Consider the following 57,671-nt stretch of genomic DNA (forward strand, 5'->3'; position numbering starts at 1 on the left):
ATTACCACTTTCTATTTCTTTAGCTGTATCTACTGATTGTTCTACTGCTTTCGCATCTTGTTCTAGTGCATTTTTAGTTCTAGTAATATTTTCATTGATGGCTTTTGCCATAGCACCTAATTCATCATTAGTCTTAACATCTATCATAGCTGAATCTTTGGTTTTATAGTTGATAAAATCAAAGAAAGAGTTGAGGCCGGTTTGGATAGATTGTAACGGGGATAAAAGTTTAGCTGAAAAAAGATGAATAAAAATACAAGATAAAATTAAAATCACAATTGATATTAATGTTTGTTCAAAAGCATTTTTAATAACCAATTTATCCAAACTATCTTGTTTTTGAATAGCACAAGCAACATAGTTAATACGAGCTTTACTATTATTTATATTAGCACAAATACCAAATCTTTTCTCATTGCTACTAATTCCAGTATATTCAAAATTTTTATAATCTCCAACCATTTTATGGTATTTTTTTATTTCATTAATGCTTGGATAATCTTTCATAATCAAAGTCTTATCATTAGAAGCAAACGGAATTGAACTAGCTAAATCAAAAACAAAAACATTTCCGGGTAATTTATCAAATGTTTTTTGTAGCGAAGTCAAAAGCAAATCAATACCCAAAACAGCTACAAGCTTACCATTTTTTTTAATTGGCACAGAATAAGTAAAACTAGGTAATTTAGTTACTGAATCTTCATAAACATCGCTGATATATATTCCATCATTCTTCAAAGCTCCCTTATACCAATCTCTTGAAGTCGCATTGTATTTTGGATCATCATAGTGAGCTATACCACCTCCTCTTTTCCTAAATGGAATTTCTTTTTTATCAGAATCCGCATCACTTACTAGCATTGTTCCATCTGGAAATCCAAGATATACAGCTAAAGTATTAGATCCATCCTTAAATATTTTTAAGTCTTTGGCAAAATATTCGCTCAGTGTATCAAAATTCTTAATTTGATATTCTGGTAACTGGTCTATATGTTTCTTAATAGCTAATAAAATATCTACATAATTCTCAACATATCCTTCCACTTGGGTAGTTGTTACAAGCAAATAATCCTCATTTGATTTTTTACTATTTAAAATAAGATCTTCTCTACTCGAATAAAAAGCCATAACCGTTATAACAAAAAGAGCTAAAGCAACTATAGCTGCAACTATAATTGAAAGTTTATTTTTAACACTCATATTCTTGATAGAAACATTGTTTTTCCTTTTAATACTTAAATAACATTTTAATATGATATAAAAAATTACAAATTATTGCAAGCGAAATATTGATTATTTATAACTACTAATTGTGTATCTTTTGTAGAAAATTTAGGAATATAAGCATAGCCGCTAACAGTATTTATGACAATACATATATGTTGGTTTTTTTTATTAGATAATCTTATAATACAATCATTATTAAAAGAAGCAAGTTTATCATAAGTACGCATAGCATTTTTCAAAGGTGTATATAAACGACCGTAATCATCAAAAATCAAACGCGTGCTTCCTTTACAAGCACCTTCAAATAAAACCTTAGATATACCATAAGTTTTTTCTATATTGTATTTTAAATTTGCTTTAGAATCATTTTGATTTATCACCCCACTTTGGCCGGAGTTCATTAATATATCTGGATTAATAAGATCAACAGCTATTTCTCTGTCTTTATTAATCATATTTTTACCTATATTTGCATTACCATCGCCATTTTTATCTAAAAAGATAGTATAGGTTTGTTCATTATTAGTGGCAGATTTTGAGCGTATAAAATACAGCTGCCATTTAGCCTTAAACCACTCTCGTTTAGCAATATTAAATTCTTTTGCCCTAAAATCATTTTGTATTAAAGCTAAATGTCTTGTGTATTTAATATCATTTAAAACTTGCTCAGCTCCCAAACGTAAATAATCAGGCTTATAATAAACATAAGCCATAGAAAACAATAAAGATAATATAATGCAAACAAAAACTAGTTCTATTAAAGTAAAAGCTTGTTTCATTTTATAGAATAATAAACTTTATGCTTGCCCAAACTAACATAAATCCTACTAGCTTCTTTACTAGAATGAAGCTCTAGTTTGCCTTTAGAAATACCATAAAATTTTAGTCTTAGAGCTAGTTCTTTATCTTGAGTAAAAATATGCGTAAGATTGTGTTGTTTTAAATTTAACGCTAATTCTTTAGCTATATGATAATCATAGGCAAAATGTTTTTTTGGATCTTTTAATAAATAATACAAACTTTGATTAAAAATGATACCAAGATAAAAAAATAGTAAAAAAACTAAAGAACATTCTATAAAAATTTTATGTTTTAAGCGCAGTTGCGGCATTCTTGAGCGATAAGAAGACATTAAATAACGAACTAATAATGGAGTACAAACAACACAAAAAGGTAAAAAGTCTTCTAAAAAAAGTCTTTGTCTTATAGAAAAAATTAAACAAAAAACAAAAGTGGTTGCGCTAATAAACCATAAAAGTGGCTTATCATCTTGCAAAAGAATTCTATAAACAACGTAAAAAAAATAAAGAAAAATCAAAGGGGAAAAACAAGCTGCAAAAATACCCAAAGTATCCAAAAAATACCCTTTAGGCTTTCCACTTGCATCAAATCCATAAACACTCATTGCGATAGCAAATAAAATCAAAGAACACACAATAAGTAATTTATCTTTTTTATAAATAGCATAGAAGAAAAAAGATAAGTATAAAATTGCAAAATTTCCATCTACAAAAAGAACTAAAACTAATAAAACATAAAATAAAAATATTTTCTTATATTCGAATAATACTAAAATTAAAAGTGTAAAAAATATCACGATGCTTGATTCATTAATAAGTAAAGCGCTAGCAACACTACCAGGGAGTAACATAAAAAGCACCACAGAAATAAAAGCATCAAAAGAGGTTTTAGTATATCTTAAAGCCAAAATGTACAATAAAACACAACTCAAAGAATGCAATAAAACAAAAGGAAGTCTTAATCCAAAATCATTTTGACCAAAAAGAGCAGTGCCAAATCTAGCGATCATAGCAATTAAGCTATGATCATAAAAATACATTTGTGCTTCATTATAACTTATAGATAAAGTACTTATGCCATATAATAAAGCACAAAAATCAAAAAATAAAACAGCTAGTAAATACCTTTTCATTTTTGACTAGTCAAGTTTTACAGGACCATTACTTGCGTGAGATTGTAAAAATCTTAAAATTCTATCTTTTTCTGCATCAGTAATTTTTGCAAAACCTTGCATAGCAGATAAGTATGCATCCCATTCTTCCATTAAATGTTCTTTTGGTTTATGCGCTGCATGACAACTTGTACAAGTATCATAATAAGTTAATTCTATCTCATCCCAAGCAAGAATTTCTTGATCAGTTAAATCTTTACTTTTAACTAAAAATTCCATTTCATTGCTTGCATTTTTAGCATTTAAAGTAAGCAAAAGATAAATTCCATCTTTAGTATAGGCAAGACTTTTTGGATTTGACTCCACAACTTCACCTTTAACTTTGATTAAAGAATACTCACCCTCTTCTTTTATAAGCTCTACTTTAGAGCCTTCATAAATTTGTCCTACCACCTTCTTGCTAACACCATCTAAAAGATCCACTTTTTCATTAAAAACAAACATATCTTTAGCAAATAAAGCACTAGCTAAAAAAGTCAATATTAATATAATCTTCTTCATTATTAAGCTCCTATGATTTCTGGTGGTGTAGTTGAGTTATAAGGTTTTATAACTTCTTTTAATTTTTTAATACCCACTAGACAAGTATTTACACTAGTTGCTTGAGCCATAGTTGAAGTTGGCCTTGAACTTGTTAAAACATTTACATGACCTGCATTACATCTTGGCTTACTATCGTTTACATCTTCAGGATCATACCAAGCACCCTCTTGGATACTAACAACCCCTTCCATAATATTATCTGTTACAAAAGCCCCTGCTAAAAGAGATCCACGGTCGTTATATACTTCTACAATTTCACCATGAGTAATTCCAAGTTTTTTAGCATCATTTGTATTAATCATCACAGGTTCTCTACCTTGAATTTTATACAAATCTCTTACCCAGGTATTATCAAGCTGAGAATGCACTCTATATCTTGGATGTGGACTTAATAAATGGAAAGGATATTTTTTAACTAATTTTTCATTACCTAACCACTCAGCTGGTTCAAACCAAGTTGGATGTGCTTTAAAGTCTTCCAAGTTATATTTTTCAAATTTTGGTGAATAAATTTGAATTTTTCCACTTTCTGTTGCAAGTTTATTTGCTACAGGATCGGCTCTAAATTCAGAGTGTCTTACGAAGTCATATGCTTCTTTTGGAGCTTCAAAATGAATAAAACCTTGTTTCCAAAAATCAGCAAATTCCATATAATAAGGACAATCACTTCTGCCATAAAAACCTTCAAGCCACTGCTCTTTTGTTTTATTTCCAGTGAATTTTTTATGCTCTCTTTCACCTATTCTCTTTGCCAATTCTTCAAAAATATCATAATCATTTCTACTTTCAAAATAAGGCTCAATTACCTTTTTCATAGCATAAACATAATCTTGAGAATAAGAACCACCAAAACTAATATCATCTCTTTCTAAGGTTGTGGTTGAAGGTAATACAATATCAGCCATTTTTGCCATAGGCGTCCACCAAGGCTCATGTACAATTAGCGTATCAAGAGTTCTTAAAGCTTTAATAAGCTCATTTGTATTTGGATGATGACCTAATACAGAAGCACCCACCACATACATGAGTTTGATTTTTGGATAAGTGATTTCTTTACCTTTAAATTTAACTGTTTTACCTGGATTTAATATTGCTTCTGAAATTCTACTTGCGGGGATGTTAGTATCAAGATTATTTTTACCTTGTGGTAAGCCTACCGGTAATCTTACACCTGAAAATGCTTGTCCACCACCTGAATAATGCATAGAAAAGCCAAACCCACCACCAGGTAAACCTACTTGACCTATCATTGAAGCTAAAACCATTAAAGTCCAATCAGCTTGCTCACCGTGGTGTGCTCTTTGCATAGCCCAGTTACCTGCTAAGAAAGTTCTATTTTTAACAAAAGTATCTGCTAAAACTGTGATTACTTTTTCTTCCACACCAGTAATATTTGCAGCCCAAGCTGGAGTTTTATCAATACCATCAATTTTTCCAAGCAAATAAGGTAAGAATTTGTCAAAACCATCAGTATATTTTTCAATGAATTTTTTATCATATTTTCCACTTTTATATAAATAATTCATCATACCAAGCATTAAAGCAACATCAGTATTTGGACGAATTTTAATCCACTGGGCATTTAAAATTTCTGCTGTTTGAGTGTATTGAGGATCAATACTAATAAATTTGATATTTGATTTGCTGTATTTTTTATAATACTCATCATTGCCACGATTTGCAACTTTAAAATCAATTTGATTACATTTATAAAGATCAGCTCCCCATAAAACATAAACTTGAGTATTTTCTAAGATAATTTCATGAGAAGTTTGCAAAGAATAAACCTCTAAATCTCCCATAATACTCGTATTAACCTTTCCTGCGGCACCATTGCTATACTCACCATCAGTACCAATGTGACCGCCTAAAGCAGTGTTAAAAAATCTTCCCGCTACTGAGTTGCAATTATGCAATAAACCCACATGACCCCAACCACCATAACTTGCATTAAATAAATTTTCAATAGGAGTTTCTTTTAATTTTTCTAATACAAGCTCTAAAGCTTTTTCCCAACTTACTCTTACAAAAGGCTCTTTACCTCTTAATTTAGGTCTTTTTTTACCTTCTAAAAAGCTTTTTCTAACACAAGGATATTTCACCCTAGTATCTGAATAAGTTCTATCAATAATAGCATCAGTGATAATAGAAGGATGTTTGTCAGATTGTTGTGGTGTAACTTTTACAAGTTTTCCCTCTGAATTTACTTCAGCCCAAAAAGCACCAAAATGAGTAGCGTGAGGAATTTTTTTAGTATCATAAAATTTAGTTCCCTCGCTTGCAGCTATTAAAGGATTAACTGAAGCAATCGCTGAAGTAGCAGCAAGTCCTTTTAGAAATTTTCTTCTTGTTAAACTCATAAGATATCCTTTTTATTAATGGAAATATAATAATATTGTAACACTTATTTTTAATTTAAAGCTTAAATTTTTATACTCCAAAAAAAGTCAATCCACTCTTTAGCTTCTTTTATATAAAACTCAGGAATTAATAATGCTGAAGGTTTGTAAAAAACACTTGCTACTCTAAGTTCTAAGTGAGGATATTTTTCCATTAAAACTCTTTTGATTTCTATCATAGTTTCACCACTATCTATAATATCATCCACCAAAAGAACTTTTTTATATGAACTTAGATCAGGAATGTTGAAAATTTTAATTGTATCTAGTTTTTGTGTATCTTCATAATGAATAGAATTTAAAGAAAATAAGTTTCTATTTCCCATACCTTCTGCTAAAAAATGACCTAAAGTCATACCACCTCTTGCAATCGCAAGTAATACATCAGGATTAAATTCTTCCTTAATTTTGCGCGTAAAAGGAATAATTTCTTTTTGAAATTCTTCATAAGCATAATAATACATAATCACTTCCTATAAAAATTGTAATAAAAATACTAACAATGAAATCGCACTTAATACAATAATACCAAGGTTAATTTTATCAAATTCTTTTTGCATAATACGCATAAATAAATACGCAATAAATCCAAAAGCAAAACCTGTAGTAATAGAGTAAGTCAGTGGCATCATAATAATAATAAAAAATGCACTCACTGCTATAGCTTTATCTTTAAAATTGATATTTGCAACTTCCATAAACATCAAAACTCCAACAAGCACCAAAATAGGATAAATAGAATTTGCAGGAATAGCTTTAAACACCGGCAGTAAAAATAAAGTAAAAATAAAGCATATAGCAGTAACTAAAGCTGTAAGCCCTGTTCTACCGCCTGCTTCTACCCCTGCTGAGCTTTCCACAAAAGCAGTTACAGTAGAAGTTCCAATAACAGCCCCCATAGCCGAACTAGCAGCATCAGCACCTAAGGTTTTACCTAATTTTTTCTCACCTTGTTTTGGATCATCAAAGATTTTTCCTCTTGAGCCTACACCTGTGATTGTACCCACACTATCAAAAAGCTGAGTAACAAAAAAAGTAAGTACTATAGGAATCATACTAAGCTCTAAAGCTCCTTTAATATCAAGCTTACCAAATATAGCGCTTAAACCATTATCTCCACTAATAACTGGTAAAGATAAAAGTTGCTCTGGAAACCTAGCTCCATCAATACCAAAAATCCAAGCACATAAAGCACTTACAAAAACAGCTAAAATAAACGCAGCTTTAATCCTCCAAGCCCAAAAAACAAAAACTAAAAATAAACCAAATAATCCAAAAAGTACTTTAGTGTTTGAAAAATCACCCAAACCTACTAAGGTTGCTTCGCTTTTAGTGATAATCCCCATTTGCACAAGCCCCATAAAAGCTATAAAGGTTCCAATACCTGCTGATATAGCTTTTCTTAAATCATTTGGTATGCTTTTTATCACCCAAATCCTAAAATTAGTAAAAGATAATAAAGTAAAAATAATACCCGATAAAAACACAGCTCCCAAAGCGCTTTGCCAAGGAATTTGATAGGTATTGCACACACTAAAAGTAAAATACGCATTTAGCCCCATACCCACACTCATAGCCACAGGAGTATTAGAGAAAAAAGCACTAAAAGTAGTAGCTATAATAGTTACTAAAGCAGTTGCAACAATTAAAGCTTCTAGTGGCATACCTGAATTACTCATAATATTTGCATTAACTGGTATAATATAAATCATTGCTAAAAAAGTAGCAACACCTGCATAAATTTCAGTTTTTACATCACTATTATGCTCTTTAAGTTTAAAAAAATCCATTTTTATCCTTAATAAGTTTTTAATTCATTATACAAACTATCACGTTCTATCGCTATATAACCTGAGCTTTGAATCATTTCTATAAAAGTTTTTAAACTCAAGCCATTTGAACTTTTTGCCCCACCTGCACTTTGTATGCTTTCTTTTTCTATAGTACCATCTAAATCATTTGCACCAAAATCTTGAGCTACCATAGCTAAATTTATACCCATGGTTGCCCAATAAGCTTTAATATTTTTAATATTATCAAGCACTATCCTTGCAATAGCCAAGGTTTTTAAAATTTCTACCGAACCAAGTGGTTTTTTACCTGTAATAAAACTATTATCTTGTTGCCAAACCAAAGGAATGAAAGCATTAAACCCACCAGTTTGATCTTGAAGATTTCTCAATCTTATCATATGATTAATTCTATTTTCTCTGCTTTCTATATGCCCAAAAAGCATTGTGGCGTTACTTTGTCTACCTTTTTCATGCCAAAGCTTATGAATTTTTAACCAATTTTCACTACTTACTTTACCATGGCAAATTTTTTTTCTAACTTCCTCATCAAAAATTTCAGCCCCACCACCCGGCATAGAATCAACGCCATATTCAAGCATTTTTTCTATCACTTCTTCATAGCTCATATTAAAAGCCCTGCTTAAAAAATCAATCTCAGCAGCAGTTAGGGCTTTAATATGTAAAAATGGATATTTTTCTTTAATCATTTTAAAAATCTCCAAATACCACTGCCATGAAGTGTTTTTATTATGCGCTGAAACAATATGAATTTCTTTAGTATCTCTTAAAACTGTTTCATCGACTATTTTCATTATCTCTTCGTGGGACATAGTATAAGGATTAGGATTTTTCCTGTGTGCTGAAAAAGCACAAAATTTACAAGTATCTGCGCATATATTTGTAGGATTAATATGACGATTGATATTAAAATAAACCTTTTTACCGTGTAAATTAGTACGAATTTTTTGTGCATATTTACCTAAAGTAAAAAGCTCTAAATCCCAAAGCTTATTAGCTTCTTCTTCATTTAATCTTTCTTGATTTTCTAGTTTTTCTATAATTGTTTGCATATTCTTACCATTTTTTAAATTTAAATTACAATTATAATTTTAACTTACTTAAAATTTAATACAAAGTATTTTTGGTATGATACTAGTAAAATTAAATAAGGATTATTATCAAGTTATGGATATACAAAAAATTCAAAAATTAAAAAATTCTTTAAAAGATTATGAAGCTTATTGTTCTAGACTTTTTTTAAAACAAGGTTCGTTTAGTTTTTACCACTCTAAAGAAATTGATCGTTTTATAGAAGATGTTTACGAGCTTGTTTTGAGTGATTTTTTTGATGATTATTTTCCACATAATGATAAATTCCCTTTTTGTATTATCGCTATTAAACAATATGCTAAAATGAATTTAAGTATAAAAGAAAATGTTGATTTATTACTTATTTATAAAGATATAAAAGCTTATAATATCAAGCCTTTAATGAAAGCATTTATTGCTTCTTTAAATGATATTAATTTAAATATCAATTATCAAATTTGTGAAATAAATGGACTTTACAATATAGCCAAAAATGAGCTAAAACAAAATATTTTACAATATCGTTATATTTGCGGTTCTAAAATTTTATTCAAACAAATCAAAGAAAAAATTTCTCAAGCTCAAGATGAGTTAAAAGAAGAATTTGCTTTGAAAATCTTGCAAGAATTTAACCCATATCATCAACCTTTAATCAAGCAAGAATTTGATATTAATAAAAATTTTGGCGGCTTAGATGAGCAACTTGATATAGAAAACTTAAGTATATTATTTAAAGATTCTCCTAAAAATTATATGCTTAATTTTATCAACGAAAAAGAATTAAGTGAATTTAAACTTGCGAGTGATTTTTTATTTTCACTTAAATGTGCAATGAATCTTTTAGAAGGTAAAAATACCAATTTGTTTTTAATACAAAATTCACAAGAACTTGCTAACTTGATGCAAAAAAAAGAAAAGAAAAATTTAGATCTTAAATCCATACTTATTCAAAAAGCTATGCAATGCATGCAAACTTGCGGAATTTATACGCAATTTTTAGCAAGGTGCATCCAAGAAAAACACTATAAAGATAGTAAGCTTTATGAAACACAAGATAGCTTTTTTACTTATTCTAGCAAAAGTGAAAGCCTAAGCTTGATATTAAATCAACTTTTAAAATTAGATGATAAAGATTATAATTTTGATATCAAACTCATTTTTGCATTAAAAAGAGCAGAAAATAAAGATGAAAATTTAGAATTATTCAAGAAAATTTTAGAAAGAAGACATTCTTTTGCTCTTTTAAAACTTCTTGCTGATGCTAATATTTTAAAAGATTTTTGCAAACCTCTTACTCAAAGTAAATTTTTACTCGAAGAAGAAGGTGTTTATAGCGCATTAGATAGAGCATTACTTTGTTTAAAATACTTTGAAGAAAAAGATTATGACTTTGATGAAAATACACTTTTAATAATAAAACTCACCATACTTTTAAGTGCTATTCATGAAGAAAATGAAATTTCTTTAGCGAATATTTATAGGGCTTATGTAGGAAAATTCCAAGTTGATAATGAACTTTTAGATTTTGGCTTAAGATTGTATAAAAATTTTAACGCTTTTAAAGACATTATAGAAAAAGAAGATATTTATAATTCTACTATTGTTTTAAATTTTATTTCCAAATTAAATGATATAAATACCTTAAGAACCTTACATCTTTTATCTTTTTGCAATGCTAAAGCTTTAGGTATAGAAAATCATTTTTATTATAAAAGTTTAGAAAGATTGTTTCAAAATGCGCTAGAAGGCTTTGAAGATGAGAATTTAATTGATGAAAGTCAAAGAAGGGTAAAAAAAGAACAAACCCTAAAAAGAAGTAAGGCTTTTTTAGATCTTGATGAACAAACTCAAGATAATATCACTCATATTAAATCCAATCTCTTTTTTATAAAAAATAGTTTTGAAAAAATCATCAAAATAACACAAATTGCACAAAAAGAAAATTTTACTTTTTGGCTTGATAATCAAGATAATTTTACCCTAGAGCTTATAATGAATAGAAAAAACAATCTTGAAAATATACTCAATACTTTAAGTTCTTTAAATTTAATCTTTATGAGTTTCTTTGAATTATTTGATGAAAAAGTTTATTTGAAATTTGAATATTCAGATATAGTAAGCGATAATCAAAAACAAAGTTTAGAAAATTTACTTAATTCTAAATTACATTTAAAAGTACAAAAAAAGGCAAAAAAACCAAATATTAAAAAAGATGAATTAAAATTAGATATGAATTACTCCAAAAGCTATGCCAAAATAACCTTAAACACAAAAGATCAAAAAGGTTTGATGGCTTATGTGATGGATGTGCTTGTAAGATATGATATCATCTTAAGCGCAGCAAAAATTCAAACCATAAAAGAAAGAACGCGAAATGTTTTGATTTTGCATAAAAATGAAAGCTTGCAAGATCATAAAGATCAAATTCTTAAATCACTAATAAGCGAGTAAAAGATGTGTGGAATAGTAGGTTATATAGGAACTAAAGAAAAGAAAAAAATCATATTAGAAGGCTTAAAAGAGCTTGAGTATAGAGGTTATGATAGTGCTGGTATAGCAGTAATGAAAGATGGGGAATTAGACTTTTTTAAAGCGGTTGGAAAATTAGAAAATTTAGCCAATAAGACTGCTAATTTTAATAGTGATGGCTTTGGGCTTGCTATAGGTCATACGCGTTGGGCAACTCATGGAAAACCAACTGAAATAAACGCTCATCCGCATTTAGGACAATACTCTTGCGTAATACATAATGGAATCATAGAAAATTACCAAGAATTAAAAATAAAACTCACACAAGAAGGTATGAATTTTCTAAGTCAAACTGACACTGAAGTTATTGTACATTTATTTGAATACTATGCAAGTAATTTAGAACCATTTGAAGCTTTTAAAAAGACTATAGCTGAACTAAAAGGTGCTTTTGCAATTTTACTTGTGAGTAAAAAAGATCCTAATACAATTTATTTTGCTAAAAATGCAGTGCCACTCATCATTGGAAAAAATGGCGATGAAAATGAATATTATTTTGCATCAAGTGATGCACCATTAGTTTCTTTAGTGGATAAAGTAGCTTATCTTGAAGATGGAGATTATGGATATGTTAATTTAAATGAATGCAAAATCCACCATGATCAAGCTTGCATACAACCTACCTTTATAGCTTTAAGCCAAGATAAAAGTTATGCTCAAAAAGATGGTTATAGATTTTTCATGGAAAAAGAAATTTATGAGCAAAGTAGAGTGTTAGGCGAAGTTTTAATGGGGCGCTTACAAGGTGAACAGATTGTTTTTGAAGATATAGATGAAACGCTTTTACAAAACATAGATGAAATCACACTTTGTGCTTGTGGCACAAGCTATCATGCAGCATTAAGCGGAGCTTATTTGCTTGAAAGACTTGCAAAGATTAAAACTAAAGTTGAAGTAGCAAGTGAATTTAGATACAGAGAAGCCATTATAGGCAAAAACACTCTTTTTATAGTAATCTCTCAAAGTGGTGAAACAGCTGATACACTTGAAGCTTTAAAAATAGCAAAAGCACAAGGAGTTAAAACTTTAGCAATATGTAATGTGGATAATTCTAACATTGTGCGTTTGGCTGATATTTCTTTGCTTACTAGAGCGGGCATTGAAAAAGGTGTGGCTTCAACTAAAGCTTTTGCTACTCAAGTAGCAACTTTATGGATGCTCGCAATCTATCTTGCACAAAAGGCAAATTTAGATATGAGTAAAGAAATCAAAGCTCTAAGAAGCTTGCCAAGTATAGTTAAAGTTGAACAAAACTTGCATGAAAAAGTACATAGAATTTCAAAAAGATACCTACATGGCCATGGCTTTTTCTTTATAGGAAGAGATGTATTTTATCCATTAGCTTTAGAAGGAGCTTTAAAATTAAAAGAAATTTCATACTTACACGCTGAAGGCTATCCAGCAGGTGAAATGAAACATGGACCTATTGCTCTAGCAGATAGTGAGCTTTTTACAGTTGCATTAATGCCGCAAAATTGCCTTTATGAAAAAACCAAATCAAATGTAGAAGAATTAGCTGCAAGGGATTCTACCTTGCTTGCTATTTCTCCGTTTGATTTTGACTTAAGCGATGATTTTATAAGAACTTCAAAACAAGAACACTATATGTGTGAATTTTTTGAAATGATGGTGATTTTACAGCTTCTTGCTTTAGAAGTTTCTATAAGACTTGGCAATGATGTGGATATGCCAAGAAATCTAGCAAAAAGTGTTACAGTAGAATAAATATTTTGTGTAGTTTTGAAAAAACTACACTTTTTTAAAAAATTTTATAAATGCTTCTTAAATTATAAGCAAACTTTAGGGTTTATTTGGTTTAAATATAATATCTTATTTTATTACAAGGAAAAGCCATGGAATATAGAATCGAACACGATACTATGGGAGAGATTAAAGTTCCTAATGATAAATATTGGGGGGCGCAGACTGAAAGAAGTTTTGAAAATTTTAAAATCGGTTGTGAAAAAATGCCAAAAGTTTTAATTTATGCTTTTGCAAATCTTAAAAAATCTTTGGCTTTAGTTAATAACAAACTTGGCAAATTAGATAATGCTAAAAAAGATGCTATTGTGCAAGCTTGCGATGAAATTGTAGCAGGAAAATTTGACGATAACTTCCCACTAGCAATATGGCAAACAGGTTCAGGCACTCAAAGTAATATGAATATGAATGAAGTTATAGCAAACCGTGCAACTGAAATTATGGGCGGTGATTTTAGAAAAGAAAAACTTGTTCATCCAAATGATCATGTAAATATGAGCCAAAGCTCAAATGATACCTTTCCAACTGCTATGAGTATAGTTTCAGTAGAGCAAGTAGAAAAAAAACTTATCCCTGCTTTAGATGAGCTTATTGCAACTTTTGAAAAAAAAGTAAAAGAATTTGAAGGTATTATTAAAATAGGAAGAACTCACCTTCAAGATGCTACACCACTTACCCTAGCTCAAGAATTTAGTGGATATCTTTCTATGCTACTTCACTCAAAAGAGCAAATCATCGCTTCTTTGCCTACATTAAGAGAGCTTGCAATAGGCGGGACAGCTGTTGGTACAGGATTAAACGCTCATCCAGAACTTAGTGAAAAAGTAAGCGAAGAATTAAGCAAGCTAATAGGTACTAAATTTGTTTCAAGTCCAAATAAATTCCATGCGCTAACAAGCCATGATGCCATTAATTTTACTCATGGAGCTATGAAAGGTTTAGCTGCAAATTTAATGAAAATAGCAAATGATATTAGATGGCTAGCAAGTGGCCCTAGATGTGGTCTTGGAGAGTTAAACATACCTGAGAATGAACCAGGAAGTTCTATCATGCCAGGCAAGGTTAATCCTACTCAGTGTGAAGCTTTAACTATGGTTGCGGTACAAGTTATGGGAAATGACGCAGCAATTGGTTTTGCAGCAAGCCAAGGAAATTTCGAGCTTAATGTTTTTAAACCTGTGATTATTTATAACTTCTTGCAAAGCCTTGATTTATTAGCTGATGCTATGCATTCATTCAATATCCACTGTGCTGTTGGTATAGAACCAAATAAAGAAAAAATAGATTATAATTTACATAATTCTTTAATGCTAGTAACTGCACTAAATCCACACATTGGTTATGAAAATGCAGCTAAAGTAGCAAAAAATGCTCACAAAAAAGGTATTTCTTTAAAAGAAAGTGCTATGGAGCTTGGCTTAGTAAGTGAAGAAGACTTTGCTAAATTTGTAGATCCTACAAAAATGATAGGACCAAAAAAATAATCAAAAGACTAGGATTATTCCTAGTCTTTTCTTAAGAGTTAGTATGATTTATGAAAATGATTATTTATTTATAGAAAAAGAAAATTCTCAAATTCCTTGGGTGAAAATTTTTACTAAAGAAAATTACAGAGAATTAAGTGATTGTCCAACCTTTTTACAAAATATGCTTTTTCAATATGTTTTAGCTTGCGAATTAAGCCTTAGAGAGTACTATAACCCAGAAAAAATCAACATAGCTTCCTTTGCAAACTATGTACCAAGAGTGCATTTTCATGTTATGGCACGTTTTAAAGAAGATGCTTTTTTTCCTGAATGCATGTGGGGAAAACAGCAAAGAGAAATTAAAGATTTAAATTTGCCTGATTTTGATGGATTTGTATCAATATTACTTAACAAAATAAAAAATATTCATGTTTAAAAAATTTATTAATTCTAGCTATATAGCTTTATTGAATCATCCACTTGGAGTTATTTTTTATTTATGTTTTTGGTTTTTTATAGCATTTTTTTATAGTTCATATCAAACTAGTATTTTTTTACTTTTAACCCTATTTATAATTTTTTGTGAAACATTCACTGAATCAAAAAGCAATTTAATACAATATTATAAAAGTTTGAAAAATTTATGGGTTGGGTTTTTTGGGCTAATTTTTTATATATTTTTAAATTTTATCTTTAAAGATGGTATAGAAAATTATTTAATATTTTTTACTAATAATTCTTTGTATATTTCCTTAACAACAGCTCTTATAGCTTTAGTATGTGCAAGAAAATTACATGATTTTAATTATTTTCATCATTTTTTAGCTGCTCTTTTTTTTAGTATAAGCTTTTGGTTCATTTTTGGTATATTTTTGGCTATATTTTATGGTTCATTTGATTTTTTATTTGATATTTCTTCAAGCATGTTAGATTCTTGTGTTTTATCATTATGGCTTTGTAGTGCTGGAATTTTTTCTTTATTTTTACTTGGCAATTTTACTTCATACAATTTTCATAAAATTTTTGTTTTTATACTAAATACTTTTAGTATTTTATATATAATCATGCTTTCTACCTATGGTTTAGGAGCATTATTTAATCTTTTAGAAAATCTCAGTATAGTTCATTTATGTCTTTGGTTTGGTAGTTTTTTATTAATTAATCTTTGGATAAATTTATCTTTTTATAAAATCAAAAAATCATTACTCTATGTCTTTTTTGTTATAGTACTATTATTAAATATTTTCGTATTTTATGCTATTATAATTAGAATTGCACAATATGGCTTTACACCAGAACGCTTAGCAGTATTAGCTTTAAATTTATGGCTTTTGATTGCAAATTATCTAAGCGTGTTTAAACAAAAAATAGCATTAAAATTTTCTTTTTATCTACTTGCATTTATGGCGCTATTTTTAGGATTTTTTGCAAATTACATAAGCTTTTCTTCACAAAAATATCAATTGCAAAAATTAGAAATCTCTATACATTCTTTAAATCTTAACTATATTCAAAGCAGGCAATATTATAATCAAATTAAAAGCATCAAAAACACCTTGCATAATCTTAATAAAAATTATAACAACAATTATAGTTTTGATGATTTTTTAAAAACTTATAATTTAACTCATTTAAAACCACAAAAAATAAAATTTCATAATATGTCTAAAAAATTTCATCCAAAATACTCCAAATTAAAAGAAAATTATGATGAAGTATTATTTGATTTTATTGCTAATACAAGTGAATTTAAATATTTTATGAAGATTGATGATAATACCTTGTATTTTTTACTTCAAGAAAAAGAACTTTTAAAACTTGAAAATTTTGACAAAGTCTTAAAAAACTACCAGAAAAATTCGCAATTAAGCTACAAACTTAACAATAACTCATCTTTGATTTTTATCCCTTTAGAATTTAATATTAACATAAAAGGTCAAATAACTTTTTTTAAAACTCATGTTTTTATTAAAAACAGCAAATAAATTATTTAATATAATAAACTAAAATATCAAAAAAGAAAGGTTTAAACTATGAAACAGTTGTTATTCTTACTTACACTTTGCTCATTTGCATTTTCCACACAATGTGAAGTTAAAATAGAGCAAATTCAAAAAGAAATAGCTTATGCTAAAAATTATAATCATCAAGAAAAAGCTTTAAGCTTAGAATTAGCCTTAAAAGAAGTTCAAGCAGATTGTGCAAAAGATCCTCTTTTTTATGATAAAAAATTAGAGGCCAAAAAATTTAAAGAGCAAGAGATAGAAAAAATCGAACAAGAGTTAAAAGAATTAAAAAAACAAAAAGATTATATGAGTAAAACAGAGTATAAAAATAAAAAACAAGCTTTAAAAGACAAAAAAGACAAAATCAAAAAAGAGATTGAAGAATATATCAACAAACTATAGTTTAATTCCAAATTTGCCACCATTTTTTATTTTGCTGCTTTAATTTTTGCATTAAAATATCTTGATTTTTTAATGCAAACTCATTTTCTTCATCAAGTTTTAATAATTCTTTAGTGCACTCCAAAGCTTGTTCGTATTCTTTTAACTCTTCTAAACACTGAATTTTTCCCACCAAAGCATCGGTATTTTCATTTACTATCTTTAAACAATCTTCATAACATTGCAATGCATCATGAAAATCACCTAAATTTCTTAAACACTCTGCCTTATAATAATGTGTCCAATTTTCACTATCATCTAAATTTAAAGCCATATTAAGATATTTTATAGCCTCTTTAAAATCTTGCAAATATACTTTAACTGCACCCATAAAATGATAACACTCATATGATTTTGGTTCAAGTTCACTTGCTTTTTTTGCCGCTTCAAAGCTTTCATCATATTTTCCTAAAAAGCTTAAAATTTGTGCTTTTTCTATCCAATATTCTCCAATATCATCAATTATTTTTAAGCATTCATTGATATCTTTTAAAGCTTCATTGTATTTTTCAAGATTTCTTTTGCATTTTGCTCTATGAAAATACGACTCATCATCTTCTTCGTTACTTAAAATCACGCTATCATAACATTTTATAGCCTCTTCAAACATATAAAGATCTTCATAACAAAGTCCTTTATAATACTTTGCACCATTATGGTTTTTATCAATTTTTAAAGCCTTGTTTAAATCTTCTATAGCTTCTTCTTCTAAGCTTAAATTATATTTAGCAATTCCTCGCCAAAAATAAAGCTTAAGATTATTTTTATCCACCTTGTGTGCTGCATTACAATAAGCTATTAATTCTTCATAAGATTCAAGCTCTTTTGCACAATATGCCCTTTCAAATAATACATCTTTTAAATCAATATAATCTTTATATGTTTTTATAAGCTCATTATATTCATCCATAGCTTCTTGAAATCTTTCAAGTCTACTTTTAATCCAAGCTCTTTGAGAAAGAGATTTAGCATAATCTTGAGTATTATTTTGCTTTTTATAATATTTAACAGCTAGTTCACTATCTTCTAGAGCCTCTTCATATTTTTCAAGATCAGATTTTAAATAAGCCCTATTAAAAAAAACATTGGGATATTCTTTTTGATATTTTAAAGCTTTTTCATAACTTACCAATGCTTCATCATATTTGTCTATATCATACAAACTATTACCTAAATGATAAAAGCCATAAGGAACAGCGTGTTCAAGTTCTGCTAATTCCGATGGAGTAAAATCATGCTTTTTTGCTCTTTCTTGATAATATTTAGCTGCTAAATCAAAATCCTCTATAGCCTCTTCAATCATTTTTAGATTGATTTTAGTATTGCCTCTATTAATATATGCTTGGGCATATTCTTTATAAAGCTCAATTGTTTTATCATAATACTTCAAAGCTTGCTCATAATCTTCTAAATCATACAAAATCCCAGCCAATGCAAAACATGGATATTGCAAATTTTCATCTAATTCGATTGATTTTTTAAAAGCATCTATTGATAATTCTATCTTTTTTAAGTCTTTATAAATATGTCCCAAAATTAAGTACGCCATTGCATTTTCACTGTCTAGTTCAATAGATTTTAAGCAATCTTGCAAAGCTCCTTCTAAATCATCAACCTTGCGTTTATTATTAGCCCTTTTATAATACGCATCAGCAAAACTCTCATCTTGCTCAATCATCTTGGTAAAAAATTCTATAGCTTTTTGATAATCTTCTAAATTCTCATAAGCTACCCCTTGATAATAAAAAATCTGCGAGGATTCAAAGCCTAAATCTTGAGATTTTTTAAAATCAATCAAAGCTTGTTTTGGATCAACACTAAGCAAGGCAATAGCTCTGGTGTAATAAGCAATATAATATTCTGGAGCTAAATCAATACAAATTTGCAAATCTTTTAAAGCTTTTGCATGTTCATCTAAAAGTATATAAACCCTAGCTCTGTTAAAATATGCTAAATAATATGCATTATCTAACGCTATAGTTTTATTAAAAGCTAAAAGCGCTTCTTGTAATAAATCTAACTTAAAATTACATAGACCCAAAAGATTAAACAAAAATACATTACTAGAATCAAATTCTACAGCTATAGTTGCATCTTCAAGCGCTTCTTGAAATTTCAAGCAATTAAATCTACAAAACGCTCTATTATGATAAGCCTCTAAAAGCAAACGATGTTTATCCTCATCATCTATAAAAATCACTTTACCATCTTGCGCTAGTGTAACTTCACCTTTACAAAAAGCTATAAGCTCACTTAAGACTTCGTCACATTTTTCAAATTCTGAATTTTCAAAATATTCTTTAGCTAAATCTGATAACTCAGTAATTAAATTATCCAATTTTATTTCCTAGTTTTGATTTTCTTTGTTTAAACTTTTTAAAAATTCTTCTATATTATATTTTGCTCTATAAGTTTCACTCATTAAGTGAATCAAAATATCACCTAAATCAAGTACAGTCCATTCTTCACTACTTTCTATATTTAAAAACTCTTCACCCTTGTTTTTAAGATTAGTTTTTAAATCATCAATCAAAGAAAGCGCATGTCTTTCCCCCATAGTAGTAGCAATCACTACAAATTTGACAAAATAATCCTTATCTTGCATATCAAAAGTTTCTATTAAATCTGCTTTTTTATCATCTAAAATTTGCACTATATTATTAATTCTTTCTTGCATTATTTTCCTTTTGTTAAATATTTTTAAATTTAGAATAATAAAGCTTAACTTCTTCTTTGATTTGCTCACAAACTTGTGATGTTTGCAAGGTTTCTCTTATAAAAGAAGAAGAGATATCTACTTTAGTATCTAAGGTTTTAAAATGTTTTGGTATAAAAATACCATCTCTTTTAGCTACAACAAATTCTACCAAATTTTGCAATCTTTCAAATTCATGCCATTTTTCAAGACTTTGTAAATGATCAGCTCCCAAAATAAGATAAAATTTAGAAATTTCATATTGTTTGTACAAAAAATCAACACTTTCTATACTAGGTACAGGTCTTTGTTTTTTTATTTCAAAATCACAAATTTCAACTTTTTCTAAACCTCCCCAAATCATCTCACACCATTTTAAGCGTCTTTGTTCATTTGCGGTAAATTCTTGCTTAAAGGGGCTAATAAAAGTTGGCATAATAATAAGCTTATCAAGCTCTAAATTTGCTAGCGCATTAAAGACTATAGCATTATGCCCTAAATGAGGTGGATCAAAACTGCCACCAAAAAGTGCGATTTTCATTAAAATTTAACCTTTTTTTAGTAGAATTTTACCTACTTAATCATAAAAAGGAAATGAAAATGGTTGTAAAAGTTGCAATAAATGGTTTTGGACGCATTGGAAGATGTGTTGCAAGAATTATTATGAAGCGTGATGATATCGAACTTGTAGCGATTAATGATACTACTGATATAGAACTTACTAAATATCTTTTCAAATATGACACTGTTCATGGGGTATATGATGGTAGTGTTGAAAATGATGGTGATGATTTAATAATTGATAATAAAAGAATAAAAGTTTTAAAAAGTAGAAATGTAGCAGATTTAGACTTTGCAAAATATGGCGCACAAATTGTTTTAGAATGTACTGGTGCACACTTAACTATGGAAAAATGTCAAGGATTTTTAGATCATGGGGTGCAAAAAGTTATCATGAGTGCACCTGCAAAAGACAAAACTCCAACTTATGTTTTAGGGGTAAATGCTCACGAGTACAAAGGCGAAAACATCATCTCAAATGCAAGCTGTACTACTAATTGTTTAGGTCCAATTTGTAGAGTTTTACAAGATAATTTTGGCATAGAAAAAGGTTTAATGACAACTATTCATGCCTACACAAACGGACAAAGCATTATTGATGCAAAAGCAAGAGATAAAAGAAGATCACGTGCTGCTGCTCAAAATATCATCCCTACTTCAACTGGTGCAGCAAAAGCTATGAAACTTGTTATGCCTGAACTTGATGGAAAATTACATGGTCAAAGCATGCGTGTACCTGTAGCTGATGTATCAACTGTGGATTTAACTGCAACTTTAAAGAAAAAAGCAAGTAAAGAAGAAATCAACGAAGCCTTTAGAAAAGCAGCTGCTAGTAATTTAAAAGGTATATTATTGGTTGATGATGAAGAAAGAGTTTCAAGTGATTTTATAACTTGCTCTTATGGTGCAATTGTAGCAAGTGATTTAACTCAAGTAATTTGTGATGATTTTGTTAAAGTGGTTGCTTGGTATGATAATGAATGGGGATATTCTTCTCGTTTAGTAGATATGGCAGTATTCGTAGCAAAGGCTTAAGATGAGTAGTATTTTATCGATTAAAGATATTGATCTTGCAAAGAAAAAAGTATTTATAAGATGTGATTTTAATGTTCCTCAAGATGAGTTTTTAAATATTACTGATGATCGTCGTATTCGCTCAGCTATCCCTACCATAAGATATTGTTTAGATAATGGTTGTGCAGTTATTTTAGCTTCACATTTAGGGCGCCCAAAAGAAATAGCTTCAAAATATTCTTTAGAGCCGGTTGCAAAAAGACTTGCACGTTTAATGGCTAAAGATGTTATCATGGCTAAAGATGTTATAGGTGAAGATGCAAAGAAAAAAGCTAGTGAATTAAAGCCGAGTGAAATCTTACTTTTAGAAAATTTACGCTTTGAAAAGGGTGAAACTAAGAATGATGAAAATTTAGCCAAAGAACTTGCTTCTATGGCCGATGTTTATATTAACGATGCTTTTGGGGTTTGTCATAGAGCTCATGCTAGTGTTGAAGCTATCACTAAATACTTTGACAATACACACAAAGGTGCAGGCTTTTTACTCCAAAAAGAAATCGAGTTTGCAAGTAATCTCATCAAACACCCTGCGCGTCCTTTTGTGGCGGTAGTAGGTGGCTCTAAAGTAAGCGGAAAACTACAAGCTTTGACTAACTTACTTCCAAAAGTAGATAAGCTTATCATAGGTGGAGGTATGGCCTTTACTTTCTTAAAAGCTCAAGGTTATGATATAGGAAATTCTCTTTTAGAAGAAGATTTAATTGAAGAAGCAAATAAAATCTTACTCAAAGGTAAAAATCTAGGTGTAAAAATTTATCTTCCTGTGGATGTTACAGCAGCACAAACTTGCTCTCAAGAAGCAGTAATGAAATATACTCCTGTACAAGAAATTCCCGCAGGTTGGATGGGGCTTGATATAGGTCCTGCTAGTGTAAGATTGTTTAAAGAAGCACTTTCTGATGCTCAAACTATATGGTGGAATGGACCTATGGGGGTTTTTGAAATCGATAAATTCTCAAAAGGTAGCATTAAAATGAGCCATTATATTAGCGAATCTCATGCAACAACTGTAATAGGTGGTGGCGATACTGCTGATGTTGTAGCAAGAGCAGGTGATGCTGATGAGATGACTTTCATTTCAACTGGCGGTGGAGCATCATTAGAACTTATAGAAGGAAAAGAACTTCCTGGTGTAAAACCTTTGACTATAAAGGATAATGAATGATTTTTGCAGCAAATTTAAAGTGCAATCACACAAGATCAAGCTTTGAACTTTACGCTCAAAAATTAAACCAAAACTTAAACAAAGAAGATGAAGTTTTCATCTTCCCTCCTAGTGTAGCTTTCTTAAAAGACAATTTTTCCTTCCAACAAGGCGCGCAGAATTTCTACCCTTGTGAAAATGGAGCGTATACTGGAGAAATAGGTAAAATTCACTTGGAAGAATTTAGTATCAAAAGTGTTTTAATAGGCCATTCTGAAAGAAGAGCTTTAAGTGAAGATGAAAGCTTTTTAAGGGCTAAATTTGATTTTGCAAAAAATCTTGATTTTAATATCATTTATTGTATAGGCGAAAGTTTAGAAACTAAAAATGCTAACAAAAGTTTGGATTTTTTAAAAAAACAAATTGAAAATATTGACTTATCTTATAAAAAACTTATCATAGCTTACGAACCTATTTATTCTATAGGCACAGGAGTTAGTGCCAATCTTGATGATATTAACACTATACTTAATTTTTTAAGAGAATTTACCAACGCTAAGCTTTTATATGGTGGAAGTGTTAATCAAAGCAATGTTAAAGAAATTTGCGCTTTAAAAAATTGTGATGGAGTATTAATAGGTTCGGCTGCATTAAATGCAAATGATTTTTTAAATATGATACAAATAGCTAAAGGTTAAAAAATGTCTTTAAGCAATGAAGAATTAAAAAGCATATTAGAGCATAAAATCGCTCTATTGGAAAACTCACACAAAGAAGAAAAAAATATCTCATTAGAGGCTGTAAATTCTATTATTAAAATTTTAGGTTTACCAAATGATTTTAGCCCTTTGGCACATAGATATTTTCAACTTCACACCCCACCTAGCCTTATATGGCTTCATTTAAGCGAATGCACAGGGTGTAGTGAAAGTTTGCTTAGAACTTCATTGCCTGATTTTTTGGATTTAATTTTTGATTTTATTTCTTTAGAATATCATGAAACCTTTATGAGCGCAAGCGGACATCAAGCAGAATCACATCTAGAAGAAATTTTAGAAAAAAAAGATTTTCTTTTAGCTGTTGAAGGTGGGGTTTGTGCTATAGATCCTTTTTATTTAACCATAGGAGCACATGGTGAAAATGGATATGAAATTTTACAAAAATGTGCTAAAAATGCTAAAACAATCTTTGCTATGGGGACTTGTTCAAGCTATGGAGGAATTCAAGCTGCGCATCCAAATCCTACCAAAAGCATAGGAATTTCTAAAGTCTTAGAAGAAAAAGTAATCAATATACCAGGTTGTCCTCCAAGCGATGTAAATATCATCGCAGCACTTTGTTTTTATATATTATTTGAGCAGGATATGGCTTTAGATGAACAAAATAGACCTTTAGCCCTTTATGGAAAATGCTTGCATGATTTATGTGAAAGAAAGGCTAAATTTGAAGCAGGAAATTTTGCTCAAAGTTTTGATGATGAGAATATAAAACAAGGCTATTGTCTTTTTAAGGTAGGTTGTAAAGGACCTTATGCTTACAATAATTGCCCTAAGGTTAAATTTAACTCCAAAACCTCTTGGCCAGTAGCTGCAGGACATGGATGCATTGCTTGTAGTGAAGAAAATTTTTGGGATGATTTTGGTTTTTATGAAAAACCTATGAGTAATGAATTTGCTTATAATGATTTTTCTATTATATTAGATGATAAAATAGTCCATAATAGTTCTATCGATGAGCTTAATTCAGATAATATTTTACTAGATTTAGAAAGTAATGCTAGTGGGATTTTTTATCTAAATGATATAAAGATTAATTTTTTAGATTTTAGTTTTGAAGCTAATCCTAAAGTTTTTTTAAATAATTTTGCAAAAACCAAAATGGCTATGACTTTAGTGCAAAATTACCAAGAGCAATTTAAAACATATTATGATTTTATACAAGAAAATTATGATGATGAAAGCAAAATTAGCAATAATATCTTAGATTTATTTTATTTTATCTATCCATTTATTAGCGGAAAAAAATTAAACCATTTAGATGAGTTTTTAGATCTTGCTTTAGCTTATAAGTTTAAACATCCTAGCAAATTTGATTTTAAAACCACAATTAATGAGCAAGCAAAACTTGATGTTTCTAAATCTATGCGTATGCCTTTGATTTATATTTTAGGTGGCTTAGATAAAGAAGCCATTGCCTTTGGGTTGATTTTTTCTTTAAAAGAACATTTAAAACAAGCTTTAAAAGCATGCAAAAAAACACACAATAAAAAGCAAATTTTAATATGTACAAAAAATGAAAAATTATTAAAATTATTTTGGGATTTAACGAGCATTTAAAGACTTAATGTTAAAATATTTATCTCCCTAATATTTGAAATTTGCAAAGTATAAAAACTTTGCAAATTTGTTTAAGATTGAGTTATTTTGACGATATAGCTTTATCTTGACTTGAAAGGAATGTTATGCAAATTTCTAGTTATAATTCTCAAAATTTTTCTATGGATATTAAAACAAAAAATGGTAATCATCTTTCTTTTTCTATGTATGATAAAAAAGAGGCTAAATTAGACAAAGATGGTAATTCGGCCTCTTTAAGCCTTAGAAATCAATTTGGTTTTTCATTCTCATATAATGGAACCAAACTTTCACAAGAAGAAATAGAAGAAATAAAAGAAGCAGTAGCTAAAGTACAACCTCAAATCGATGAATTTATGAAAAACTCAAGAATAGGAACTTTAAAACCAAAAGAGCTTATCACCACTGCAATGAAAATTGGCAATGCTTTACCTGAACCAAAAAATGAAGAACATAAAAAAGCTACTTTGCACGAATTGTTTAACACCATGGATAAGAGTTTAAACAAAGAAATAAATAAAACTGATCTTGAAGATATTAAAAAGCAAATTTTTCAAGATAGTGCTAAATTATTAGAAGAAATTTGGGAACAATACAACAAACAAAAAGAACAAAAAGAAGAAGATAATAAAGAATTTGGATTTTATGCTTAAAAAAGGAAATAACATGGAAGTAAAAGATATTTTAAAAAGCATGCTAGAACTCCAGCAAAAACTAAATGATGAGACCAATGGTATAGGTTGGGAAAACGGCTATACTAAAGAAGGCAAATTAATTAGTTTTAGAAGATGTATTTATATGGAGTGTGCTGAGCTTATTGATTCTTTTGCTTGGAAACATTGGAAAAGCATACATACTCCTGCAAACTGGGATAATGTACGCATTGAAATAGTGGATATATGGCATTTTATTTTAAGTTTAATTTTAGAAGAATATAAAGAAAAACAAATCGATGATAAAAACTTCATAGCAGAAGAAGTTTCTTCTGTAACTTTTTTTGATGATTTTTGCAAAGAAACTTCTAATCCAAGTGAAGCAGATATTTATGGAATTTTAAATGATATTGAACTTATTATTCATAAATGCAGTGGATTTGATTATGATTTAGGTGAACTTTTAAGCGTGTATTTTGTTTTAGCTAGAAAATGTGGTTTAAATTTCTTTGAGCTTTATAAAACCTATATTGGAAAAAATATATTAAATCAATTCAGACAAGAAAACGGCTACAAAGAAGGCAGCTATAAAAAAACATGGAATGGCACAGAAGATAATGAAGTTTTAAATCAAATTTTAAAAGAAACACTAGATTATAAAAAAATTTATCAAAAACTTCAAGAAAATTACAATCAAATTAAATGAGTATATTATATCTAAGCTTGCAAGATTTTCTTAGCAAGCCTTTTTTAAAATTTTCTCTCTTGCCATTTTTAATTAGTTTATTTCTTTTTGCCTTACTTGTATATTATAGTTATGATATATTCTTTTCTTACATAGAAGATGTAGTTAGTGGTTCTTTTATGGCTTGGTTTTTTAGCTTTTCCATAGTGCAATTTTCACTTGCATTTTTAAGTACCATAGGTGGATTTTTCATAGTAGTATTTGCCTCAGTATTTTTTACTATGTTAATAATTTCTTTTTTAACTCCTTATATAGTCAAAAAAATTAATCAAAAATATTACAACCATTCTATACAAAAAGAAGTAAATTCTTTAGAAGTTTTACTAAAAACATTCAAATTTATACTCATCTCATGCGTATTGTTTGTAGTAGCTACTTTCTTATTGATTATACCTTTTGTTAGCATTGTGATTTATTATGGAGTATTTTATTATTTATTTCACAAACTTTTATTATTAGATGTGTTAAGCAATGTCTTAGATAAAAGCAATTTTGATGATTTTTATAAAAACTCATCACCTTTGTATTTCAAAATTATCACTTTGATCTTTTTTGCTTTATCAAGCATACCTTTACTCGGTTTATTTTTACAAGTATTTTATGTAATTTTTTTAACTCACTTAAGTTATCAAAAAATTTTAAAACTTAAAGCTAGTAACAATGGATGAAAGAATTAAAAATTTCATCCATTCACAAAAACTTTTAAATTTAAGTATGCTTGATGAGGATGGTGGAGTATATTGTGCAAGCTGTTATTATGCTTTTGATGATAAAAATTTAGCTTTAATTTTTGCCAGTGAAGAGCACACCAAACATATTCAACTTGCTTATAAAGCCTCTAAAGTGGCAGTTAATATAGCGCTAGATACAAACATTATTAATCTCATTAAAGGAGTGCAAATTAAAGCTCTTTTTCAAAAAGCCACCATAGAACAAGAAAAAATATATTATGAGAGATTTCCTTTTGCAAAATTTGCTAATGCTTATATTTTTGCTTTAAATATACAATGGGCAAAATACACTGACAATAAAATTCTACTCTCCAAAAAATTAGAATTTTTTATTTAAAAATATTTCGCAATATAATATTTTTTAATAAAAATAAATATTTTTTATAAAATTTTAAATATTTTCAATAAAATCTTATAAACTATTATAATCATAGAGTCCTATATTGACTTTTTCAAGGAGAAAAAATGCTCTCATCGCTAAAGAAGTATCTACTGGGAAATTTTTCCAATAAAATAGCCTTTTTTGGTCTGTATTTTTGTTGTAGTATTGCTATGTGTTTTGGTTTTTTAACCATGTTAATCTAAATCCAATAGCCATACACTACTAGTTCAGTTTCAACAAAAAGTTGCTTTTGATATTGGTAAAAGATTTGATTTATATGCAAGTGATAGACGTAATGTGATCAATTCTTTAACAAAATACATTAAAGAAAATAAAAACAATCTAACCCCAGAGCAATACACTAGTTTACTAAAATCCATAGGAGATTCTTTGGGTTTTGATTTAACCTATGTAGGCTTTGAAGATGGTAAAATATTTAGATCCAATGGCAACAATCAAACTCCAGAAAGCGGATATGATCCTAGAGCTAGAGGGTGGTACAAAGAAGCTAAAGAAAAAAGAGAGCTAGTTGTTACAGAACCTTATATATCATCTAGTATGAAAAAACCTACTATTTCTTATGCCAGCCCTATTATGGAAAATGGTAAAGTTATAGGCGTTGTTGCAGCTGATTATGATTTGAAAAAATTCTCAGAAGAAGTTAGCCATAGGCAAAACACCTTATTCACATGCAGCGGTTTTAGCTCATGATGGAACTTATCTTTTTCACACTGACTCATCTAGAATTTTAACTTCAACAGACATTAGTAAAGATATTATTTCAAGCTACTTTAAAACACCTGAAGGTGCAAACAAGACCCTTTCTAAAGATATTTTTAAAGTTCAAACTATGGAAGAAGGAACCAAGGCTTTAATTTGTAATGGCAGTATTAATCCAAAATACACTATTTGCTCTATAGCTGATTATGATTTTTATAGTGATGCAGCCAAACAAACACTAATGGAACAAATTATTATCTCTCTAATTGCTATTTTTATAACCTTGATATTTATTAGAATGATTATTTCATATAATCTTAAACCTATTGCAATTATTTCTTCGGGATTACATAATTTCTTTAACTATCTAAATCACAAAGACGCTCATTCTCATCCTATTAAACTTAAAACTCAAGATGAATTTGGAAAAATGGCTGATGAAATCAATGAGAACATTGAAATTATTAAAGAGGCGTTAAGTAAAGATGCAAAAGCTATTGAAGAATCTGTAAATGTTGCTAGAAAAATAGAAACAGGTGAGCTTGATTTACACATTAGCTCTCATGCTAATAATCCGCAAATTCAAGAACTCATAGAAGTTTTAAACAAAATGCTTACCACCTTGCAAACAAAAATAGGTCGTGATTTAAATGAAATTCAAGCTGTATTTGATAGCTACAAACATTTAGATTTTACAGCAGCTATCAACACACCAAAAGGCGATGTAGAAAAAGCAATCAATGCACTAGGAAATGAAATTAAAAATATGCTCTCCCAATCACTTAATCAAGGTGAATTGTTAAACCAAAAAGCTGAGGCGCTCAAGCAAAGCATGCAAGAACTTACCAATGATGCCACACATCAAACCTCATCGCTACAAGAAAGCGCAAGAGCTTTAGAGCAAATGAACTCTCAGCTATGAGTGAAATTTCCATTAAAGCACAAGATGTAGTAAAACAAAGCAATGATATCAAAAGTGTTACTACGGTGATTTCAGATATAGCTGAACAAATTAATCTCCTTGCATTAAATGCTGCTATTGAAGCTGCACGCGCAGGAGAACATGGACGTGGCTTTGCTGTTGTTGCCGAAGAAGTTAGAAATCTAGCAGAAAGAACTCAAAAGTCTTTAGGTGAAATAGAAGCCAATACTAATATCTTAGCTCAATCTATAAGTGATATGGGAGATTCTATCAAAGAAGAGGCAAATGACATTAGTCAAATCAATGAGCCAGTTGCTACTATAGAAAAGCTCACACAACAAAACTCTCAAACAGCTATAAGAACTAATGCTATTGCTAATGAAGTAGATTCTTTAGCACAAGATATATTAAGTGAAACTAAAAAAAGAAAATTCTAAGTTATATTAGATGCCTAAAGGCATCTAATATTTAAGAAAAAGAAGGTTTGATTTGCTCTAACCAAGCATCAATTCTACTTTCAGTTAAATCCTCATGATTATCATTATCTAACGCAAGTCCTACAAACTTATCGCCTTCTACGGCTTCACTTGATTCAAAAGTATAACCACCTGTAGAAACAGCGCCTACTAAATTTGCACCTGCTGCTTTTAAAGCTTGAGCAAGTTTACCCATAGCACTGCAATATGTATCTGAATAGCTTTCACTATCTCCCATACCAAAAACTGCAACAGTTTTGCCACTAAGATTTAAAGCTGAAAAATCAAAACCATCCCAATCATCTTGAAAATCTCCGCTTCCCCAAGTAGAAGTACCACAAATTAATTTATCATAAAAATTAATTTTTTCTGCATCAATATCTGCGATATTTAATACATCAGAAATTCCCATTTTTTGAGCAATCATATTTGCCGCACTTTCAGTATTACCCATAGAGCTACCATAAATTACTGCTATTGACATTTAACATCTCCTTAAAATTTGATTATTAATAGTATAGGGAACTAATTTTAGCAAAGTTTTGTTATTTTCACATAAATTATGTCTTATTTCTTTATGTTGAGTGAAATTTTTATTTCTTGGATACACAATATAAAATCTTTCAAAAGAATTATCTTTTATAAATTGTAAAGCAAGCTCTACATCTTTATCACTATCTTTATAAAATAAAGGCATAACTGCCATTTTTTCATTGATGATAATAATGTTTTTTTCAAGCTTTATCTTAGATTTTGTATTGCTTTTGCAAATTTTATCATATACAAAAACCTCAAAAGCAACTTGCAAAGGTAAAATAAAAATAGATGATAAAAACACATTTTGTATTAATTTAGCTAAAGCATATTTTGGTTTCTTTGCTTCAAGCTCTAATTTATTTAAATTTCCTTCTTTATATGCTTTGATGATTTTATGAGAATATGGACAAAATTGCTTTACTTTACTAAATCTCAAAGTTCTTTCTGCGCTCATATTTTGAATTTTTAACTCAAAAATATTTCTTAAACAGCCAGCTTGTTTTGCATAGACATAAGGTATTTTTAGATCATCTTCAACCAAGGAATTATATAAATTTAAAAAAATATAATTAATACTTTTTTGCTCTAAATCTCTAAATATTTTAGGTATAAAATCCTCTTTTTCATTAAACCCAAACATACACTAAGCCTTCTTTGCACACTCATAAGCTTGATCAAGTCCAAAAACTTTACAGTACTCGCAATAAACACAACTCACACTGCGTTTAGCACAAACCAAAGGTATATTGCGTTTTTTTGCCTCTGTTTTGATTTTTTTCATAGTATTATGATTTAAAAAACTAGTCAGCATAACTATACATTCAGTATTTTGTGGAATGGGTTTTCTATTTACCCTATTTTCATTTCTAGCATCCCAATGCTCTATATTTTTTGCACCTAGGTTTGTTAAAACTGCCTTAATTGGAGTTATTTCATCTGCTCCGATAACCAAAACTGACATTGAGCTTTCCTTTTTATAAAAATGATAATTGTTATTATAATTTATAAAAGATAAATTTTAACTGATACTCAATATCAATTTTAAAATTATATATTATGTGTTTGTTCAAAGATGTCTGTGTGCAAAATTTCCTCCAGAACCACCGTGGCATACGAGCCTTTTTGCAAGAAAAACTCCAAAGTAAAATGAGCTTTTTCTTCATCATAATAACTTTTACAATCTTGTAAATAAGACCACATAAAGCGCCTTGAACCTTGCATTTTATCTTTAAACTCATATGCAAAAGAAAAAATCTCATCTTCTAATTTTTTAGCTAGACCTTCATTTGCTTCATAAGCTTTAGAGCCTATTAAAAGACCCATTGCGCTAATATCTTTTTGATTAAATCTTTCTACTTCACTTGATAAATCTTCACATATAAAACATTTACCAAAAGGATAATGTCCTAAAACTTCGCCCTTTAAAAGCTTAAAAAACTGTGTTTGATTTTTTAAACTTTTGATTTCTTCTTTTTCTAAACCATAAATTTGCTTTATTTCTTTTTCACTAAAGTCATTAATAAAATGTGACAATTCCACCCTTTTGCTCAAATATCTATTAAAAAGCTCGCTTTGAAAAGCAGAAATTAAAAATTCTTGCATTTTTTTATTTTTGATTTTTTTGCCTTTTAAAATTTCTAGTCCTTGTGAAAAATTATCTTGAAATTTGCCAAAACGTTGATATCCAAAATAATTAGCAAAACCTTGTTTTTGGATATTTTTAAAAGCTTGTTCTATTTTTAAAGCATCTACTTTTGAAACTTTTTTTAATCTTATAAAAAATGAATTTCCTTTTAAATGCCCTATTCTAAGTTTATTATCATGATAAAAAGTTTCTAAAATTTTCATCTTATCATATTTAAAATTTCTTAAGTTCTCTTCAAATTTTTTAGGCATAGAAATATATTGAAAAGTTAAACCTTGTTTATCTTTTAAACCGCTATAGCCAAAATCTTTCATTTTAACACCGCTTTGCTCACTTAAGATTCTCAAAGCCTCGCTAGTACTAAGATCTTTTTTTTGTATATGCAAAATTAAATGTTCACCTTTGCCACTAAATTCATATAAAGGCTTTTCTCTTACTACAAAATCATTGCTATTTTTTGAAAAATACACATCTATCGGGCTATGTTTTAAAGTATATAAGGGTTTAAAAATGATGTTCTCTTCCATAAAATTTATACCTTCCTGTTGTTGTTTTTGCAAAAATATTTAGTTTAATTCTATGCTTTTTTGCCATATTTTGTATAAATGCTTTATGTTTTTTATCAAAAGCAAATAAAATTTCATATTCTTCTGCACTATTTAAGCTAAATTTATCTAATTTTTTAAGGAATTTTATACTAAGTTGATTTTGAAACAACATTCTTGATAAGTCTTTATTTAAACCATCTGAAATATCCATACTTACTCTAACTTTTTTTGCTATATCGTAAAAAAAATTTTGTCTCAAACTAGGTTTTATAAAACGATGTTTAGAATGCAATTTTCCACCGCGAAATAAAATATTTAAACCTTTTAAACTCTCACCTAACTTCCCACTAAAAGCAAACAAATCTCCTTTTTTTAAACCTTTTCTAAAAATAGCCTTTTTATTTACTTTAGAAATAATAGTTATACTAATATTGATTTTATTATCTGCTATGGTATCTCCGCCTATAATTTGCACCCCAAATTCTTTTGCACTATCCAACAAACCTTTTTGCAAAGCTTTAACTTGTTTCATTTCTAAACATTTTGGCAAAGAAAGTCCTAAAAGAGCGTATTTTGGTGTAGCATTCATAGTAATTGCATCAGAAATATTAACAAGCATAGCCTTTGCTCCAATTTGCTCTAAACTCATCCAAGAACGCTTAAAATGCACATCTTCGCAAAATAAATCTTTAGAATAACAATATCCATCGATGATTGCCCCATCATCTCCATTGATAGGATTAGCAAAGGCATTGATAATATTTTTTTCTTTATCCATGTGAATATTTTATACAAAAAGCTTTTAATTTTATATAATAATTAAATTTTTATAAGTTTAAAATGTATATAATGAAAAATAATACCAAGGATAAAATATGCAAATAACTTTAAGAATTTTTCGTTTTGATAAAGATAGTGATTATTTAGCTTATTATAAACCTTATGTTTATGATAGTAAAAATTTTAAAAGTGTTTATGATATTTTAGTGCAAGTGAAAAAAGATGATATATATTTTGACTTTGAAGAAAATCCAGAAAGTTGCATTAAAATCAACCAAGTCGCCCTTAGACAACGAAGAGATTTAAGTAATATCATTGAAAATTTTGGAAAAGAACTCATCATAGAACCACTTGACACCAAAAGAGCAACCAAAGATTTAATCATGGACAAAAGTGATTTTTTAGAAAAACTCGAACTTTTTAAAGGACTTATTGATATACACGATATAGAACTTTATAAACAATATGACTTTTTATATTATACAAGTGAAATTAGAGAATTTTTACCTGAATATCTTGGCGATAGTTTTTTTATCTTTGCCTATAAGATGTTGCTTAAATATCCAGAAAAAGCACCGCAATTTTTAAAATTAGTCTCAGATGAAGAAAAAGGAATTTACTATCATACTAAATTTAAAAATTTTATTTCATCAAATGAACTTGATTATGAATCTTATATTAAAGAATTAAAAGTAATGCTTGTAAAATCAGGCCTTGCAAGAAGTATTTTTTAAGGAATTAAAATGTATAAAATTTATACTAATAGCAATAATGATTTATTTTGTTATTTTGATATCATCAAAGATGCTTTAGATAAAGTTGGAGTTCAAAGCGCTTTATGTGAAAAGCCTTTGGGTAAAAATTATTTTATTATTGATTATGATCCAAAAGAAATACTAAATGAGTATTCAAGAATGATGAATGAAGATAATATCTTAGCTTGCGAATACAGCTCTTATGAAATTATGAGTAAAATTGAAAAAATTCAATATGCTCCAGAAGTTTTTTTAAAGCATCTTAAACAAGAACACATTAAACATTTTTTTGGGCAATTTAATATAGGTGTTTATCAAGGATTTTCTAATGCAAATTTTTCTTTAGAACTTGCTAAAATACTTAAAGCAAATGTCATAGACTTTGAAAGGAAATACAAAAGCTGTGGCTATGGATTTTTAAATTTAAATGCTGAGCTAGCTTTCAAAAGTGCTGCTGCTACAATGTTAGATGCTTATGATAGTGGTTGTGATTTTTTAGTAGTTGAGGATTTTTATTCTTTTTATATGTTTGACAAGTGCTATAAAGAATTACAAGCTATTTCAAATAGAAATTTTGAAGATTTTTATATTTTAAGTTTTGCAGAGCTTGCAAATTTAGCCCTAGGTATAGTACCATATACTTTAAAAAAACACAAATTAAAAGTGAGTTTAATCAATGAAAATCGCTCTTGAATGTAAAGATTTAATTTTAGAAAAAACTTTAGAAATCGCACTGAAGGATTTTTTAGTCTTAAAAAAAGACTGTGATTTTTTAGTCTGCGATGAAAAAATCAACACACAAAAACCACAATTTATCATCAATAAAAAATCCAATTTCCTAACCCAACCTTTTAGTATAGAAGAGTTACTAAATGCTTTAAATGATTTTAATGCAAGTTTGCAAAGTATTGCTTATAAGATTGCTATGCGTGAGAAAAAACTTATGAATCAAAAATGTGAAGCTATTTTAGAGCAACTACGTCAGGAAAGTCATGAAAAAATCGATGCGATATTTGATCTTTACAAAACAGAGTTAAAAAATCTTATTAAAGAAGAAAATAATAATGCATAAAACACAAGAATATCAAAGTGTAAAAGATTTTTTAAAAAATTACAAAGAAGAAAAAAAACAAACTCAAAAAATTTACACCACCATAGAAAGCGGAATTTATAAAGGTAAAAAAATTTTACTTCCTAGTCTAGATACCACAAGAAGTACCAAAAGCATAGTAAAATCTTGTGTTTTTAATGTTTTGCGTTTTTCTTTGCAAGATAAGGTTTTTATAGAAGCCTTTGGAGGAAGCGCTTTAATGGCATTAGAGGCAAGAAGTAATGGTTGCTTAAAAAGCTATGCCATAGAAAAAGATAAAAAAGCTTATGAAATCGCTTTAAAAAATGCTTCCAACATTGATCAAAATACCATTTGCTTTAATGATGATACCTTTAAAAAAACCCCTCAAATTATTCAAAATTCTAAAGAAGATGTTATTTTATATCTTGATCCACCTTTTGATATTAGAGAAGGTTTTTTTGATATTTATGAAAAAACTTTAAAATTGATAAAAAATATAAAAAATTCAAATGTTAAAATCATCATCATAGAACATCACAGTACTTTTAAAACTCCAACTAAAATACAAAATTATCAAAAAACTAAAGAAAAAAAATTTGGTTCAACCACTCTAAGTTTTTACTCCTTTATATAAATTTGGAACTTTTTTTGCTTTAATTTATGAAAATAGCATAGATTAAAGGAAGAATCGATGAGAATATTATTTTTAAGCTTAGTGCTAGGTCTAAGCGTTTTTGCAGCTACTATTAAAGAACTTACCAATGTAGTAGGTGTTAGAGATAACCAACTTATAGGATATGGTTTGGTTGTTGGTTTAAATGGAAGTGGAGATGGCACAAGTAGCGAATTTACCCTACAATCTATTTCAAATATGCTTCAAGGTATGAATGTAAAAGTTAGCCCAGGTGATATAAAATCAAAAAATACAGCAGCAGTAATGGTTACAGCAAAACTTCCTGCTTTTGCAAGAAGCGGGGATAAACTTGATGTGAGTGTAGCTTCTTTAGGTGATGCTAAATCTTTACAAGGTGGAACCTTACTTATGACAGCTCTAAAAGGGGTTGATGGAGAAATTTATGCAGTAGCTCAAGGTTCATTAGCTATAGGTGGACTTAGTCCAAGACCAGGTGCAGCAGGAACACACTCAACCTCAGCAAATGTTATTAATGGTGCAGTAGTAGAAAGAGAAATTCCACAAAACTTTAGTCAAAGTGAAGATTTGATTTTAAGCTTAAAAGAAGCAGATTTTAAAACAGCTAACAATATAGAAAGAGTTTTAAATACTATTTTTGATACAGATATAGCAAAGGCTTTAGATTCTAGAACTATAAAATTAACAAAACCTGAAGAATTTTCTCATGTTGAATTTATGGCAAGAGTATTAGAACAAGATATAGCTTATACTCCAGAAAGTAAAGTGATCATCGATGAAAGAACAGGAACTATAGTAGCGGGAGTAAATATAGAAGTTGAGCCTATATTAATTACCCATAAAGATATCACTATAAAAATCGATCCAAACAATACTGTAGCTTTAGGACAAAATGAAATCGATATGAAAGATGGTGGTATTTTAGATCCTGTATCTAATACTTTAAAAATTACAAACAACAAAACAACAGTAGCGAACATAGCTAGAATGCTAAATAAACTTGGAGCAGCACCAAATGATATCATAGCTATTATGCAAAATCTAAAAAGAGCTGGTGCAATTAGTGCTGAATTAGAGGTGATATGATGAGAGTTGATAATTATTTAGCGAGCAAAAACTATAGCAGCGAACTTTATGAAAGTATTACTAAACACAATAACAGCTACAAAGCTGCTAAAAATTATGCAGATAGTGCTTTTAAAAATGATTTAACTCATATACAAGCATTAAATGATGAAGATAAAGCTTTAAAAGAACAAACTGACGCTTTTGAAGCTTTTTTAATCAAAAGTGTTTTAGATATTTCTTTAAAACAAAAAAATTCTTTATTTGGAAAAGATGCAAGTGATGAAATTTATTCATCTATGTATAATGATACTATGAGTAAAGCATTAAGCGGGGGGTTAGGTTTTTCAAAATTATTATTTGATTATTTAAAAGAAAGGGGTTAAGTTATTTTTTTAAGTGTCGATATAGTTCTTAGAGTTTTTCAATAGAACTGGAGGCTTAAAATGATAAACCCTATACATCAAAGTTATGTAGCGCAGGTTGCTACTAATGATATAAATAAAACAGAAAACAAAGAAAACAACAAGGCAAAAGAAACTCAAAAAACAGAGGAAAGTAAAGCATCTTTGATTGCTTCACAAATAAAAAATGGCGCGTATAAAATAGACTTACAAGCCACTTCTAAAGCAATAGCAGATTCTTTATTATAATTTTTATCCTTTTTTGGGTTAGTGCCTAAGAAAGGATAAAAAATGGTTAAACAACACTTAGACGAAACAAATTCTATTTTAGAAAAACTCATCGATCTTACTTTAGAAGATATAACCCAAATTCAAGCTGCTAATCACCAACATGTTAGCAAAAGTGTAGAGGAAAAAACTAAACTTGTAAATGATTTTCAAATTGCTAAAAAAAATCTTGATAAGGCTTTAGTAGAACTTAGTAATCAAGGAAATAATAAAGGCTTAGATGAGCTTTTAGATGATGAAGATAAAGAAAAACTTGCTCTTTTAAAGCAAAATTTAAACACCTTACACCAAAAAAATAAAGAATACGCTAAATTAGCTCTTATTATTAAAAATTTTTATGACAATCTTCTAAACACAATGTTTGAACAAAATGGAACAAATAATGCTTATGGAGATCAAAAAACAATTCCAGATTCATTATTTAAGATCAATGTTTAAAGGTTAAATCATGGGAATTTTTGATAGCTTATATACAGGGGTTAGCGGTATTAGAGCTGCTGAACTTCAAATTAACACAACAGGTAATAATATCTCTAATGCAAATGCAGTATTTTATACTAGACAAAGAGCAGTGCAAGGAACTGGGATGTCTATTGATAGAGGTGGTTTGCATCTAGGGACGGGTACACAAATTGACACCATAAAAAGATTACATGATGAGCATTCTTATTATGAGTTAAAAAATGCTACCACTCAGCAAAACTATACAAATTATTTAGGACAAATTTTGCAAGAGGCAAGCCAAAGATTTCCTGATATGCAAGGTACTGGTATTTTGCAAGATTATAAAAACTATTATGATGCATGGAATAACTTTGCATCTAATCCAAGTGATGGAGCAAGTAAAATAGATCTTATTGAAAGTGCAAACACACTAACTCAAAATATACAAAAAACACTACAAGATCTTAATAAAATGCAACAAACTGTCAACGAGCAAATTAAACAAACTGTAGATGAAATCAACAACATTGGTCAAGAAATTGCAAATATCAATAAACAACTTGAAAACGAAGAGGTTTTACCAACTGATAATGCAAATCAATTAAGAGATAAAAGAGATGAACTTGAACTTAGGCTTTCCAAACTAGTTAATGCAGTAGCTTGGAAAGGAACAAACTCTCAAGATAGTACTTTAGAATCTACCATGACTGATTCAGGAAGATATTATGATTTAAGTATTCAAGGTTTTAGTATAGTAAATGGTTCTAGCTTTCACCCTTTAAAACTAGACAATAATAATCCTAATGGTTTTTATCAGATTTATTATGAAGTAAATGATGAAAATCGTTACGATTTAACCAATAAAATTTCAGGTGGACAACTTGGCGCTCAGCTTGATCTTAGAGGTAGAAATTACGATGGCAATCATGATACCTATAGCGATGGAAAATTGCAAGAATATAAAGACATGCTAAATACTTTTACAAAAACACTCATAACTCAAACTAATAATGTCTATGCTCAAGCAGCTACGGATAGAGTTAATTCAGATGATTTAAAAGGCTTAAAACCTGATACTTCTTTAATGAGTTATGATAAAAACATTCAAGCGGGAAGTTTTGATATCACAGTTTACGATGAAGAAGGTAATGCAGTAGCCACAAGAACCATCAAAATTGATGTCAATACAACTATGGAAGATGTTATTAAGCAAATCAATGCAGATATAGATGACAATAAAGATGGTGTTAGTGGTAATGATTTAAATGATTATTTTCAAGCCTTTTATCATTATGATGGACAAAGTGATAGTGGAAATTTCCAAATCAATAGCTTAAAAAAAGGTTACAAAATAGCTTTTAAAGACAATGGTACAAATTTCCCAGGTGCTTTAAATGTATCTTCATTTTTTAATGGTCAAGATGCAAGTAGTATTAATGTAAATTCAAGCATTAGAAATGATCCAAATAGTTTAAAAGCAAGCTCAAATGGTGTTGATGGAAATAATGATGTAGCAAATGCCATGCTACAACTTCAAACCCAAAAAGTAAATTTTTACAATAAAGATGGTACAGTAGATACTATGTCTTTAGATGGATATTATAGAAAATTTACAGGTCAAATTGCTTCAGATGCTGAAAGCAATGGTTTTGCGCATGCAACTAATATGACAGTATTTAATACAGCCTATGCAGAATATCAATCAAAAAGTGGTGTAAATACCAATGAAGAATTAGCAGCACTCATACAATATCAAGCAAGTTATGGCGCCGCAGCTAAAATCGTAACCACTGTTGATCAAATGCTTGAAACCTTGCTTGGTTTAAAATCTTAATGCAAATTAAAGCTCTTTTAGATGAAGCTATCTTAAGCAAAAATACTCAAAAAGAGCTTTTCTCTCATCCTGATCCTTTACAAATTGCAAGTATTTATAAAGATGAAACCATAGCCTTACTTTGTGCTTTATTTGCTTATGGAAATGCTAGAAATATTGTAAATTTTTTAAAAAAACTTGATTTTTCCTTGCTTGAAAGAAATGATGAGATTATTAAAAAAGAATGTAAAAATATAAAATACCGCTTTCAAAACTCTCAAGACATAGCTCAAATTTTTATCACACTTAAACGCCTAAAAAATGAAAATAGTATAGAAAATATTTTTACCGAGGCTTATCAAAAAGAACAAAACATCACACAAGCAATAAAAGCCTTCATAGAAATAATTTATAAACTTAATCCTTATAAAAGCTATGGTTATGAGTTTTTCTTTTCAAAAGAATTTAAAACTCCAAAAGGCCCTCTAAAAAGATACAATATGTATCTTAGGTGGATGGTAAGAAAAGATGAACTTGATTTGGGTTTGTTTAAAAATATCGATAAAAAAGATTTACTCATACCTTTAGATACCCATACTCATAAAGTTTCATTGAAACTTAAGCTTTTAAAGCGTAAGATTTATGATTTTAAAAGTGTTTTAGAGCTTACTCAAAGTCTTAAAAAATTTGATCCACAAGATCCTATAAAATATGATTTTGCTCTATATAGAATCGGACAAAACAAGGAAAGCTTATGGAGCTTGAATTAACTTATTATGTGATTTTATTTTTTGTTGCTGCTTTTGCAGGCTGTGTTGATGCGATTGTAGGTGGTGGTGGACTTATTACCATACCTGCTTTATTTGCCTGTGGAATTCCTCCTCATTTAGCCCTAGCTACTAATAAGCTTCAAAGCACTTTTGGCTCACTCACCGCAGTTTTAGCTTATAGAAAATCTATGCATATAGAGAAAATAGCTTTAGGAATTTTATTTACTGCTATTGGTGCAGCCATTGGAACTTATGCGGTTTTATTAATAGATCAAAATGCCGTTAAAATCATTGTATTAATTTGCCTTATTTTGATCTTTTTATATACTATTTTCAAACCCGATTTAGGTCATGTACATAATAAAGCTAAAATGAGCACCACAAGTTTTCAAATCACTTTTGGTTTATTACTTGGCTTTTATGATGGCTTTTTAGGACCTGGAACTGGGTCTTTTTGGATTTTTGCTTGTGTGATATTTCTTGGTTTTAGCATGAAAAACGCAAGCATTAATACTAAAATCTTAAATTTTACTAGCAATGTAGTGGCTTTAGGAGTATTTTTATACTCTTATGAGGTGCTTTGGAAAGTTGGCATTTTAATGGGTATAGGCCAAGTTCTAGGCGCCTTTGTAGGTTCAAAACTAGTTTTAAAAACACAAGGAACTTTTATCAAAAAACTCTTTTTGACTATGGTTGCTTTAACTATAGCTAAGGTTGCTTATGATTATATTGCTTAAATTCCTTGACTAATTTGCCACATAGGTAAAAATACACCTAAAGCTAATACTAAAATCAAACTCGCCATAAAAATTGTCATCAAAGGTTCTAAAATAGCCAAAAGTCTTTGAGTATAATTTTCTTTTTTGTATTCATAAAATAAAGCAAGTTCGTAAGTACTTTCATCTAGTTTAGAACTTTTTAAAGCTAAATTTAACATTCTTATCACAAAAGAATCAAAAAGCTTTGTCTTAGAAAAAGCTTGAGCTAAATCAAGTCCTGATTCAAATGAAATTTTTGCAACAAACATTTTATTTTTAAAAAATTGATTTTCTATACCTTCACACGCATATTCAAAAGCTCTTTTTATATCCACACCTGCTTTTAATAAATATGAAAAAATTAAGAAAAAACAAAATTTATCTTGAAAAAATATTATTTTTCCAAAAATGGGAGTGTAAAAAAGAATTTCATGAAAAAATAAAGACTTTCTAAAAGAATAAGCAAGCATTATAAAAAATCCAATACCTAATAAAATAAATACATAAAAATGTTTAAAAAAATCTCCTACAATAAAAAGAATTTGAGTGATTTTTGGTAAATTTAATTCAAGTTGCAAAAATAAAGTCTTAAATTCAGGTAAAACCAAAATCATCAGTACAAAAAAAGCTAAAATAATACATGTAAAAACGAAAAGTGGATAAGTTATAGCCTTTTTAAACTGCTTAAAACTATGAAGGTTTTTCTCTTTTAGATTAATGATAATCTCAAAAGCCTTATATAAATCCTCCTTACCATCACAAATTTTTAAAATAGCACATTCTCTAGAATTTAAAATACCTCTAAAAGCTTCATTATAAGAGCTTCCATTTTTGAGTTTATTATAAATCACATTAAATATTTTAGCTACATATACATCATGATTTGATCTTGCAAACTCTAAAATAGCTTCTTGCAAGCTTAATCCTGCTTTTAAAACCATATTTAAATCTTTAAGGATAAAAATAAGCTCTTCTTCTTTAATTTTATGTTTTGCTGCTCCAAGGTATTCTTCAACACTAATAATATTTTCAAATGATTTTTGTGCAAGATTTCTAGCTTCATATAGATTTTTAGCTTTAATTATACATTGCTTTTGCTCTTTGTTTAAAGCATAAAAAATAATAAATTTTTTCAAAAACCAATCTTTCTTAGCTCATCTACACTTGTCAAACCAAGCTTAACTTTTTCCAAAGCATCCCTACCTAAAGTTAAAAAGCCTTTTTTTAAAGCATAAGTTAAAATATTTTCATAATTTGCATTATTTTCTATCATACTTTTTAAATTATGATCTAAAAACAAAAATTCAGCCACCATTAAACGCCCTTTATATCCACTATACATACACTTAACACAACCCTTTGCTTTATAAAATTTTCCTTCAAAAACTTGGTTTTGAAAATGAAATTTTTCATCGCTAGCTTCTTTACATTCACATAGTTTTCTTACCAAGCGTTGGGCTATGATCAAATTAAGCGCATAAGCTATTAAATATTCTTTTGCACCCATATGCTTCATTCTAAAAATAGCTTCTATAGCACCATTAGTATGCAAGGTACTCAAAACCAAATGTCCACTTAAAGAAGCTTTTAAAACTATATCCAAACTCTCCTCATCTCTAATTTCACCAACCATAATCACATCAGGATCTTGCCTTAAAACCGCTCTTAAAGCTTTGTGAAAATCAAAGCCAGTTTTAGAATTTAACAAAATTTGCTGAGCATGTTTAAGCTTGTATTCTATGGGCTCTTCTAGAGTAATGATTTTTTTATTTTGGTCAAGCTCATTTAAAATAGCATGCATGAAAGTACTTTTACCACTCCCTGTTGGCCCACAAAATAAAATCAAACCATAGAGAGCATTCATACATTTTTTTAACGAGGTTAAATTTTCTTCTTTTATAAAAAGTCTATCGAGTTTTAAAACATGCTCATCTTGTTTTAAAATTCTAAACACTATACTTTGTCCAAATAACAAAGGCATAATTGAAATTCTAAAATCATATTTTTGCTCTAAAATAACCTTAGAAAAACTCCCATCTTGGGCTTGTCTTTGCTCTGCTACATTAAGCAAAGCAATGATTTTTACATGCATTAATAAAGCCTGATAAGAACTCACATCAAAACTATGGATATATTTTAATTCTCCATCTATTCTAAATCTTATCAAAACTTCATTTTCCAAAGGCTCCAAATGAATATCACTTGCTCTTAAAAAACAAGCATAAGTTAAAATTAAATTCAAAAACTGCTCTAATAAAAACTCATCTTTATTTTCATCACTTTTTAAATTAAGCTCTAATTTATCAAGATAGTTTTGAAGGCAAATTAAAAATTTAATCTTTTCTAGCAGAAATTTAAATTGTGTAAATTCACAAAGAAAAATTTTAACAACCTTTAAGCGGTATAAATTTTGTATTTTTTCTAAAATACTCTCATCTAAAGGCTTTAAAGAAGCTATATGAATATTTTCATCATCTTCATAAAAACAAAAAATATTATATTGTTCTATTAAAGAAAAAGGCAAAACATGGAGATATTTTTCTATTTTAAGATTTTGATTTAAGTCTAAAATTTCTAACTTATAATCTAAGGCTAATTCTTGCAAAGAAAGTTCATTTAAAGCTTTTATTGTTTTTGCGTCATTCAAAATAATTTCCTAAAAGTTTTTCATACTCTTCTTTAGCTTTTAAAGCATCTTCATGCTTTCCAAGTTTTAATTTAGCATTGATAAAAACTAGCCACGCCTCTTTTTCTAACAACTCAAATTCATTTGCCTCAACAGCCCAAAAGATAGCTTTTTGATAATCTTTTATTTGATAAAAATATTTAGCTAAATTTAGAGCATTTTCATAACTTGGATGATTAATAAATTTTTCATAGAATACATTTTGCTCAAAACTTTCATTTTGAATATTCATTGCATTTAAAAAAGACAAACAAATTAAAAAATTAAAACATATCATCTTCATGTTCAAAACCTAATTCTTTTAAGCTTAATACTTTTTTATCAGCCTTTATTAAGCTTGGTTTGATAATAAAAACTATTTCGCTAATATCTTCTAAATTTTGCTTTCCTTGAAATAAAGCTCCAAAAAGTGGTATTTTAGATAAAGCGCTGACTTCATTATGATTACTAATCGTATTTTTACTAATTAATCCACCCAAAATTAAAGTTTGCCCATCATCAACTTCAACTACAGTAGAAAGCTTTTTTTGTATGGTATCAGGTGCTATATTTCTTGGTTTATTTTGTCTATGGTTATCAACACTATATTTAAAATCACTCAAACTAGGATTAATTCTAAGCATGATTTTGTGATCATCTGAAATTTCAGGCAAAATATTTAGTAAAATTCCTACAAAAATAGAATAATTATTATAAGTCTCACTAATGGTCGTACCATTTTCAGTACCCTTGGAACTTTCTTTTACTTGATAATTAATCGTATCACCTATGGAAATAATAGCCTGTTGATTATTAAGAGCCATGAGTTTTGGGTTAGAAAGCACAATGGTTTTGCCATTTTCTTGTAATAAATTTAAAATAGCTTTAGTTTCAACATTGGCTTTAAGATTGATATTTCTAGCACCACCTTTATTAATTATAAAATCATTATCATCTCCATTAAGTTTAAAAGCGAGCTCTTGCCAGTTAATCCCACTTGAATGACTTTTATTTAAATGTACTGCAACTATACTTACATCAATTAAAACTTGCTTTTTAAGTCTTTTATTTAAATCTTTTAAATATTTTTCAACCCTTGTAAGCTCATACAAAGTAGCATTTAAAGTAATAATCCCTGCATTAGTATTGATAATAGGTTTAGTTGTATTTTCATCTAATAAAGCTTGTATTTCTTCTGAAATTTTTTCCCAAAAATCAAATTTATCTGTGCTAATGACTAGATTATCTGCTTCTTTAGTACTATCATAATCACCTTGTTTAGGTCTTGAATCCACTGAAGCTTTAGTAATACTTTGCCCTTCTCTAATAGAGCTTATATAATGCACTTTAAAAGTTTTAACTTGTCTTCCATAAATTTTTAAAATATTTTTTTCATATTCATAAGCAAGATTATTTTCCATCAATAAAAGTTTAAAAATTTCTCTTAAAGACATTTTTCTTATGTGTAAATAATTTTGAGTATGATTTAACTTTTCTCTAGCTAATGAATCTTTTATTATGATACTAAAACCACATTCTCTACCAAGTTCATTTAAAATTTCAATCAAAGAAGTTTTATTTTCTACGCTTATATCAAAAAAGCGCTGATGACACTGTGAAGCAAAAACATTTGTAAAAGTTAAAACACTAATAAATAAAAATATTATTTTTTTCATACAATTTTAAAACCATGATTTTTTCTTCCTTTATCAATATAACTTGAGAATTTTTAATCTCGACAATCTTAAAACCTTCAATATCATCATTCAAAGCATACCATTTATCATTAATCTTAACTTTATTAGAAACGATAGCTTGTAAGGAAAAATCAGATTTTATATTTGTAGTTTTTTGAAAAAAAGGATCTTGAATCAAAGAAAAATCAATATCATTACAACTTTGATTCAAAAATGGGTACTTAGCACCAAAAGCAACAAGTACCCATAAACTCACAAGTAAAAATCGAAACAAATTTTAATTTTCGTTACTAAAATCAGCACTTGCTAGACGTTTAAGTTGTCTATAACGGCGCTGTGCTTCTGCTTTATTTTTTTCAAACAATTCTTTTGCTTGCTCAGGATTTGATTTTTTAAGTGAGCTATAACGTACTTCATTCATTAAAAAGCTTTCATATAAATCCCAATCAGGCTCTTTAGAAGAAATTGTTAAAGGGTTTTTACCTTCAGCTTCCAAACGTGGATCATAGATGTAAGTTGGCCAATATCCACATTTTGTAGCAAGTTCTGCTTGATTTCCTGAATTTCCAAGCCCACCTTTAATACCATGAGCTATACAAGGAGAATAAGCAATAATCAAAGAAGGCCCATCATAAGCTTCTGCTGCCATTACAGCTTTTAACAACTGTGCATAGTTTGCATTAGAATTCACCTGAGCTACAAAAATATAACCATAAGTCATAGCAATTTGGCCTAAATCTTTTTTCTGCACTGGCTTGCCTGCTGCAGCAAACTGGGCTACTGAGCCTGTTCTTGAAGATTTTGAGCTTTGACCTCCAGTATTTGAATAAACTTCGGTATCAAGAACTAAAATATTTACATTTTCACCACTTGCTAGAACATGATCAAGCCCACCATAACCTATATCATAAGCCCAACCATCACCACCAAAAATCCAATGTGATTTTTTACTCAAATAGCTTTTAAGCTCTAAAATATCATTTACAGCCTTAATTTGTTTATTTTCTTCTAACAATGGTACTAACTTATCTCTTAGTTCTAAAGAAGCTTTAGAATCTTCTTTATTTGCAATCCATTCTTTATATAATGCAGAAAGTGCATTAGGAACTTCTTGCATACTTTCATTCATAATTTGCTCTATTTTATGTCTTGTTGTTTCAGTTGCTATTTTCATACCAAGACCAAATTCAGCATTATCTTCAAATAAAGAATTACCCCAAGCAGGCCCATGACCATTTTTATTGCTTTTTCTATATGGAGTTGAAGGAGCTGAACCACCATAAATAGAACTACAACCTGTTGCATTAGCAATAATCATTCTTTCACCAAATAATCTAGTGATTAAAGTAATATAAGGAGTTTCCCCACAACCTGGGCACGCACCATGGAATTCAAATAAAGGTTGAGCAAATTGAATACCTTTTGCATTTTCTCTATTTAAGATATTATCTTTATAACTTACTTTTTTGAATAAATAATCTGCATTTTCTTGCTCACCATGATCAAGCTCTTCACCTAGTGGTACCATTACTAAAGATTTTTCTTTAGTAGGACACTCATGTACACAAAGCTCACAACCTGTACAATCAAGCGGTGAAACTTGAATTTTGAAATTTAATTTTTGCTCTTTTACGCCTTTTACGTTTAAGCTATGCTCTTTCACACCTGCTGGAGCATTTTCTAATTCTTTTTCATCTATTAAAAATGGTCTAATAACCGCATGTGGACATACTGAGGCACATTGGTTACACTGAATACAATTAGTTTCTATCCATCTTGGCACCATAACACCGACGCCTCTTTTTTCATACTCAGTAGTACCATGCTCAAAACTACCATCTTCATAGCCCAAAAATGCTGAAACTGGTAAATCATCACCCTTAGCCGCATTCATAGGTTTTGCGATTTTTTCAACAAACTCAGTACCTTTATAAGCTACAGTTTCTTCTTTTACTTCATCAGCTAAATTTGCCCAAGAAGGATCAATATCAACTTTTACAAGTCCATCTGCACCTACATCAATAGCTTTATAATTCATCTCAACTATAGCATCGCCTTTTTTACTATATGATTTATAAGCTAATTCTTTCATATATTTTTGCGCATCTTCAAAAGGAATGATGTTGGCAAGTTTGAAAAATGCTGATTGCATGATTGTATTTGTTCTACTACCTAGTCCTATTTCTCTAGCAAGTTTTGTAGCATTGATAATATAAAAATTAATTTCTTTTTGTGCTAAAACTCTTTTTACCGCGTTAGGAATTTTTTTAATAGTTTCTTGTGCACTCCAAATACTATTTAAAAGGAAAGTTCCGCCTTTTCTAATACCCGCTAAAACATCATAAATTTCTAAATACGCAGCCACTGAACACGCTACAAAATGTGGTGTAGAAACTAAATAAGTTGAAGTGATAGGTTTTTTAGAAAATCTTAAATGGCTTCTTGTATAACCACCTGATTTTTTAGAATCATAAGCAAAATAAGCTTGCGCATAAAAGTCTGTTTTATCCCCTATAATTTTAATAGAGTTTTTATTCGCCCCTACAGTACCATCAGCACCAAGTCCATAGAATAAACACTCTATAGTACTCTCATCACCTAAAGAAATTTTTTCTCCCACAGGTAATGAAGTAAAAGTCACATCATCATTAATTCCTATAGTGAAACCATCTTTTGGATTAGCTTGATTTAGGTTTTCAAAAACCGCTAAAAGTTGAGCAGGATCAACATCTTTTGAAGAAAGTCCATATCTACCACCAACGATTAAAGGTGCTTTTTCTTTTCCATAATAAGCACTTTTTAAATCTAAATAAAGTGGCTCGCCTAAACTTCCTGGCTCTTTAGTTCTATCTAAAACAGCTATTTTTTCAACACTTTGAGGCATTACATCAAATAGATATTTTAAACTAAATGGTCTGTATAAATGAACTTTTAAAATCCCTACTTTTTCGCCTTTGCTGTTTAGATGATCTACAACTTCTTTTAAAGCTTCGGTTACTGAACCCATTGCTACTACAATGCGTGTTGCATTTTTATCCCCATAATATACAAAAGGCTTGTATTCTCTTCCTGTAATTTTTGAAATTTCTTGCATATATTCATTAACAATATCAGGAATAGCTTCATAATATTTATTTGCTAACTCTCTTGTTTGAAAATAAATATCATCATTTTGAGCCGTACCTCTTGTTTTTGGATTTTCTGGATTTAGACAGGAATTTCTAAATTCTAACAAAGCCTCACGATCTAATAAGCGATCAAAATGTGCATAATCCATTACTTCGATTTTTTGAATTTCATGACTCGTTCTAAAACCATCAAAAAAATGCATAAAAGGCACTCTACCTTTAATAGCTGCTAAATGTGCAACACCTGCTAAATCCATACTTTCTTGCACAGAGTGTGAGCAAAGCATAGCAAAGCCTGTTTGTCTTGCAGCATAAACATCTTGATGATCTCCAAAGATAGACAATGCTTGAGAAGCTAAAGCCCTAGCTGCCACATGGATAACCCCAGGTAAAAGCTGACCTGCGATTTTATACATATTTGGTATTTTTAATAAAAGCCCTTGAGAGGCTGTATAAGTGGTAGTTAAAGCGCCTGCTTGCAAAGAACCATGAACTGTCCCTGCCGCTCCTGCTTCACTTTGCATTTCCACAACTTTAACCGGTACTCCAAAAAGGTTTTTTTTACCTTGAGAAGCCCATATATCAGTATAATCTGCCATAGGAGAGCTTGGGGTAATAGGATAAATTCCAGCAACCTCTGTAAATGCATAGGCAGCATAAGCTGCTGCTTCGTTACCATCCATTGTTTTCATTATTTTACTCATTTAATTATCCTTATAATTAAAATAATTACTTAAAATTAATAGCTACTTTATCTTTAATTGTCTTAAACAATGATAAAAATTTTTTATTATTTATGCGTATAGGGTTTGAATGTGAAATTATTGGATATTTTTTATATGTTTTACAGCTTCATAAGTATTTTCAAAAAGTGGAATTTTAAATTTAGCTAAACTTTCCTTACTTTCATAGCCACTACTTACTGCTATGGGTTTAATACCTGCATTACAAGCTGCTTGGATATCTAAATGAGTATCTCCTATCATAAATGCATTTTCTTTGCTTTTAGATAATTTTTCTAAAGCTAATAAAATAGACTCAGCATTTGGTTTTGGGTAAGTTACATCATCTCTACCTATGATAACTTTAAAATACTCTCCTATACCTAAATGATCAAGTAAAGGTTTGGAAAATTTAGAACTTTTAGTCGTTACAACGGCTAAATCAGCAAATAAACTAGCTTCATATACACTTTCTTTTGCCAAAGAAAGCAAAGAAGTTTGTTTTATATAGATTTTTTGATATATGCTTCTGTAAGCATTAATATACCCACTTGTTTTTTCTTTTGGCACTCCAAGTTTTTCAAAAGCTGCATCTAAAGGAAAACCTATTAAAGCTTTAATGGCTTCATAATCTCTTAAAGGCTCACCAAAAGCTTTAAAAGCAGCATCAAAACCGTCTAAAATGGCACTTGTAGAGTCTATCAAAGTGCCATCTAAGTCAAACAAAATTGTCTTTTTTAACAAAGCTTATTCTTTAATGAAAAATTTTGCTTCCACGCGTCTATTTTGCGCACGACCTTCTTTAGTATCATTGCTTGCTTTTGGCTTTTCAAAACCATAGCCTTTAGTTGCAATTTTCTCTTTAGCAACACCTGATTTTTCAAGTTCTTTTGCAACTGCCTTTGCACGCTCTAATGATAATTTTTGATTATAAACTTTAGGGCCTGTGCTATCTGTATGACCTTCTAAAATAGTATAATATTGTGGGTTTTCTTCTAAAACCTTACCTACTTCTTGGATTTTTTGTGCAAATTCAGGGTTTATAGTGATTTGATCAAAACCAAAATGTCCTTCAAGTGCTATTGTTTTTTCACAACCTATATGATCAAGTAAAGCACCTTTTCTTGGCTCTGGACATGATTTATCAATTTGTTTTGTTTGTGGTTTTTCTTCGATTTGTTTAGTTGCAGGCTGAGGAGTTTTTGGAGCTTTATTGCCAAAATAAAAACTCAAGCCAACACTAGAAATCAAATTGTGATCACCATTATTGAATTTAATTTGATCTCTTGCTTCAAGTCTTAAAGCTAAATCTTCGCCAAGTGCAAATTTAAAACCCGCACCATATTGAGCAAACATACCACTTTTATTTTCATAAGCTCCATGACTTAAATACTCATAACCTGTTCCTAATAAACCATATAAATATACATGATTAGCTAAATCAATTCCTTTAATAGCATTTACATAAAATCTTGAAACACTGGTATCTGTATGTGTATTATCATTTGGATTGTTATATTTTGCATTATCATAATACTCTAAGCCAAGCTCAGCTTGATCTATCCATAAATCATCATAATGATAACCAAATCTTAAACCTACTCCACCGTAATTTTTAAGATCTAAATTTCCTTCTGGGGTTGTATAATTAAAGGTTGGAGTGATTTCTATTTTACTAGCATCAAAAGCAAACAAAACACTAGCTAAACTAACTAATCCTATAATTTTTTTCATAAACTATCCTTAAATAATAAAAATAAATGAGATATTATATAAAAAGAAGATTAAAATAAAATAAGCCCCTTTTTGGGAAAAGGGCTTAAATTTACTACAAAAAGGAGGTTTCCCTGATCGGACTTTGAAATTATAAAAGTTTATTCTAAACAAAAAATCCTTTGATTTTAAACAAAACAAAAATATATAAAAAAATATGATTTTGAAAACTAAAGAGAGAATGGATCCAAAAGAATGGATCCAAAAAAATTAACGTTTAGAGAATTGTGGGCTTCTTCTTGCTTTTCTGCGACCGTATTTTTTACGCTCAACAGTTCTACTATCTCTAGTAAGAAGTCCTTTTGGTTTTAATAATGCTCTAAAATCTGCATCCATAGCAGCTAAAGCTCTTGAAATACCATGTCTTAAAGCTTCGGCTTGAGCGCTGTATCCACCGCCTAAAGTTGTTGCTTTAATATCCATAGAAGTTTCTTGCTTAGTTACTAATAAAGGCTGAACTACTTTTAATTTTATAGCTTCATGTCCGCCAAGCCAAGTGTTTAAATCCATACCATTAACGATGATTTTACCACTACCAGCTTTTACCCAAACTTTAGCTACAGCGGTTTTTCTTTTACCTGTTGCGTATGTTGTTGCCATGATTATTTTCCTTTATTAGCAATTTGAGCAGTATGAGGGTGTTCGCTACCTGCATAAATTTTTAATTTTTTAAGCATAGCTCTACCTAGGTTTGTTTTAGGTAGCATACCACGAACTGCTAATTTATATAATTTAACTGGATTTTTTTCTAATAAATCACCAAATTTTTCACTTTTTACGCTTCCAAAATACCCTGAATGTCTGTGATATAGTTTATCTTCTGCTTTATTTGCACCTGTGAAAACTGCTTTAGAAGCATTGATAATGATTACATAATCTCCACAATCAACATTTGGAGTATAGCAAGGTTTATTTTTACCTCTTAAAATAGTCGCTACTTCTGTTAAAAGACGACCAAAACGCTTTCCTTCAGCGTCTAAAACGATCCATTCGCGTTTTACTTCGTTTGGCTTTGTTATCTTTGTCATCATCTTACCTTTGCCAAAAATTTTTTAAAAATGAGATTATAATTATTTTAGCTTAATTAATACTTAATTTAAGAATATTTAAAGCTTTTGTTGTCCTAAAATCCAAAAATACATATCCATAATTTTCATATCTGGATAGTATATATTTTCATTGGATTTTAATTTTATTTTTGGGAATTCAAAACTACTTTTACATCTATCTATCAAGTCCATAATCCCCATATAACTATCTTTACAATATTGTATCGGTATCTTATTGTTGTTTATATTATACTTTTTTAATCCATTTACAAAAAATCTATCATAAGCAGGGGTGCAGCCAAAAATTCCTAACAAAATTTTTGTGATCAGTATATCACTAATTTTATCTTTATTTTTATCTTTATACTTTAATAAATTTTCTTTTATAATTTTACCTGCTTCAGTTATTTGACTCCAATCATGCTTATCCCATAAATCAATAGTCAACAACTCTTCTAACATTGTTTTATATATTTTATAATCATAGCGCAATAAAAAAGAAGAACCCCTATACATACCCCAACTAGCTAAATAAAAAGATAACATCAAAGAAGCATAATCATAATCTACATAACCCCTATTGATATAAAAATACCTATAACAATGCTCCCAAGATAAATATCGATGATTGTTTCCATTTTTTATTTTATCGTGAAAAAGAGAAATATTACCATAAAATTGTTCTTTATCTATACTACACATACATTACCTCCACTTTATTTTTTAAAATATACACCAAAAAAGCCTTAGTAGAAGTCTTGGCTAAGATTTTTTCTATGGCTTCTTTGTAAAGCAAAACTTGCTTTTTATGCTCGTTTAAATTTAAGCCTGTTTTATAGTCTATAATGATAGCTTCATTATCATCAAATGCAAGCATATCAAGTTGTTTTTGATCACCTTTATAAGTGATGATTTGCTCTTTTAGTAATTTTTTACCCACCAAAAGTGCATTAAAACTCTCATCTTTTAAGAGCATAGTAAGTCTTTTAAAAAGCTCATTAAAAGCTTCATCATCTAAGTAAAAACGATATTTTTTATACACCATTTGTTTGCAAAATTCAAAATTGCTTTTAGTGTTAAAATCAAAATATTGCAAAAACTCATGCAAAGCCAAACCAAAATGTATTTGCACACTTGAAAGATGACTTTTTACTTTAACTTCTTGTAAATTTACCTTTTGAAATTCTTCAAAGTTTTCTATTTGTTCTAAATTTTCTAAAGGCTCTTTTGTTTTTGAAAGCTGTTCTTCTATAATGCCTATTTGTTTTTCTTTATAGTCTTGAAAATAGCTCTTAAAGGTTTTGAAACTCTCATCGTTTTTTACAATAAAAAGAGAATTTTTAGCTCTAGTAAGCGCCACATATAGACAATTTATCTCATCTTCTGCTTGAAGTTTTTCTCTTTTAGCTAAAAAAGCATTGTAATTTTGATCTTCAAGATATTTTCTAGCACTGTGTCGGTATTTTACTTCCCAACCTTGCTCTAAATCATACTCAAACATTAAAGTTTCATTATCCGGAGCTTTTTTACTAAGTCTATCAAGTACGATTAAATTTTCAAATTCAAGCCCCTTAGATTTATGCACAGTCATAATGCTTACTCCATCATCTTGAGCCTGCAAAGATTTTAGCTCACATGGAGCAAATAAAAAATCAAAAAAATTATCAAAAGTGCTTGCATACTCTAAATATGCGATGAGATTAACATCGCTTAAATCAAGTTTTAAAACATGTACTAGGTATTTTAAAATCTCACCTACACTGCGGTTTAAATCAAGCGTTATAAACTCAAGTTCTTTTTCTAAAATACTACTTGCAAAGTACAAGCTAAACTCATCTTTAAGTACACAAGCCTTTGCATACTCAAAAAGCACTCTTACACTAATGCAATCCATCAAAGCTACATTGCTTTGCGTATAAGCTTTAATGTTATTTTCTTCAAGAAATTCTTTCATTAAAGTAGCATCTTTATTAATCCATACCAAAATGCAAATTTCACTGAGCTTTACACCTTTTTCTAAAAGCTTTTGAATGATCTTTAAAACTTCTTTACCACTTGCTTCATGCAAAGAACTTTTTGGTGGGATATGATTTTGCAAAACTTCCACATATCCACCTTCTTTAATGCTTTTTTGCAAAGTAAAGCTAGGATTTAAAAAGCTATCAAAAAATTTATCTTTAAAAACTTCATTTACATAATCAACAATGATTTTTTTACTACGATAATTAGTATCTAAATGTTCTAATTTAATTTGCGGAAAGTCTTTTAAAAGCTTATCAAAAAGCTCTTTTTTACCCCCTCTAAAACCATATATACTTTGCTTTTTATCCCCCACATAAAAAAAGCTTCTATTTTTTTTCACTCCCTCGCCTGAAACAAGCTCAGCAATGATGGGTTTTAAAATTTGATACTGCAAAACATTAGTATCTTGAAATTCATCGATTAATAAATGCGAAATATAGCCATCAAGCCTAAAATAAATCAAATCTTTATTAGTTTCATCACTAATTAACTCATAAGTTTTTAAAGCTATATCTGAAAAAGTCAATGCATTTTGCTTGGCATTGTTTTCATTTCTTGCTTCTTTAAAATGCTTCAAAAGCTTTGCAAGCATACTTATGCGGTAATTTTCCATTTGAGTAAAATGCTCTTTTGCGCTTTGTAAAAACTCTGCTCTTTTTTGTAAAAATTCACTATCGATGACTTTTACAAAATATTTTTTATCTAAATCACAAATAATAGGTTTAGTAAAGAAATCTTCTATGTTTTCAAATTCGAAATTTTTTTGATAGTTTTTATCTGTGCTTAAATTTCTTGCATAAGTTATAAACTCACTTAAGCTTTTTTCTAAAAAAGTTTTATTTGGAAAATGTGCATTTTGTATAGATTTTATCTCACAAGATCTTTCATACAAGCTTTCAAGATTTTGTAAAAAATCACTCTTGCTTTTTGTCTGAACAATATAATAAGCCAAAGCCCTTAATTCTTCTTCATCTAATTTAGTGATGAAATTTTTATAACTATCTTGACTTTCTATAATGTCAAAATCACTCATAAGACCTAAATTTAAAGCAAAAGAACGAATGATTTGCGAAAAAAAGCTGTCAAAAGTGTAGATATTAAGCTTGGATCTTAAAAATTCCTCTTTATATTTTTCTCTTAAAGCTATAAGCTCATCTTTGCTTTTACCTAGCATTTTCATAAGCTCATCACACTCTGCTTTATTCTCTCCATTTTCAAGCACATCAAACTCTAAAAAGGTTTTAAAAACTCTTTCTTTCATTTCACTTGTAGCTTTATTAGTAAAAGTAAGGGCTAAAATTTCATTAATCTTAGCTCCCATTAAAACCAAAGCTACAAAACGCACACTTAATGCAAAAGTTTTTCCACTTCCTGCGCTAGCTTCCAAAGCTAAAAAAGGCTCAAAATGATAACTCAAAGCTTAAACTCCTTTTTATAAAGCATGGTATAAGGGCTATAGGTATTGTCGTTTTTTTGATTAAAAAATTCTTTTTCCAAAGGCTCTTTAGCAAGCTCATTAAGCAAATCTTTCAGTTCTTGTACGCTCTTACTTTTAGCATTTTCATGTATGATTTTGATATTTTTAAGATCATAAAAACAAGCTTTTGTGTTTAATAAGGCATTTTGACTTTCTAATAAAAACTTATAAAAAGCAAGTTGATAAGACTTTTCATCAGCCTTGCCACTTTTATAATCTATAATTAATCTTTCATTGCCATTATTATCTACTCTATCTAAAAAGCCTATGGCGTAAATTTTCACTCCATTTTCTGCAATAAATTCTTTTCTTGGTGGATTAAATTCACATTTTTCTACCACATAACCTTGCTTAAAATGCTCATTTTCAAGTATTTGAAATTCTTTAAATATAGTTTGTATTAAAGCTAAATTTAGCGCATCAACTCGGTATTGCTTAATGCTTTTTACCACTTGCATAAAAACTTCATAATCAAAATGATTTTTAGATTTTTGTGTATAATAAAGCTCTAAAGCCTTATGAATAAAACCCCCCAACTCATTTGCTCTAAGTGTATCATCTAAAGTCTTTGGCTCTTTTAATTTTAAAACATACTTATAATAATAATCCAAACCATAATGTACAAGAAGATGAAATCTTGAAAAAGAAAGATCATTTTGAAAATAATCATGTTTTGCTTTAATACTTACAATAGGTTCAAGATTAAAAGTGCAAGGATAAGTTTGGAAATACTTCACATAAGCATTATTACTATAAGTCTTATCTTCATAAAGTGGAAGTTCAAGTTCATTTAAAAATCTTGATTTGATTTTTTCTTCATTTTCCACATAAGAAATTCCAACTAATTTTGCCTTGGCTATTAAAGTATAATAATAATGTCTTTGTAAATTTTCTCTTTGAGCATGAGTGATAAGTCCTGCTTTTTTGCGAATTTCATTATTTAAAAATAATTCGCTTGAAACTCTTTTTGGGATAAACTCATCATTAAAATCAATTATAATTACCCCATCATATCTAAGCCCCCTACTTTCTAAAAGTCCCATTACAGTAACTTCACCACCACCAACACTGCTTAATTTTATACCATCAATTTGCATAAAAAATAATTCTAAAATTTGCACAAAGCTTAACTTGTGTGTTTTTATAAGCTCTTTGATAAAAATAAGCTCTTGATGTATATAATTTTTTAATTCCTCTTCACTATCTTCTAGCAAATTAAAAATAAAATTCTCAAAAAAATCATAAGAAATATTTTCATCAAAAAACTTTTTAAACTCTGCAAAATCAACGTTAGAAGAAAAAAAGTGTAAATTGCACAAATGTTTGTTTAAATTACACCTTTCATAAAAATCTTCATTTTCTTCATACTCAAACTCATCATCTTTAGCACTTTCATACAAAGACTTTAGTCTATGATAAAAAAGTGTGTTTTTAATACTTTCTCCGCTTGCATAGTTTAAAACATTGTTTTTATCATAAAGTCTTAAAATATCTACAAAATTCTCATCAGGAGTAATCACTACAATATCTTTTGCACTTATACCGGATTTTAAAAAAGAATTAATTTTTTCAAAAACAAAAGCAGCTTGTAAAGATCTTAAGTGAAAACTTTTATAACTAATTTTACTTTCTTTAAAAAAGCACTCTTCTTTTAAAATTGTTTTTTGATTTACATCAAACAAATAAGCATAATTTTCCTTAAGAGAAAGTCCTTGTAAAAAGCTAAGAGTATTTAAAAAATCTTTATTAAATTTAGTGCAATTAAACTGTACTTTAAGAGGAAGTATTTCCTTAACTTTTAACAAAAGCTCTACTTCAAAAGCATTTAAAAAACCTTGAAAATCAAAAATAATCTCATCATAATTTTTTAAAAAATCATTATTAATTTCATAATCTAGTGGCAAAGAAATATCATCATATAAAT

56 protein-coding genes and 1 pseudogene (1 of these 57 running past the window's edge) are annotated in these 57,671 nt (G+C 29.0%); 28 read left to right on the top strand and 29 right to left on the bottom strand.

Annotation, left to right across the window (positions count from 1 at the left end; translation table 11 throughout):
* From ACOTVC_RS00005 to mqnE, 8 genes are all read right to left on the bottom strand, one after another.
* The coding region (locus tag ACOTVC_RS00005) for a PDC sensor domain-containing protein (protein ID WP_421627310.1) at positions 1-1,200 on the bottom strand (1,200 nt) is incomplete at its 3' end.
* Positions 1,201-1,265: 65 nt separating this feature from the next.
* The gene (locus tag ACOTVC_RS00010) at positions 1,266-2,006 is read right to left on the bottom strand and encodes a pilus assembly FimT family protein (RefSeq protein ID WP_039640981.1); all 741 of its coding nucleotides are present in this window, start codon (positions 2,004-2,006) and stop codon (positions 1,266-1,268) included.
* Entirely contained in the window at positions 2,003-3,160 is a 1,158-nt protein-coding gene (locus ACOTVC_RS00015; RefSeq protein ID WP_421627312.1) for a hypothetical protein, read from the bottom strand. The genes ACOTVC_RS00010 and ACOTVC_RS00015 overlap by 4 nt, the downstream gene beginning before the upstream one ends.
* A gap of 6 nt (positions 3,161-3,166) precedes the next feature.
* Positions 3,167-3,700, bottom strand: coding sequence for a monoheme c-type cytochrome (locus ACOTVC_RS00020; RefSeq protein WP_039640977.1), 534 nt, complete (start codon positions 3,698-3,700; stop codon positions 3,167-3,169).
* 2 nt (positions 3,701-3,702) lie between these two features.
* A complete protein-coding gene (locus ACOTVC_RS00025; RefSeq protein WP_421627313.1) occupies positions 3,703-6,102 on the bottom strand; it encodes a molybdopterin guanine dinucleotide-containing S/N-oxide reductase in 2,400 nt (799 codons plus the stop codon).
* 62 nt (positions 6,103-6,164) lie between these two features.
* Positions 6,165-6,605 carry a phosphoribosyltransferase gene (locus tag ACOTVC_RS00030; RefSeq protein ID WP_039617726.1) on the bottom strand — a complete coding sequence of 147 codons (441 nt, stop codon included), beginning with the start codon at positions 6,603-6,605 and terminating at the stop codon, positions 6,165-6,167.
* A gap of 9 nt (positions 6,606-6,614) precedes the next feature.
* Entirely contained in the window at positions 6,615-7,931 is a 1,317-nt protein-coding gene (locus tag ACOTVC_RS00035; RefSeq protein WP_214097720.1) for an NCS2 family permease, read from the bottom strand.
* 8 nt (positions 7,932-7,939) lie between these two features.
* Entirely contained in the window at positions 7,940-9,004 is a 1,065-nt protein-coding gene (gene mqnE / locus ACOTVC_RS00040) for an aminofutalosine synthase MqnE (protein ID WP_087685234.1), read from the bottom strand.
* A 115-nt stretch (positions 9,005-9,119) separates the two neighbouring features.
* On the opposite strand from mqnE, the gene ACOTVC_RS00045 reads away from it, so the two are divergent.
* From ACOTVC_RS00045 to ACOTVC_RS00070, 6 genes are all read left to right on the top strand, one after another.
* Positions 9,120-11,474 (top strand): nucleotidyltransferase, encoded by a 2,355-nt coding sequence (locus ACOTVC_RS00045; protein ID WP_257933297.1) that lies wholly within the window; start codon positions 9,120-9,122, stop codon positions 11,472-11,474.
* 3 nt (positions 11,475-11,477) lie between these two features.
* A complete protein-coding gene (gene glmS / locus ACOTVC_RS00050; RefSeq protein ID WP_421627315.1) occupies positions 11,478-13,277 on the top strand; it encodes a glutamine--fructose-6-phosphate transaminase (isomerizing) in 1,800 nt (599 codons plus the stop codon).
* A gap of 128 nt (positions 13,278-13,405) precedes the next feature.
* Complete coding sequence (gene fumC, locus ACOTVC_RS00055) at positions 13,406-14,797, top strand: class II fumarate hydratase (protein WP_087690161.1); 1,392 nt, start codon at positions 13,406-13,408, stop codon at positions 14,795-14,797.
* A 43-nt stretch (positions 14,798-14,840) separates the two neighbouring features.
* Entirely contained in the window at positions 14,841-15,215 is a 375-nt protein-coding gene (locus ACOTVC_RS00060) for an HIT family protein (RefSeq protein ID WP_214116539.1), read from the top strand.
* A gap of 436 nt (positions 15,216-15,651) precedes the next feature.
* Complete coding sequence (locus tag ACOTVC_RS00065; protein WP_421627318.1) at positions 15,652-16,764, top strand: hypothetical protein; 1,113 nt, start codon at positions 15,652-15,654, stop codon at positions 16,762-16,764.
* A gap of 48 nt (positions 16,765-16,812) precedes the next feature.
* The gene (locus ACOTVC_RS00070) at positions 16,813-17,187 is read left to right on the top strand and encodes a DUF1090 family protein (RefSeq protein WP_087685228.1); all 375 of its coding nucleotides are present in this window, start codon (positions 16,813-16,815) and stop codon (positions 17,185-17,187) included.
* Position 17,188: 1 nt separating this feature from the next.
* Here ACOTVC_RS00070 and ACOTVC_RS00075 read toward each other — a convergent pair whose 3' ends face one another.
* Genes ACOTVC_RS00075 through nadD form a run of 3 tightly spaced genes read right to left on the bottom strand, consistent with a single transcriptional unit; the run spans position 17,189 to position 20,462 of the window.
* The gene (locus ACOTVC_RS00075) at positions 17,189-19,564 is read right to left on the bottom strand and encodes a tetratricopeptide repeat protein (protein WP_214098935.1); all 2,376 of its coding nucleotides are present in this window, start codon (positions 19,562-19,564) and stop codon (positions 17,189-17,191) included.
* A gap of 9 nt (positions 19,565-19,573) precedes the next feature.
* Positions 19,574-19,903, bottom strand: a complete 330-nt coding sequence (gene rsfS, locus ACOTVC_RS00080) for a ribosome silencing factor (protein ID WP_421627320.1) — start codon at positions 19,901-19,903, stop codon at positions 19,574-19,576.
* A 13-nt stretch (positions 19,904-19,916) separates the two neighbouring features.
* Positions 19,917-20,462: a nicotinate (nicotinamide) nucleotide adenylyltransferase gene (gene nadD, locus ACOTVC_RS00085; protein WP_039628047.1), complete on the bottom strand. Its 546-nt coding sequence runs from the start codon at positions 20,460-20,462 to the stop codon at positions 19,917-19,919.
* A gap of 59 nt (positions 20,463-20,521) precedes the next feature.
* Here nadD and gap point away from each other — a divergent pair, with 59 nt between their 5' ends.
* The 11 genes and pseudogenes from gap to ACOTVC_RS00140 all read left to right on the top strand — a co-directional run.
* Positions 20,522-21,517 (top strand): type I glyceraldehyde-3-phosphate dehydrogenase, encoded by a 996-nt coding sequence (gene gap / locus ACOTVC_RS00090; protein WP_257906045.1) that lies wholly within the window; start codon positions 20,522-20,524, stop codon positions 21,515-21,517.
* 1 nt (position 21,518) lies between these two features.
* Entirely contained in the window at positions 21,519-22,721 is a 1,203-nt protein-coding gene (locus tag ACOTVC_RS00095) for a phosphoglycerate kinase (RefSeq protein WP_257906046.1), read from the top strand.
* On the top strand, positions 22,718-23,398 hold the full coding sequence (locus tag ACOTVC_RS00100) for a triose-phosphate isomerase (RefSeq protein WP_047208048.1): 681 nt from the start codon (positions 22,718-22,720) through the stop codon (positions 23,396-23,398). Before ACOTVC_RS00095 ends, ACOTVC_RS00100 begins: the two co-directional genes overlap by 4 nt.
* Before the next feature lie 3 nt (positions 23,399-23,401).
* Positions 23,402-25,036: a hydrogenase small subunit gene (locus tag ACOTVC_RS00105; protein WP_421627324.1), complete on the top strand. Its 1,635-nt coding sequence runs from the start codon at positions 23,402-23,404 to the stop codon at positions 25,034-25,036.
* Positions 25,037-25,161: 125 nt separating this feature from the next.
* A complete protein-coding gene (locus tag ACOTVC_RS00110) occupies positions 25,162-25,707 on the top strand; it encodes an ATP-binding protein (protein ID WP_421627326.1) in 546 nt (181 codons plus the stop codon).
* 13 nt (positions 25,708-25,720) lie between these two features.
* Positions 25,721-26,413 (top strand): dUTPase, encoded by a 693-nt coding sequence (gene dut / locus ACOTVC_RS00115; protein ID WP_421627328.1) that lies wholly within the window; start codon positions 25,721-25,723, stop codon positions 26,411-26,413.
* Positions 26,410-27,120 carry an EI24 domain-containing protein gene (locus ACOTVC_RS00120; protein WP_039640950.1) on the top strand — a complete coding sequence of 237 codons (711 nt, stop codon included), beginning with the start codon at positions 26,410-26,412 and terminating at the stop codon, positions 27,118-27,120. The genes dut and ACOTVC_RS00120 overlap by 4 nt, the downstream gene beginning before the upstream one ends.
* Positions 27,113-27,520, top strand: a complete 408-nt coding sequence (locus ACOTVC_RS00125; protein WP_421627330.1) for a hypothetical protein — start codon at positions 27,113-27,115, stop codon at positions 27,518-27,520. Before ACOTVC_RS00120 ends, ACOTVC_RS00125 begins: the two co-directional genes overlap by 8 nt.
* A 342-nt stretch (positions 27,521-27,862) precedes the next feature.
* Positions 27,863-28,276 carry a cache domain-containing protein gene (locus tag ACOTVC_RS00130; protein ID WP_421627332.1) on the top strand — a complete coding sequence of 138 codons (414 nt, stop codon included), beginning with the start codon at positions 27,863-27,865 and terminating at the stop codon, positions 28,274-28,276.
* Between the two features lie 139 nt (positions 28,277-28,415).
* Positions 28,416-29,207: a hypothetical protein gene (locus ACOTVC_RS00135; protein WP_214116252.1), complete on the top strand. Its 792-nt coding sequence runs from the start codon at positions 28,416-28,418 to the stop codon at positions 29,205-29,207.
* Between the two features lie 44 nt (positions 29,208-29,251).
* Positions 29,252-29,644, top strand: a pseudogene (locus ACOTVC_RS00140) (methyl-accepting chemotaxis protein); the annotation flags it as partial.
* A gap of 31 nt (positions 29,645-29,675) precedes the next feature.
* Here ACOTVC_RS00140 and fldA read toward each other — a convergent pair.
* The 5 genes from fldA to ACOTVC_RS00165 form a co-directional block, all read right to left on the bottom strand.
* A complete protein-coding gene (gene fldA / locus ACOTVC_RS00145; protein ID WP_214116251.1) occupies positions 29,676-30,167 on the bottom strand; it encodes a flavodoxin FldA in 492 nt (163 codons plus the stop codon).
* Complete coding sequence (locus tag ACOTVC_RS00150) at positions 30,168-30,860, bottom strand: hypothetical protein (RefSeq protein WP_421627334.1); 693 nt, start codon at positions 30,858-30,860, stop codon at positions 30,168-30,170.
* Between the two features lie 3 nt (positions 30,861-30,863).
* Positions 30,864-31,181 carry a DUF2325 domain-containing protein gene (locus ACOTVC_RS00155; RefSeq protein WP_039625466.1) on the bottom strand — a complete coding sequence of 106 codons (318 nt, stop codon included), beginning with the start codon at positions 31,179-31,181 and terminating at the stop codon, positions 30,864-30,866.
* 86 nt (positions 31,182-31,267) lie between these two features.
* Positions 31,268-32,401, bottom strand: a complete 1,134-nt coding sequence (gene truD / locus ACOTVC_RS00160) for a tRNA pseudouridine(13) synthase TruD (RefSeq protein WP_214116265.1) — start codon at positions 32,399-32,401, stop codon at positions 31,268-31,270.
* Entirely contained in the window at positions 32,370-33,191 is an 822-nt protein-coding gene (locus ACOTVC_RS00165) for a thiamine-phosphate kinase (RefSeq protein WP_214098948.1), read from the bottom strand. The genes truD and ACOTVC_RS00165 overlap by 32 nt, the downstream gene beginning before the upstream one ends.
* Before the next feature lie 97 nt (positions 33,192-33,288).
* On the opposite strand from ACOTVC_RS00165, the gene ACOTVC_RS00170 reads away from it, so the two are divergent.
* Genes ACOTVC_RS00170 through ACOTVC_RS00220 form a run of 11 tightly spaced genes read left to right on the top strand, consistent with a single transcriptional unit; the run spans position 33,289 to position 41,193 of the window.
* Positions 33,289-33,927, top strand: a complete 639-nt coding sequence (locus tag ACOTVC_RS00170; protein WP_214098949.1) for a DUF5644 domain-containing protein — start codon at positions 33,289-33,291, stop codon at positions 33,925-33,927.
* 9 nt (positions 33,928-33,936) lie between these two features.
* Positions 33,937-34,641, top strand: a complete 705-nt coding sequence (locus tag ACOTVC_RS00175; protein WP_214098950.1) for a hypothetical protein — start codon at positions 33,937-33,939, stop codon at positions 34,639-34,641.
* The gene (locus ACOTVC_RS00180) at positions 34,625-35,020 is read left to right on the top strand and encodes an ornithine carbamoyltransferase (protein WP_214098951.1); all 396 of its coding nucleotides are present in this window, start codon (positions 34,625-34,627) and stop codon (positions 35,018-35,020) included. Before ACOTVC_RS00175 ends, ACOTVC_RS00180 begins: the two co-directional genes overlap by 17 nt.
* Positions 35,013-35,654, top strand: a complete 642-nt coding sequence (locus tag ACOTVC_RS00185; RefSeq protein ID WP_087685214.1) for an RsmD family RNA methyltransferase — start codon at positions 35,013-35,015, stop codon at positions 35,652-35,654. The genes ACOTVC_RS00180 and ACOTVC_RS00185 overlap by 8 nt, the downstream gene beginning before the upstream one ends.
* Positions 35,655-35,711: 57 nt before the next feature.
* Positions 35,712-36,758: a flagellar basal body P-ring protein FlgI gene (locus tag ACOTVC_RS00190; RefSeq protein ID WP_039640925.1), complete on the top strand. Its 1,047-nt coding sequence runs from the start codon at positions 35,712-35,714 to the stop codon at positions 36,756-36,758.
* Complete coding sequence (locus ACOTVC_RS00195; protein ID WP_214116249.1) at positions 36,758-37,123, top strand: rod-binding protein; 366 nt, start codon at positions 36,758-36,760, stop codon at positions 37,121-37,123. Before ACOTVC_RS00190 ends, ACOTVC_RS00195 begins: the two co-directional genes overlap by 1 nt.
* A gap of 60 nt (positions 37,124-37,183) precedes the next feature.
* Positions 37,184-37,390 (top strand): hypothetical protein, encoded by a 207-nt coding sequence (locus tag ACOTVC_RS00200; RefSeq protein ID WP_039617677.1) that lies wholly within the window; start codon positions 37,184-37,186, stop codon positions 37,388-37,390.
* Positions 37,391-37,432: 42 nt separating this feature from the next.
* On the top strand, positions 37,433-37,867 hold the full coding sequence (gene flgN / locus ACOTVC_RS00205) for a flagellar export chaperone FlgN (RefSeq protein WP_214116248.1): 435 nt from the start codon (positions 37,433-37,435) through the stop codon (positions 37,865-37,867).
* A 10-nt stretch (positions 37,868-37,877) separates the two neighbouring features.
* Positions 37,878-39,707 (top strand): flagellar hook-associated protein FlgK, encoded by a 1,830-nt coding sequence (gene flgK, locus ACOTVC_RS00210; RefSeq protein ID WP_087685212.1) that lies wholly within the window; start codon positions 37,878-37,880, stop codon positions 39,705-39,707.
* Entirely contained in the window at positions 39,707-40,456 is a 750-nt protein-coding gene (locus tag ACOTVC_RS00215; protein WP_087685211.1) for a TIGR02757 family protein, read from the top strand. The genes flgK and ACOTVC_RS00215 overlap by 1 nt, the downstream gene beginning before the upstream one ends.
* Complete coding sequence (locus tag ACOTVC_RS00220; protein ID WP_087685210.1) at positions 40,441-41,193, top strand: TSUP family transporter; 753 nt, start codon at positions 40,441-40,443, stop codon at positions 41,191-41,193. The genes ACOTVC_RS00215 and ACOTVC_RS00220 overlap by 16 nt, the downstream gene beginning before the upstream one ends.
* On the opposite strand, the gene ACOTVC_RS00225 is transcribed toward ACOTVC_RS00220, so the two are convergent.
* From ACOTVC_RS00225 to ACOTVC_RS00285, 13 genes are all read right to left on the bottom strand, one after another.
* Positions 41,190-42,350, bottom strand: coding sequence for a type II secretion system F family protein (locus ACOTVC_RS00225; protein WP_214098953.1), 1,161 nt, complete (start codon positions 42,348-42,350; stop codon positions 41,190-41,192). The two genes, ACOTVC_RS00220 and ACOTVC_RS00225, sit on opposite strands and share 4 nt — an antisense overlap.
* Positions 42,347-43,861: a GspE/PulE family protein gene (locus ACOTVC_RS00230; RefSeq protein ID WP_214098954.1), complete on the bottom strand. Its 1,515-nt coding sequence runs from the start codon at positions 43,859-43,861 to the stop codon at positions 42,347-42,349. The genes ACOTVC_RS00225 and ACOTVC_RS00230 overlap by 4 nt, the downstream gene beginning before the upstream one ends.
* Positions 43,854-44,183, bottom strand: coding sequence for a transformation system, membrane protein CtsX (locus tag ACOTVC_RS00235; RefSeq protein ID WP_052243245.1), 330 nt, complete (start codon positions 44,181-44,183; stop codon positions 43,854-43,856). Before ACOTVC_RS00235 ends, ACOTVC_RS00230 begins: the two co-directional genes overlap by 8 nt.
* Entirely contained in the window at positions 44,164-45,555 is a 1,392-nt protein-coding gene (gene mshL, locus ACOTVC_RS00240) for a pilus (MSHA type) biogenesis protein MshL (protein ID WP_087685207.1), read from the bottom strand. Before mshL ends, ACOTVC_RS00235 begins: the two co-directional genes overlap by 20 nt.
* Entirely contained in the window at positions 45,527-45,787 is a 261-nt protein-coding gene (locus tag ACOTVC_RS00245) for a hypothetical protein (RefSeq protein WP_126340701.1), read from the bottom strand. Before ACOTVC_RS00245 ends, mshL begins: the two co-directional genes overlap by 29 nt.
* A gap of 66 nt (positions 45,788-45,853) precedes the next feature.
* Positions 45,854-49,408 carry a pyruvate:ferredoxin (flavodoxin) oxidoreductase gene (nifJ, locus tag ACOTVC_RS00250; RefSeq protein ID WP_214098955.1) on the bottom strand — a complete coding sequence of 1,185 codons (3,555 nt, stop codon included), beginning with the start codon at positions 49,406-49,408 and terminating at the stop codon, positions 45,854-45,856.
* Between the two features lie 117 nt (positions 49,409-49,525).
* Positions 49,526-50,170 carry an HAD family hydrolase gene (locus tag ACOTVC_RS00255; RefSeq protein WP_421627340.1) on the bottom strand — a complete coding sequence of 215 codons (645 nt, stop codon included), beginning with the start codon at positions 50,168-50,170 and terminating at the stop codon, positions 49,526-49,528.
* Positions 50,171-50,173: 3 nt separating this feature from the next.
* Positions 50,174-51,160 (bottom strand): OmpA family protein, encoded by a 987-nt coding sequence (locus tag ACOTVC_RS00260; protein ID WP_087685203.1) that lies wholly within the window; start codon positions 51,158-51,160, stop codon positions 50,174-50,176.
* A gap of 249 nt (positions 51,161-51,409) precedes the next feature.
* Positions 51,410-51,799 (bottom strand): 30S ribosomal protein S9, encoded by a 390-nt coding sequence (rpsI, locus tag ACOTVC_RS00265; protein WP_039617655.1) that lies wholly within the window; start codon positions 51,797-51,799, stop codon positions 51,410-51,412.
* Positions 51,800-51,801: 2 nt separating this feature from the next.
* Entirely contained in the window at positions 51,802-52,227 is a 426-nt protein-coding gene (gene rplM / locus ACOTVC_RS00270) for a 50S ribosomal protein L13 (protein ID WP_039617653.1), read from the bottom strand.
* A 78-nt stretch (positions 52,228-52,305) separates the two neighbouring features.
* Positions 52,306-52,950 carry a hypothetical protein gene (locus ACOTVC_RS00275; protein ID WP_087685202.1) on the bottom strand — a complete coding sequence of 215 codons (645 nt, stop codon included), beginning with the start codon at positions 52,948-52,950 and terminating at the stop codon, positions 52,306-52,308.
* Entirely contained in the window at positions 52,943-55,687 is a 2,745-nt protein-coding gene (locus tag ACOTVC_RS00280; protein WP_257905877.1) for a RecB-like helicase, read from the bottom strand. The genes ACOTVC_RS00275 and ACOTVC_RS00280 overlap by 8 nt, the downstream gene beginning before the upstream one ends.
* Positions 55,684-57,671, bottom strand: partial view of a PD-(D/E)XK nuclease family protein gene (locus ACOTVC_RS00285; RefSeq protein ID WP_421627344.1) — the 3' portion only. It continues 400 nt past the right edge of the window; the window shows 1,988 of its 2,388 coding nt (coding positions 401-2,388); its start codon lies beyond the right edge, outside the window; the stop codon is at positions 55,684-55,686. Before ACOTVC_RS00285 ends, ACOTVC_RS00280 begins: the two co-directional genes overlap by 4 nt.

The organism is Campylobacter sp. GB48 (genome assembly GCF_049221845.1).
Classification (GTDB): Bacteria; Campylobacterota; Campylobacteria; order Campylobacterales; family Campylobacteraceae; genus Campylobacter_D; species Campylobacter_D lari_C.

Bases quoted from the DNA above. Each gene is read 5' to 3' on its own strand.
- ACOTVC_RS00010 (WP_039640981.1), bottom strand. From the start codon at position 2,006: ATGAAACAAGCTTTTACTTTAATAGAACTAGTTTTTGTTTGCATTATA.
- ACOTVC_RS00015 (WP_421627312.1), bottom strand. From the start codon at position 3,160: ATGAAAAGGTATTTACTAGCTGTTTTATTTTTTGATTTTTGTGCTTTA.
- ACOTVC_RS00020 (WP_039640977.1), bottom strand. From the start codon at position 3,700: ATGAAGAAGATTATATTAATATTGACTTTTTTAGCTAGTGCTTTATTT.
- ACOTVC_RS00025 (WP_421627313.1), bottom strand. From the start codon at position 6,102: ATGAGTTTAACAAGAAGAAAATTTCTAAAAGGACTTGCTGCTACTTCA.
- ACOTVC_RS00030 (WP_039617726.1), bottom strand. From the start codon at position 6,605: ATGTATTATTATGCTTATGAAGAATTTCAAAAAGAAATTATTCCTTTT.
- ACOTVC_RS00035 (WP_214097720.1), bottom strand. From the start codon at position 7,931: ATGGATTTTTTTAAACTTAAAGAGCATAATAGTGATGTAAAAACTGAA.
- mqnE (WP_087685234.1), bottom strand. From the start codon at position 9,004: ATGCAAACAATTATAGAAAAACTAGAAAATCAAGAAAGATTAAATGAA.
- ACOTVC_RS00045 (WP_257933297.1), top strand. From the start codon at position 9,120: ATGGATATACAAAAAATTCAAAAATTAAAAAATTCTTTAAAAGATTAT.
- glmS (WP_421627315.1), top strand. From the start codon at position 11,478: ATGTGTGGAATAGTAGGTTATATAGGAACTAAAGAAAAGAAAAAAATC.
- fumC (WP_087690161.1), top strand. From the start codon at position 13,406: ATGGAATATAGAATCGAACACGATACTATGGGAGAGATTAAAGTTCCT.
- ACOTVC_RS00060 (WP_214116539.1), top strand. From the start codon at position 14,841: ATGATTTATGAAAATGATTATTTATTTATAGAAAAAGAAAATTCTCAA.
- ACOTVC_RS00070 (WP_087685228.1), top strand. From the start codon at position 16,813: ATGAAACAGTTGTTATTCTTACTTACACTTTGCTCATTTGCATTTTCC.
- rsfS (WP_421627320.1), bottom strand. From the start codon at position 19,903: ATGCAAGAAAGAATTAATAATATAGTGCAAATTTTAGATGATAAAAAA.
- nadD (WP_039628047.1), bottom strand. From the start codon at position 20,462: ATGAAAATCGCACTTTTTGGTGGCAGTTTTGATCCACCTCATTTAGGG.
- gap (WP_257906045.1), top strand. From the start codon at position 20,522: ATGGTTGTAAAAGTTGCAATAAATGGTTTTGGACGCATTGGAAGATGT.
- ACOTVC_RS00095 (WP_257906046.1), top strand. From the start codon at position 21,519: ATGAGTAGTATTTTATCGATTAAAGATATTGATCTTGCAAAGAAAAAA.
- ACOTVC_RS00100 (WP_047208048.1), top strand. From the start codon at position 22,718: ATGATTTTTGCAGCAAATTTAAAGTGCAATCACACAAGATCAAGCTTT.
- ACOTVC_RS00105 (WP_421627324.1), top strand. From the start codon at position 23,402: ATGTCTTTAAGCAATGAAGAATTAAAAAGCATATTAGAGCATAAAATC.
- ACOTVC_RS00110 (WP_421627326.1), top strand. From the start codon at position 25,162: ATGCAAATTTCTAGTTATAATTCTCAAAATTTTTCTATGGATATTAAA.
- dut (WP_421627328.1), top strand. From the start codon at position 25,721: ATGGAAGTAAAAGATATTTTAAAAAGCATGCTAGAACTCCAGCAAAAA.
- ACOTVC_RS00120 (WP_039640950.1), top strand. From the start codon at position 26,410: ATGAGTATATTATATCTAAGCTTGCAAGATTTTCTTAGCAAGCCTTTT.
- ACOTVC_RS00125 (WP_421627330.1), top strand. From the start codon at position 27,113: ATGGATGAAAGAATTAAAAATTTCATCCATTCACAAAAACTTTTAAAT.
- ACOTVC_RS00135 (WP_214116252.1), top strand. From the start codon at position 28,416: ATGGAAGAAGGAACCAAGGCTTTAATTTGTAATGGCAGTATTAATCCA.
- fldA (WP_214116251.1), bottom strand. From the start codon at position 30,167: ATGTCAATAGCAGTAATTTATGGTAGCTCTATGGGTAATACTGAAAGT.
- ACOTVC_RS00150 (WP_421627334.1), bottom strand. From the start codon at position 30,860: ATGTTTGGGTTTAATGAAAAAGAGGATTTTATACCTAAAATATTTAGA.
- ACOTVC_RS00155 (WP_039625466.1), bottom strand. From the start codon at position 31,181: ATGTCAGTTTTGGTTATCGGAGCAGATGAAATAACTCCAATTAAGGCA.
- ACOTVC_RS00165 (WP_214098948.1), bottom strand. From the start codon at position 33,191: ATGGATAAAGAAAAAAATATTATCAATGCCTTTGCTAATCCTATCAAT.
- ACOTVC_RS00170 (WP_214098949.1), top strand. From the start codon at position 33,289: ATGCAAATAACTTTAAGAATTTTTCGTTTTGATAAAGATAGTGATTAT.
- ACOTVC_RS00175 (WP_214098950.1), top strand. From the start codon at position 33,937: ATGTATAAAATTTATACTAATAGCAATAATGATTTATTTTGTTATTTT.
- ACOTVC_RS00180 (WP_214098951.1), top strand. From the start codon at position 34,625: ATGAAAATCGCTCTTGAATGTAAAGATTTAATTTTAGAAAAAACTTTA.
- ACOTVC_RS00185 (WP_087685214.1), top strand. From the start codon at position 35,013: ATGCATAAAACACAAGAATATCAAAGTGTAAAAGATTTTTTAAAAAAT.
- ACOTVC_RS00190 (WP_039640925.1), top strand. From the start codon at position 35,712: ATGAGAATATTATTTTTAAGCTTAGTGCTAGGTCTAAGCGTTTTTGCA.
- ACOTVC_RS00195 (WP_214116249.1), top strand. From the start codon at position 36,758: ATGAGAGTTGATAATTATTTAGCGAGCAAAAACTATAGCAGCGAACTT.
- ACOTVC_RS00200 (WP_039617677.1), top strand. From the start codon at position 37,184: ATGATAAACCCTATACATCAAAGTTATGTAGCGCAGGTTGCTACTAAT.
- flgN (WP_214116248.1), top strand. From the start codon at position 37,433: ATGGTTAAACAACACTTAGACGAAACAAATTCTATTTTAGAAAAACTC.
- flgK (WP_087685212.1), top strand. From the start codon at position 37,878: ATGGGAATTTTTGATAGCTTATATACAGGGGTTAGCGGTATTAGAGCT.
- ACOTVC_RS00215 (WP_087685211.1), top strand. From the start codon at position 39,707: ATGCAAATTAAAGCTCTTTTAGATGAAGCTATCTTAAGCAAAAATACT.
- ACOTVC_RS00220 (WP_087685210.1), top strand. From the start codon at position 40,441: ATGGAGCTTGAATTAACTTATTATGTGATTTTATTTTTTGTTGCTGCT.
- ACOTVC_RS00235 (WP_052243245.1), bottom strand. From the start codon at position 44,183: ATGAAGATGATATGTTTTAATTTTTTAATTTGTTTGTCTTTTTTAAAT.
- mshL (WP_087685207.1), bottom strand. From the start codon at position 45,555: ATGAAAAAAATAATATTTTTATTTATTAGTGTTTTAACTTTTACAAAT.
- nifJ (WP_214098955.1), bottom strand. From the start codon at position 49,408: ATGAGTAAAATAATGAAAACAATGGATGGTAACGAAGCAGCAGCTTAT.
- ACOTVC_RS00260 (WP_087685203.1), bottom strand. From the start codon at position 51,160: ATGAAAAAAATTATAGGATTAGTTAGTTTAGCTAGTGTTTTGTTTGCT.
- rpsI (WP_039617655.1), bottom strand. From the start codon at position 51,799: ATGGCAACAACATACGCAACAGGTAAAAGAAAAACCGCTGTAGCTAAA.
- rplM (WP_039617653.1), bottom strand. From the start codon at position 52,227: ATGACAAAGATAACAAAGCCAAACGAAGTAAAACGCGAATGGATCGTT.
- ACOTVC_RS00275 (WP_087685202.1), bottom strand. From the start codon at position 52,950: ATGTGTAGTATAGATAAAGAACAATTTTATGGTAATATTTCTCTTTTT.